The sequence below is a fragment of the Paenibacillus sp. AN1007 genome, from assembly GCF_040702995.1.
Taxonomy (GTDB): domain Bacteria; phylum Bacillota; class Bacilli; order Paenibacillales; family Paenibacillaceae; genus Paenibacillus.
On the sequence record NZ_CP159992.1, the window covers coordinates 476200 to 533870 of the forward strand.

Below are 57671 nucleotides of genomic sequence, written 5' to 3' on the forward strand. Positions count from 1 at the left end.
TAAAGGGGAAAATCAAAGCAAATCCGAGGACAACCAGCGATCGCAAGCACGACCCGCCTCCGAAACGTCCCCCCCGCAGCGTCCTCCCTCAATGTTTTATCTGCCTCCGTGAAATACCGAAGCACGTTTTAGAAGCCCTTGCTTAAGGAGCAGCGCGTAGTGGAGGGGGCGGGAGTGATTCTGAAGAAGCGAAGCGCTCGCGTTTGCCCTCGGATTTCCCCCAATTGAAGGGGAAATCAAAAGAAATCCGAGGACAACCAGCGATCGCAAGAACACCCCGCCCCCGGAACGTCCCCCCGCAGATCCAACCCCCGTAAAGGCTTCTAACCCCCGTGCTTAGTCAATGAACCCTTCCATGGTAGCCGTTGGCATCATATTGGACTGCCAAGCTCCTTTGCCATAGCCGCTGTTATAACCTGGTGTGGCCTGCGGCTCCCAGTAGAACACGCCTTTACCTTTGCCATTTGGCAGATTGCGAATTTGATTTTTCATCGCAGCAACAAAGCTTTTACCTGCCGCTGGCTGATTGTTGTCCATACCAATTTCGGAAATCATGATTTCTTTGCCATAACGGTTGATCATATCTTTTGCATTGTTGACAGTGTTGGTCACCGCTGTATTCCAACCCGAAGCGGAAGGATAGAGGGACATGGCGATCATGTCAAAGTTAGCTCCATTGTTGATTAAGCCGCCGATATTCCAGACGTACAGGGCGTTATCATCGCCGCCAGCCAGATGTACAATCGTTTTGGTACCGCTGCTTATGGATTTTACTGCGTTATGTCCTGTATTTACGAGCCATGCATAATTTTTCATGTTAACTGAAGCTTTGCCATCATCCCACAACATGCCGTTGCTGGTTTCGTTGCCGATCTGTACCCAGTCTGGAGTGACACCTTTGCTCTGCATGGTCGTCATAACGTCACGGGTATAACTCCAGACAACATCCATCAACTGCTGGAAACTATAGTTTTTCCATGCTGCCGGTTTCGTTTGCTTGCCCGGATCTGCCCAGGAATCACTGTAGTGAAGTGTCAGCATGACACTCATGCCCGCATTTTTGGCACGCTGTGCGAGTGCGGCAGCGCGGTCTTTATTCATATAACCGTTACCGTAATCATTCGATGGATTAACGAAAACCCGGATGCGGACAGAGTTGATCTGGTAATCCTTTTTCAGAATATCAATGATGTCGCGCTGTACCCCGTTTTTATCTTTCCACTTGTACCCCTGAGCTTCCATGCCGGGAACCCAGCTGATGTCAGCTCCTTTGGCAAAACTCGGCGCAGCACTGGCGTGCTGGCCCGCTGGCAGCAGAACAGAAGTAAACAGCAAAACAAAAGCCAGCAGAATACTTGTTTTGAAACCCCTTACATTTTTGAACATTACAACATGCCTCCTCGGTTATAAGTTGGGATAGATTCATCCTCATTATAGCCTCCGGAAATCACACGGCTAAAGGGTCGGTTTCCAATATTTTGGTTGTTTTCTTAACCTCTATGCCGAAATCCTGCTTCGTTCATTTCCTGCATAACATTCGAATGAGCTTAAAAGACAAAACAAAAAGCCGTCCGAAGACGGCTTTTCTACCCGTGGCGCTTTTTAAAACATTGATCCGTATCCCGCGCCTCCACACACCCAATTTATTTGGAAGTAGTGGATCGGGTAAGGGACACGTTCAACATGACATTAGAAATGTTGACGCACCTCCTTTCCTTGTGGCAAGAGTATACAACACTCTGTTTAAGAAAGCTAGTCCTTTTTTCATGATTACGCAAATTTATTTTTCAGTTTGAAACATCGTCGTTTCCCGTGCATAATGGCTCTTCGTTCCGTTCTCATTGCAGATCCGCACGCTGTCATCACTAATCTTCTCAACAATGCCGCGGCCGACTTCACAATATACACCTGCGGGATCTTCCTGCCAAGCGGTAACCACACATTGGGACAGGGCAGCGGTGAAAAACTCGATATTTTTTTGCAGTGTTCTAGGTTTATTCGATTTCATAAGATACTCCTTTAACATAACGTAAATTTAGGACAATAACGACAGCCGGTCAAATCACACTGTATCTCACTTTACCTTGTCTATTGGCCTTTGTAAAGGGATGGAAAAACTTGCGGTCATGAGTTATCATTTACATAAATTTAACACTGCGTTAACATTCCGATGACGCTTGGAGCCGATTACGAATAGTACAATTATAGTAGAAGATCAAATAAGAATTGATATGCATTACATTCGGAGGCCATACATGCACAAGGATATTAAAACAGGCAACTATGTTAACCGTGATTTAAGTTGGGTTGAATTTAATCGGCGCGTGCTTCAGGAGGCACAGGACCCTACAACGCCTATGCTGGAGCGAATGAGGTTCCTTGGTATTGTTGCCAGCAATCTGGATGAGTTTGTCAGTGTCAGGCTCGCAGAGACCAAGGAGAAGATCAAGGCTGGATTCACGCAAAAAGATTTCACGGGTTATACGCCCTCGGGGCTGTACCGCAGATTGATTAAACGAACCGGGGCCATGGTCACGGAGCAGTATAAAACATATCGTGAGCTCATTCGCCTTCTCGCCAAGAAAGGCGTACACATCCAGGAGTATGTGGACCTTAATGTAACACAGCAGCGGGCAATGGACCAATATTATCATGACATTATTTTCCCGGTGCTTACTCCCATGGCAATTGACCAAAGCCGGCCGTTTCCGCTGGTTCATAACAAGTCGGTATATCTATCTGTTATGCTGCAAAAAGAAGATGAGCAGGATGGCGAGCCGTTCATGGCCATCGTGCAGGTGCCCTCCAATCTTCCTCGTATTGTGAAGGTTCCACTGCGGGCTAACAGCAAAAAGAAAACGTTCATTTTGATTGAAGACCTGATTAAACATCATATTCATACCTTGTTCAGCGGATATGTGTCACTGGCTGTGCAGGAGTTCAGAGTAACCCGCAACGCCGATCTCTCTATTAATGAAGAGGAAGCGGAAGACCTGCTTGAGGCGATAGAAAAAGAACTGCGGCGCAGACGCCGCGGAGCGCCCGTCAGGCTCGAAGTGTGCAAAGATTTCCGGAGTGACGCCCTGCAGGAGCTTCAGGATGAATTTGAAATTCAGGACCCGGTCTTTGAGATTGACGGACCGCTTGACCTAAGCTTCCTGGCTGGATTTGTGGACAGCCTCGAAGGTTTCTCCCATTTGAAGTATAGTCCAGTACAGCCAGTGTACCCGCCTGAGTTCCTGCCAAGAGAGAGCCATTTTGAGTTGCTGCGCAGACGAGATGTACTGGTTCATCATCCATATGAATCCTTTGAACCCGTGACGGACTTTATTCTGGAAGCTTCAGAAGATCCGCAAGTTCTGGCCATCAAGATGACGCTGTATCGGGTGAATGGTGACTCACGTCTCATTCCTGCGCTTGCTTTGGCTGCAGAGAGTGGTAAGCAGGTTACCGTCGTTGTAGAGTTAAAAGCCAGATTTGACGAAGAACGCAACATTGCATGGGCCCGCAAGCTGGAAAAAGCAGGATGTCATGTTGTCTATGGTCTGGTCGGTCTGAAAACACATGCGAAGATTATTCTGGTTGTACGTCGGGAGCAGCAGGGGCTGCGGCGTTACGTTCACGTGGGCACGGGCAACTACAATGAGAGCACTGCCAAAGTGTATACGGATGTGGGCCTGTTCACCTCTAACCCGATCATCGGTGAGGACGCGTCTGAACTGTTTAACGAGATTACCGGTTATTCGGGTCCGAAGGCACTGCAGGCATTCCGGGTTGCGCCGGATGGCATGAAGGATGAACTGTTTGCGCTGATTCAGCGTGAAACGGAGCATGCGCTTCAAGGCAGACGTTCCCGAATTATTGCCAAAATCAACTCCTTATCTCATCAGGATATGATTGATCAGCTATATGCTGCTTCTCAAGCAGGGGTGCAGATTGATCTGATTGTCCGCGGGGTATGCTGCCTGCGCCCTGGCGTAGAAGGACTCAGCGAGAATATTCGGGTCATCAGCATCGTAGACCGTTTCCTTGAGCATTCACGGTTATTCTATTTTGAAAACGGGGGCAATCCGGACGTCTTCATTTCCAGTGCTGACTGGATGTCTCGGAACTTGAACCGCCGTATTGAACTGATGTGTCCTGTATTTGATCCTTCCTTGAAGAAGATGCTGGTGGATATTCTGAATCTGTCCTTGAACGACAATGTGAAGGCCAGACAGCTTATGCCTAACGGTAATTATATATTTGTAAAAAATGAAAAGCCCCCGCTGAGAAGTCAGACGGAGGCTATGGGAATTATCCCTTGGAAACCTGCTGAATGGAGTGTTTTAACGTAACTCCCCAGGCTTCCTGTAAATCTTTGACGGCATCTTCCAAGCCGTTTAGTTCCAGTAAAGGCTCGTCTGTACAGGTTAATGTGACCTGCAGCGAGTCTTTTTCTTTGTGTGCGTGAATGGCGGCGATGCTCTCCGCACGGTTGATCGCTTCAGCCGCACGAAGCAGCGAACCGATACGGTGGGCATGCTGTACATCCGAATCTTTTAGAATATCCTCATGTTTATGCAGCAGTTGAGGTGTTCTTTTCTTTGGATGATAATCGGCTGCTATGGCACTAAGGATCGTTTCCCTGTGGGATAGACCGTAGATGCTTGCGTTCATAATCCAGTATGCCGAATGCTGTGTATATCGAAAATAGTTAATCTGTTTGCCGGCCATGTGCAGCATGGAAGAGGCGTAGAGGATCCGCACATCAGATGGATCAGGTGCAGCCTCCTGTAAAGCAGTATACAGCGCAACCGCATCCTGGTGAATCCGGTTCAGGCGTTTCTGTGGGATAGGTGGTCCGTAATGAAGGAAGTTGCGAATGCTGTCCTTCAGTGCGTCCGGTGCGGCAGGCTGGCCGGAAGCCAAATAATCCCTTAGCAGCCCATCACGAAGCCCTGCGCCGCTCACGACATAACGATCTCCCCGGATGATGCGGAAGACGGTGCGCAGAATCAGTACGCCGGGCACGATAATGTCAGCCCGATCCTTGGCAAGTCCGGGCACCTTTTTGCGTTGAGTCGAAGTCAGGTAGGGAAGGGAGCGAGCGATGTGTTCCATCGCTTCCTCTCCAATTTCATAATGGTGTGTCACTGGCAGCGAATACTGCGTCCGTTTTTGTTCCACCTTTGCAAGCGTACGCATCGTACCACCCAGTCCGATCAGCGGCAGACCGGGATGCTCTCGCATCCAGTCCTGTCCCTGCAGCGCTTCGATGACTTCACTGCAAAGTGCTTGTTCGCTGGCATCAGTCCATTGATCTTCGCACCCATAGCGGGCATGTGAATTCACAGCGCCGATGGGCAAAGATACACTGTGCAGCCTTTCTCGATTGCGGAATAACGTAATTTCCGTACTGCCGCCCCCGATATCCACCACAAAACCATCCGCCAAATCAATGGATTGAATCACACCCAAAAATCCGTAATAAGCTTCCCGGTCCCCAGAGACACATTCGATCGTAAGTCCGGTCTCGCTCTCCAGCCAAGCAATAATCTGCTCCGCATTGACCGCATTACGTATAGCTGCCGTTGCTGCAGCCCGAATCACTTCGGTTTGATAGGCCTCACAGGCAGCTTTGAACTGCCGCAGGACAGTGATGGCTGTCGTTAAAGACGGCCGCTGAATGGTGCCATCCGCTTCTACAACCCCGCTAAGCCGGGCAGCATATTTGTCTTCATGAATAATGCGGTAGGCACCCTCTTCATCAACCTCATAGATTACCAGGCGAATGGAGTTCGAGCCAATATCAATAATTCCAAGTGTTTTATTCCGTGTCATAAATATCTCCCTTCTACAGAGGTGTTAAGTTATCCGTAATGGTACAGGACAGCCAGAGCTTCCGGTGAGCCTGGAGGCGTGGCAGAGAAGGGGGTTGTCAGCATAACAACGATGATAAAGACGATGAAACAGGCGAATATAATACAGCTCAGCGCAAAGCCGCGATTACGTTTTTTGATAAACAGACGAATACCGATGACGAAAAGAAGTACCGTGACCGCGACCAGTACAACCGACATTGCAAAATAGGCTACGCCATAAAGTGATTTGAAAAATGCTTCCATGTCTTCTGAACGCTCCTTAGATCCTCATTTTTAGCCAATACAAGTCATTCTTTAGTAGCATACGACAGATTGAATCGTTTGAAAAGCAAACCGGCTGCTGTCCCGGACTTCTCTTCACTAAACGGGACAGGTTCCACGGAAAAGGGGCCTCCGCCTTGGACAATCATCCAAGAGAATCGTTCATGGGTTGAGTATGTATAAGGAAGGACTATTTGTTTGTGAAAGGAGATCAACCTATGTCGAGACAGTTAGCAAGTAAATGGCGGAAGACGGCCGCATTAATGAGATATCCGGCAGCCGCTGCGCATATTCCACAGACCAAGGCATTTAATGCTGTTAATCTGAAGCACATGCTGCAGCGTTACGGAATGGTATATATTAAACCAATTGTGGGCGGCGGAGGATATGGCGTAATCAGAGTATCTGCAAGCGGTGGGGCTTATAGGTATACACATATGAAGGTCAGCCGTTCATTCGCAAGTTTTGGGCAGATGTATCGTTCTCTAGTAAGAGTAAAGGCCAGACGAAGATATATGATTCAACAAGGGATTCATCTGGCGACCATTCATGGAAGACCTGTGGATTACAGAGTCAAAGTAGTTAAGACAGAGCAGGGCTGGGTATTTCGTTCTTTAGTTGGAAGACTTGCCCGCCCGGGTCTGTGTGTAACGAATCTGAGCAAGGGAGGAACGATGCTGTCCGGCAAAAAAGCACTTGCCTTATCGCTGCCTCACATCGCGAATCGGTATAAACGTCAGGAGATGCGTTCGCTGACGCTGACCTGTACACATATCATGGAAAGCCAGTTCCCGGGCGTGGGGCAGCTGGGATTTGATTATGGACTCGATCACTCCGGCAGAATATGGATTTTGGAAGTGAATACCAGACCTCAATGAAAATGGATGGAAAGACTAAAGAAACTGCAGGAAAAACCGATAGTATATACAAGAGAAATTGCATGGAAAGCGTTTGAAAATTTTCACTTTTGGGTAATACAATCCGAGAAACGCTGGAAAATATGAAAATAGTTCTAAAATTTTGTTTATTCATAGTTCGATAGGGTGCTTATATGTCCTGTGTATAAATAATGTCCACATTATCCACTGTTATATATTCTATGTTTTTTCCAATTATCAACAAACTATACACAGGATTTCCACACAATGTTGTGGATAACAAGAACGCTTGTTCTCTTTGCGGATCTCTGATATGATGGTTTTGAGGAAAAAAAAGGAAAGGTTGTGGCGGGAAATGGCTATGTTATCCGATGAGATGTTGTTGGATTCCTACCATAAAGCGATCGAACTGGATCTCGAACGAGATTTCATCGCGCTGCTTTTGGCAGAAATCCATAAGCGCAAACTGGGTACCGACGTATCTGCCATTCTTCACTAGAGATCCTCATTGCAGGCAATGTTACAGGTTTCCGGACGGTTCCCATAATGAAATAGGCAGCAGCATGCTTGTCTGACAATGGTGACAATACATCAAGTGATTGCAAACGTTCTCGGTTTCGTCTGCCATGTCAGAGGAAGCCTGAAGCTCGTAGGGGCTGTATGGTCCGGTGTAGTCGTCCAATTTGCCGCATTCTGACAGTCCCTGAAGGCAGTGGGGACAAGCCTGCTCCGGTACAACCAGACCGTTACACAGCGGGCATATATAAGACAAGGGTATCCCTCCTGATTATGTGAATGCTCAGGAGTAAGATACCCTTTTTTGTGCCCAATTATGTGATTATCTATATATCAGCGTTTCATGTTACTGCTGTGTCCAGGAGACAACTTGGCATCTGGATCGAAGTATACTTTCGCATTGTTCACTGCGGTTGGAGCTTCACCGAAACCAACGGCAATCAGTTTCAGCTTGCCTGGATACGTTGTTATATCGCCGGCAGCAAAGATGCCAGGGATGGAGGTTTCCATGCGGGAGTCCACGACAATGGAATTGCTGTCGATCTCGATTCCCCATTCGGCGATTGGACCAAGGGAGGATACGAAACCGAAGTTAACAATGACATCATCCACTTCAATTTCTTGAGTTTCTTTGGTCTTAACATGAGCGAGAGTGACCTTGGTGATGGTATCATCCCCGTGAAGTTCCGTAATTTCAGTCGGTGTTACGACGTTAACTTTGGAATTCATGAGGTTTTCCACACTGTGCTCATGTGCACGGAACTTGTCCCGGCGATGAATCAGAGTCACCTGCTCGGCAATTGGTTCCAGCATAAGTGCCCAGTCTACAGCGGAATCTCCACCGCCGCTAATCAAAACTTTTTTACCGGCAAAAGCGTTTAAATCACTGATGAAGTAATGCAGGTTGGTCTTCTCAAACTTCGCTGCACCTTCGAGTTCAAGGCGGCGAGGTTCAAAGGCACCAACACCAGCCGTAATAATTACGGCTTTGGCATGATATTCATTCTCATCTGTCTTTACGATGAAATGCTGTTCATCTTGTTTCTCCACCGATACTACTTTTTCTTCCAGGCGGATGTTCGGGTTGAAGTGGCTCATCTGTTCGATCAGGTTATTGACCAGCTCCTGAGCTGTAACTTTAGGAAAACCGGCTACATCATAGATGTATTTTTCCGGGTAGAGGGCAGCAAGCTGTCCGCCAAGCTGAGGCATACTTTCAACAAGTGTTACGGATGCCTGACGCATACCTCCGTAAAATGCAGCGAAGAGGCCCGCAGGACCGCCGCCGATAATAAGTAAATCGGTCATTTCATGACCGGTAGTCTGTGAAGTCAACAATCAACAACACCTTTCTTATTTTAATAGGTAGAGACGAGTGACTTATTTTGCAAATTACATCACATCATCTGCTGGGGTTCCAAACTGTCCTTCCTATTATAAACGGTGTAATCTGGGTTGCAAAGTTAGCTGGATCACTAATTCGTTAATAATTGATGAAGTTCTGGTGAGAATAGGATGAAATTGGAAATGAAAGGTTATGAAAAATAACAAAAAAAACCTTGATCTTTGCGACAAATCCAGATATCCTTGACCTGTACTATGTGCTTTTTTTGTCAATATTAGAGTGATGACGTCAGGTCGATACAACCTTCGCGTTTTGTGGAAACTTGTGGTTAATTTCACAACTAAAATCGATGATTTGCGTATAGAAATTCAAAACCATTCATGAAGTTTACATTTCTCGTCATAATGGATAAGACCTCAGCAATACTTGTAAGTAAGAGCATTTTGCATTCCACCTGCTGAAGGAAGGATGCGAGCGAAACCGGAAGGAGTACAGATATGAGCAGCATTCCCAAAATCGTCATTCTCGGAGCGGGATATGGCGGCATTCTGACAGCCCAGCGGCTGCAGAAGGAACTGAACTATAACGAAGCCGACGTCACACTGGTGAACCGGCATGATTATCATTATATTACAACCCATCTACATATGCCGGCAGCAGGCACGGATAAAATAGAACACGCCAGAGTTTCTATATCCAAGCTGATCGACGAGTTCAAGATTGATCTGGTGAAATCGTCTGTGAAAGAGATTCGTCTTCAGGACCGTAAAGTCATTCTGGAGGATGGAACATTGTCCTACGATTACTTGATTATTGGTCTGGGCGGGGAGCCTGAGACCTTTGGTATACCCGGTATGCTTGAACATGCGATGACCATTCGCAGCATCAACTCCGTAAGGCTGATTCGTGAACACATTGAATATCAATTCGCGATGTACAAAAACGATAATAAACGAAACCGTATTCGATTCGTTGTCGGCGGTGCAGGCTTCAGCGGCGTTGAATTTGTCGCTGAACTTGCAGATCGTATCCCGCAGCTGTGCAGAGAATTCGACGTTGATCCGAAGCATGTACATATTTATAATGTCGAAGCGGCACCTTCTGCGCTGCCGGGATTTGATCCGGAACTTGTGGATCATGCGATGAACGTGCTGAAGAAAAAGGGCGTGACATTCAAAATTGGTGTTCCGATCAAACAGTGTCTTCCCGATGGCGTTATTGTCGGGGAAGGCGAGAAGATCGAAGCTGCCACCGTGGTATGGACGGGAGGCATTCGGGGCAATTCGCTGCTGGAACAGGCCGGCCTTGAAGTAATGCGCGGACGTGTGAAGGTGGATGAATATTTGCGTGCGCCGGGGCATGAGCATGTATATGTAATCGGTGACAATTCTCTTGTATTTAACAAGGAAGGAAGACCTTATCCGCCGACAGCACAAATTGCGATGCAGCAGGGTGTGAATTGTGCCAAAAATATTGTCGCCGCCATCCGCAGCAAACAACCTCAGCCTTTTGAGTTTACCAGCAAAGGTACGGTAGCCTCATTGGGGAAAGGGGAAGCCATTGCCGTCGTTGGCGATAAAAAGTACAAGGGCTGGAAGGCAGCACAGCTGAAAAAGCTGGTGGATCTGCGTTACTTGTTCATTATCGGTGGCATTCCGCTGGTCCTGAGGAAAGGACGGTTCTTTGGATGAGACATTGCAGTGTGCAGGTTCGCGGTCTGTTAACCCGTGAGGAATTGGATCGCTACAACGGTTTGATGCAGGTCGGCGGTTATTTGGAGGAACAGAATCAGTATGACCTCGCCTACATCGTTCAAAAAGAAGTGGACATTCTCATTCTGCCAGCGATTGAGCGGTTGAAGGAAAAGAGCCGCGACCGTGATCGCGCAACAGCCGAATTTCTCGAATCACTGAAAGCGGTTGATGAAGAGGAGCAGGATTAAGATCTCATATAAGTTAAACAAGATTGAGTTTACACAGAGCACTCCGATGACAGAATAACCTTTCAATCGCTGTTATCCCCAGATTTTTTGGATTCCTTTTTGTCAAAGGGGAAAATTCGGTGATAAGCGTATGCTTCCGATGCAGCTTTCTTACAGAAAGCTTTTAAGCGACCGCTTCGCTTTTCCGGGTTTTTCTGCCTTCTCCGTTTTTTGTGTAAACAATTAGTTCACCTTATATACACCCAAATCATGCTTGAAGTACGTAATAGATATAGAAAAAGCACCGCGGAATAATCCTTTAAAGGATATCCACGGTGCTTTTGTTATGCTGTACTGAAATAAAAAAATCATCCAGCCTGCTTGATATAGGAGGCAGGCTGGGCGATCCATGCCATGTATAAAAATAAATTACAGTTTCAGCATCTCTTCCAGCGTGCTTTCATTTAGCAAGCTTCCGACATAGAAGGAGCCAAATTCGCCATAGCGTGCACTTACTTCATCAAAACGCATTTCATATACAAGCTTTTTGAATTGAAGTGCATCGTCTGCGAACAGGGTAACGCCCCATTCCCAATCATCAAAACCGACAGAGCCGGTAATGATCTGTTTTACTTTTCCTGCATAACTGCGGCCGATCATCCCGTGACTGCGCATCATTGTACGGCGCTCGTCCATAGACAGCATATACCAGTTATCGTTCAGCTCACGCTTTTTGTTCATCGGGTAGAAACAGATATATTGACGCTGCGGGAGCACTGGTTTCAGGCGGGCAACAATGTCCGGATTTTGCATCGGATCTTCGCCCTCTTTGCCAAGGTAGTTGCTCAGTTCAACGACGCTGACATAAGAATATGCTTTGGTTGTGTATTGGGCAAAAGTCGTTTTATTGAAGGCGTTCTCTACAGCTTTCAGATCTTCAAGCGTTTCACGCAGGTGCATCATGACAAAGTCTGCTTTCTGGCCCACCACCGTATAAACAACCGTGCTGCCTTGAGAAGCTTCCTCTACGTTTTTCCATTCATTCCAAAATTCTTGAAGCTCGTCCAGGGCAACAGCGCGTTCTTCATCATCGGCTGCTTTCCAGGCGGTCCAGTTCATTGAGCGGAAATCATGCAGGGCATACCAGCCCTCCAGGGTTGATGCGGCTTCGTTCATGGATTTTGTTCCTCCTGCAGGTTATATTTACAAATCCCGGTAAAGGGACGGTTTAATGCTTTATCGTATATTGTATCCCATCAAGAAGCCGAAGGGCAAATGATCTTCTGGTGAACATCGGCAGATTTGTCCAGAAAGTTCGTTGCTTCGCCACATTTTTTGCGGTAAACTTACTACTATCAAGAGGGAAAACCGAAAGTGTGAAAGAAGAGGTGAGTGTCAGCCGATGCAGTTCATACCTGTGCTCGTACTAATGGTATTATTTTTTGTTATGATGTTTGGTATCGGTTTCATTTTGAATATGCTTATGAAGACCACCTGGTTTCCTTCCTATTTGTTCATCATCGTAATTCTGCCTGTGGTCGTATACTCCTTATGGGATCAATCTTCTACGCTCATGTCACATCTGGGATCATTCCAACTGGTCGATTACATGACGGGTGCAGCGGGTCTCGCGGGAGCAGTCATCAGCGGCTGGGCGATTCAGAAGCTGCGTCTGGGCGGATATCGGATGTTCTAATGGCTGGAAAGTGAAGGCATATGCCGCACTGAAATTTAAAAAAGTCTTATCTTTGACGCAAACGCTTACGCGTGCAAAGGGAGGGCTTTTTTTGCTGTGATGAACATTTCAGGGGAATGTTTGTACGCCTTTTCTCATATGCATAAATTGATTGAATGGACTATATTTTCGCTTGTAATCTCGCAGCACAGCTTTTATAGTATTCTAGCAGCTCTTTCGAGCTGGTCATTAGAAAATTCGCCCAATTTTGCGAAAACGTGAACGATGTCGACCTAGGACGAAACGGAGTGAGAACGGGTTCGTTTTTTACCTGTTTTTGAGCATTTGAGGATCAGGCATTTATGATAGAATAGAAAAACAACCTTTGGGGAAGAAGGAGATCAGGCTATGCGCATGAAGAATTTGCATCATTATACGGAACATCATCGCTACTGCGTATACAGGGAGTTTGGACTAAGCGCCCTGGATGACCGCATGCTTACAGGGGCTTATCAGCCTATGGTAGGTGCTTTTGCGGTTGGCTTGTATCGGCTGTTATTTCAGCATCTCCCCGGGGAACAGGTCGGTTATTCCCCTCTGGAACAGCAGCGGAGACTGTTTATGACATTGGGGCTGGAGCCCAGTGAGAAGGGCCGTAAATATTTGGTTGAACAGGCATCCAAGCTGGAGGCCGTAGGTCTTCTTCAGACATCACGGGTCTATACTCCGGAAAATGATGATTACATCTACGAGTATGAGCTCGAGCCGCCGCTCTCTCCGGCAGAGTTTTTCCGCACACAGCATTTGACACTGCTTCTTCGAGACAAAATTGGCAAATTCGCAGTGCTGTCCCTGCGAGCCGGTTTTTCGGCTGTGGAGAACGGGGACGCGCCTTATGCCGCAGCAAATAAAGAAAATATTTCAGTTCCCTTTTACGATATATTTGAGCTTAACACCCATGTCATTGATTATGAATTGGAACAGGCTTTATCCGAAGTGTCTACCTCGGCGCAGCGAACGGGTACGAATGATACAGCCGAGGAGAACACACTCAATTATGCCGACATTATTTTACGATTCCCGCGTGAGTCGGTGAACCGTCGTTATGTGGAGCAGCTGCGCTTTGATCATGAGCAGTTCGGGATCGTCAATTATGTGGTGAACAAGTTTAGTCTTAGTGTGCAGGATGTATGCCGGCTGCTGGATGAGGATGGGGTGTTTGGACCACAAGGGCAGCTGCTTTTGGATGAGCTGCAGCACAAGGCAAGCATGCAGTTCCGGCAGACGAAGAAACGACAGGAACAGCAGACGGTACAAGCTGCCAAAGTTGTTGCTCTTCGCCAGCATATGGAGGAGCCGCCAGATACAGATTCCAGTGAGCCGCCGGTGGAACATGTTGTACAGATGGAATATTATGTTGAGGTACCGCCGCAGTTTGCAACCAAATGTGATATTCATCAATACAATATGATGCTTCGTAATGAACCGTATACACGGCTGCTGCAGACGTTTTTCCCAGGCGCCGTACCGGACAACCTGGTTGATATTTTTGAAAAAATCGATCTGAGCTACAAACTGCCTGGTGAAGTGATCAATGTACTGATCCATTATCTGATGGCGCTGCTTGTATCGGGCGGCGAGCAGCGAATTAATCGTAACTTTGTGGAAGCGATCGCTTCCAATATGCTGTTGAAGCAGGTGAATACGTACGAGAAGGCCGTGCAGTATATTCGTGATCAGGCGAAGGTAAAAGGCAAGCAGGCTGCTGGTGCAGCCGGAACCCGTACCCGTACATACGGCAAAGGAACCAAGGCCAAACCCGAAATTCCGATTGTACAAGACATAAGCCATGACGGGGATGCTGTATCCGAAGAAGAGTTTGAAGAAATGATGCGGTTTGCCCAGCAGATGCAGGCCAGCAAGCAAAAATAAACGTTATAGTGCATAATCAAGCGGGTCCCTGGCGAGAGGTGACTCGCTTTTTTTCCAAAGGGAAGGAATCAAATAGTGCACACCTTATGCAGGGAAGGAGGACCCCGTTGAGTACCAGTACGAATCGAAAAGCAATTGAATGTCTTGAACATAACGAGTATGATGCAGCCTTGGCTCTGTTCCAGGAAGCGCTGAACGAATCCAGGGACGTGCAGTCTTTAAACAATCTGGCCTGGGTGTACTATCATGAAGAGGGAGATATAGAAGCGGCTCTGAATTTGGCTAAGGAAGCCGTGGAACTTCATCCAACCTCTCATTTTCCTTACAGCCTGTTAGGTGAAATGTTGGTTCAGAAGGAGAGGTGGGAAGAGGCTTCGGCTGTTTTGGCAGACTCCATCGCCATTGAGCCTTCTAGGGAAGCATACAACAACCTGGCTGCTGCCAAATACCATCTGGGAGAATGGAGCGAAGCCGCGGATTTGTTCCTGAAAAGTGCATCGCCTTCCGATTATGCAATGTACAGCCATATCTACTGTTTGATCAGGCTGGGAAAAAGCAATGAAGCCAAACATAAACTGGATGCTTTTTCAGAACAGGATGAAGATTTTGTTGGAGAAGTGCATGCTGCAGAACTGTACTTGGAGCTGCAGTGTTTTGCTGAAGCAGTTCGCTGGTATGAGAAATCATGGAACACCTATTATAAGACACCGGACTGGGTGTGCCGATATATTTACGCATTAGTGCAGACGAATGCAGTGGAAGATGCGCTCAAAATCGCAGAAGCATGTATTAATTTCAAACAAGAGGATATTCAAGAAGAACAAGCAGAGGTATGCAGTGAGGACTGGACAGAAAGTGACAAGGCATCATATTTGATTCAGTTGGAAAAGGAGAAGCAGCAGTATGCACAAATCATGAATAGGATTTCTACCGGTTTTGTTCCACCGATGAAATTTACGACATCTTTAAGCTCCAGATGTTACTTATTCGGCTGCTCCAGACATAACTATCCCGAATATGCAGGTTAAGACGGTACCTGTGTGATCCTCGGAATGTTTTTTCCAAATGTATCAGTTGAGTTATTGCCCGCTTTTCTATAGAATGAACTGTACGAATGATTGAGCATGAGGCTGTAGATATGTCCTGTTATTCATAGATATTGATACTTTAAAAAGGGGGCTTGAAGCCATGGAATCCTTGGGAGGACTGCTTCAGCAGCTGAACCCTTCCTTTCGTGAGCAGTCGCGGCGAATTATGGCGGATTTATTGGAGGACCCTTATGTGCGCGAGTTCCGTGCAGGTCATCCCGAACTGAAAGATGCACAGCTTATGCCCGATCTGAGCAAGCTGTTTCAGTACGCCAAAGATTCGAAGAACTGCGCGAATTGTCCGGGACTCGACAACTGTCCCAACGATTTTCAGGGTCATTTTTGCAAACTGGAAGTAGAGAACTTCAACGGTAAACCCGAAATTATAGATATTAAAGCACCCTGCTCCAAGCAGATCGCCAGGCAGAACGAGCATATTATCAAGCAGCGGATCCGCAGTTTCTATGTGGACGAGCGCGCCCTCAGTGCCGGATATAATGATGTGGAAATTATGGGTAAAGATCGCATGCGTGCGCCAGCGGTGAACCGGGTGCTGCGTTATATCAGCGAGACCAAAGCTAATGGGCTCTCCACGCAGGGCTTGTATCTGGAAGGTTCATTCGGAACAGGCAAAACATTTCTGATGTGTTATCTGCTGCATGAACTCGCCGTTGCGGGGCATACAGGTGTCATTATTTATATGCCTGATTTTGTGGAAGATTTGAAGTCCATGATTAGTGAAGGACAGAAGCTGAAGGAAACCACGGACATTCTCAAAAGCTGTGATCTGCTCATCTTTGACGATATCGGTGCAGAGAACCTGAACCCTTGGGTCCGGGATCATGTGATGGGTTCCATTCTTAACTACAGGATGAATCGGAAACCAACGTTTTATACTTCGAACTACAACCTGGAAGGGCTTGAGAAACATCTGAGCTTTACCAACCGGGATGGTGAGGAAACGAACAAAGGGCAGCGTCTGATGGATCGAATTCGCCCGTTTGTGGACGTTATTCAGGTGCGGGGCGAGAATCAGCGCGGCAAGCGTTAGAGCGTATTTTTCCATTTGAAATTCACCAAAAGAAGCCTGGCTTTCGCAATATGCGAAAACCGGGCTTCTCTGGTCTCGGCAGCCTGAATGCTGAACTGCACATTCTACTCGGTCAGGAATTTGAAAATAACCATTCCAAAGAAGATGACAGTCATCAGGCCGCCCATGCCGACAACGCCCATAATCAGATCGAAGAAGTCGTTGCGCGGCTCCTCGTTCACATGTTCACGCGGGTCGGTCATCCGAATATTAGCGTCCATCGTTTTGCCTCCTTTGAGGATTGACAGCTTGGCCTGCAAGCAGGTCTGCAATCCGGAGTAATTTTAGTATACTTGGAAAAGAAAGCGTTTGTAAAGATTTAGCAGATGGCCTGCTTCACCTGTAATTGTGAAGATTTCATGTTGGGAAGATGAACATTGGTCTGTTCATTTCACAAGTTTAACGCACATGTGTTATACTGGAAGTGTCGTTCACGACGTTACAGGTTAAAATAAAACCGTAAGTATATATAAGGAGGACAATTTCATGGCTATTGTTAACGTATCCGATCAATCCTTTAACACGGAAGTCGAAGGAGAAGGAACGGTTCTGGTTGATTTCTGGGCGCCTTGGTGTGGTCCTTGCAAAATGCTCGCTCCAATCCTGGAAGAGCTGTCCACTGAAGTTGGCGATTCCGTAAAAATTGCTAAAGTGAATGTGGATGAGAATCCTGAATCTGCTTCCCGTTTCGGCGTAATGAGCATTCCAACATTGATCTTCTTCAAAGACGGTCAACCGGTGGATAAAGTGGTTGGTTTGAACTCCAAAGAAGCTCTCAAAGGAATCATCGAAAAACATCAATAAACAGCAAAACATCATTAGGTGCAGGCTGACACATCGCCTCCGGTTTACATGCCGGGGGCGTTTTGCGTCGAAAAGCGAGATGTAGGACAATATAAAAGTAATGTAGATTATTTATAAATTATACGAATGATTATAAAATGAAACTGGAAATTTACATGATTAACAGAGAGGACAGAAATGAACAGGAGAAGCGAAGCTAAAAGCTTTCTGAAAGAAAGCTGCATCGGAAGCATCTGCTGTAGCCTTTATCACCGGATTTTTCCCTTTGTAAAAGGATAAGGATCGAAAAAATCTGGGGATAACAGCGATCGAAGGTTCATTCTGTCATCGGAATGGAACATGTAAGGTGAAGGCTTCAATTTTTTCGGAAGGGAGGACCCACCGAGCGATGGACCCATATATGCAGCAGTTAGAAGCGCAGGAGAAGGCACTGGAGCAGATTCGCCACAAACTCGCACTGCTTCCCGACATGCCGGGCTGTTATCTGATGAAAAACAGTGAAGGCACCATTATTTACGTTGGTAAAGCCAAAGTGCTGAAGAACCGCGTGCGCTCTTATTTTATTGGAAGTCATAACGGAAAGACGCAGCGTTTGGTGGCGGATATCCGAGATTTTGAATACATCGTGACAGGCAGCAACATGGAAGCACTCATCCTGGAATGCAACCTGATCAAAAAACATATGCCGCGTTACAACGTACTGCTCAAAGATGATAAGACATTTCCGTATCTCAAAATAACGAATGAAAAGCATCCGCGGCTCGAAGTAACCCGTCGTGTGCTGAAAGATAAAGCGAAATACTTCGGACCTTATCCGAACTCGTATGCAGCACATCAAACGAAAAAACTGCTGGATCGCATGTATCCGCTCCGCAAATGCGGTGTGATGCCGAAGGAGGTCTGCCTGTATTATCACATGGGCCAGTGTCTTGCTCCTTGTGTGAAAGATGTAGGCAAAGAGCAGTATGACGAGATTTCGCAGGAGATCGGATCATTTCTAAGCGGCGGACATGAAGAGATTAAGAAGGACCTGCAGCGTAAAATGCAGGAAGCGGCCGAGGATCTGTATTTTGAACGGGCCAAAGAGCTTCGTGATCAGGTGATTGCAATTGATGCAATTATGGAAAAACAGAAAATTACGATGGCTGACGCCAGAGACCGCGACGTCTTCGGATTTGCAATCGATAAAGGCTGGATGTGTGTCCAGATTCTATATATGCGTCAGGGAAAAATGATTGAACGCCATGTGTCGACCTTCCCGTTTTACGGTGAGGCCTACAGTGACTTCATGTCCTTTGTTACACAGTATTACAGTGATAACCCGGCACTGCCGCAGGAAATTTTATTACCAGAAATGCCGAAAGAGCTGATGGATGACGGGGATGCGGTCGATCTGGCAGGTACTGATAACGCGAACACGACAGACCATGTTCAGGCTGCGGTAACGGCAGAGTCTGCGCAGGAGGAACAGCAGTCGAAAGCGAATCCAGCTGCCGAATCAGCATCACAGGTTGCCGAGATGCGTACAGCTTATGAAACGAATCCAGCTGCTGACGGTAACAATGGTTCAGCCGATGCGGGGGTAACGTCAAACGCCAAACTGCCATCCGAGATGGAGGACCCGTCCCAGATGGCCGCATCCCTGCAGGAGTGGCTGGAGATCAAAGTGCACATTCCGCAGCGCGGGTTGAAACGCCAGATGATTACGATGGCACTGGACAATGCGCGGGTGGCATTGGAGGAGAAGTTCCGTCTCATTGAACGTAATGAAGAACGGACATCCAAAGCATCCGAAGGATTGGGACGCTGGATCGGGCTGGAGCAGCTGCGCCGGATCGAAGCGTTTGATAACTCGAACATTCAGGGGACCAATCCGGTATCGGCCATGATTGTGTTTACCGACGGTAAACCAGACAAGAAGGAATACCGCAAATACAAAGTACGTTCTGTCGAAGGACCGGATGACTATGAAACGATGCGGGAAGTCATCCGCCGCCGTTATGAGCGCGTGCTTAAAGAAAACCTGACCCAGCCTGACCTGATCGTGGTCGATGGAGGGAAGGGACAGATTTCCGCTGCGGTAGATGTGCTTGAAAATGAGCTGGGGCTGTATATTCCGGTTTGTGGATTGGTGAAGGATGCCAAACACAAAACGTCACAGCTGATGATTGGCAGCCCGCCAGAAGTGATTGCGCTGCCGCGGGACAGTCAGGAGTTTTATCTGCTGCAGCGAATCCAGGAAGAAGTTCACCGGTTTGCCATCTCGTTTCACCGCGAGCAGCGCGGCAAATCAATGGTTACATCCCGGCTGGATGCCATCCCGGGCATTGGGGAGAAGCGGCGCAAGCTGCTGCTGAAGCATTTTGGCTCTTTACGCAAAATAAAAGAGGCCAGCGTCGAAGACTTCCGGCCTCTATCTATTGGGGATAAACTGGCAAATCAGATTATTGCAGCACTTCGTGATGAGGAGTCGTGACATACGGCTCTTCTTTTTGTTTTGGATTGAAACGATACACTGCATATCCTACGATGGCCGGCAGCACAATCCAGAAGATTCCGGCTCCAATGTTCAGTGCATCACCCATGAACACCAGACTGAGGCCCATCAGCAGGCTGTCGAAGATCACATGTGCAAAAACAACGGCAATGAAGCCGTGACGAAGCATGATCAGGCTGAACAGCAGTCCGATGACGGTCAGCTCAATCGGGCGTGTAATGACCGGATAGATCGGATACAGCGTGTGTCCGAGCGCCCAGATGATTGTAGGAACTAGGCACGCGATAAACGTGTTCCGTACGACCTTTTGCATCATACGAATACCAAACAGTCGATACACCGCTTCCTCGCCAATACCGGCCATCCAGGCCATGATCGGGAAGATCCAGGCATAGGTCATGTTATACGTTGATTGATCTGCTGACGTTGTCGACCATGTGCCGATGCTGCGCTCCAGAATAAAGAACAGAATCGACTGCACACCCAGTAGAATGAATGCCCACAGGTAACCGGTATACATACTGTGCAGCACATATTTGCCATAACCCGGCTCTTTGGCACGGGGCCATGGATTCCATCCGATTTTGCGCCACAACCCGTCACCTGCTACAAGTGACAGATAGATCATGGCACTCATCACGAGGGTAATGCCTGTCTGAATGAGCATTAGAAACACCAGCATGAAACTGGAGAGTCCCTGTGCCTCAAAGAGAGGTAACATGTTCAGTGTACCGATCATGGAAGCTGCGAAGTACACCAGCGCCAGCACCAGGCCGCGTTTAAACGATGTGTTCGCACGAGCCAGGATGCTGTAGATGAGCGCCAGCACGCCGAGAACAAACGTCAGAAACGCGTAGCCACCGTAGGTTAACCAGTTGGCCAATTTGGTCTGGTCTTTAACATAATTAGTGTGTGATTTCGGTACAGAGAAGCCCGGATCGAATGAACGGACAGCCCCATTTTCAAATGTAAAATTCAATTCAAGTTTGGAGCTGCCTATCGATTTGCTCGTATCCATATACTTCAGACCCGGCTCACCATCTCGTGTTTCCAATTGAAGCGCTGCGGCATCATAGCCGAATTGTTTTAAAACGCCAGATGCCAGCTCTTCTTTCTCGTTCAAAGGCATGTGGCCTTCTGCAAGTGACTCTGACGTTCGTTCAATCCCTTGTTCTTGTCGAGATTCAAGGGCTGTGTACAAGGAGGTTGGCAGTACACGTTTGAAAGCGACGACTTTTCCTGTTTTCATATGTACGTCAATGTTTAAATAACCGCCCTTATCCTGATCCAATAAACGCACGCGGTATACATCGTAAGGAAAGGCTGCTTCCCATGTTTTATTATACGTATCCAGCTGTTTGGTCTTCGCCATATACCCGTAAATATCGGAATGGGTCTGATAAGTTACAAGGGGTTTACTGGTATTGCTGGGGAGCGTATAGTCATCAACAGAAGCTGCGAATGAACGTGCAGATTGGATCGCATCATCCTTGCTAATGAAGGATGATGACGAAATTTCTGTTGTTTGGGATGAAGTCGCAGGAAAGATCTGAAAGACAAAAAATAAGATCAGGCCGATCACCGCAAGCAACCCCAAACGTTTGAAGTTAGCCTTAAGCTGTAAAGGCTGCTCTGAGGGATTCATGAAATGGTGTTCCTCCTTTATTCAATTACATATTAAAGTAAAGATAGCACAGGGGATGGACCCAATGCCAATGACTTCACGAAAACAGGTGCAAATCTTTGAAAATGAATGAAAATGATCAAAAAAATCTGATCCTGCTGTTAGGGCATGAACTTTCTTACCGTTTTGAGCGAATTCGATGGTATTTACACAAAAACCGTTTTGTGTGCAGCCGCCGCAGCGCTTATAATTTTTGAAGCAAATATGCAGCATCCCGCATGTCTCAAGTTCAACAAGGGAACGAATAGAACCCAGAACGATCCCAACTAGGGGGAGAATGAACAGGTTGTATATCAACTCTAATTATATGTTGCTATTTTATGAATCATACATGGGCTCCACAGGGTGGGGTTATTTTATTTTGGGCAGAGGTGGATGATACAGAAGTGAAAGCAAATGTTCAATGGATGCGATTATCGCCGCCGCGTATTCTGGTATTGGGGTTTGCCGGCATTATTATGTTGGGAACACTGCTGTTAATGCTTCCAGCATCCAGCCGAAACGGCGATAGTCTGGCCTTTATCGATGCGTTCTTCACGGCAACGTCGGCTGTCTGCGTGACAGGGCTGGTTGTTGTGGATACAGGAACCTATTTTTCTATATTGGGTCAGGTGATCATTGCTATTTTGATACAGATCGGCGGTCTCGGCTTTATGACGATGTCTACGCTGGTTGCGATTGCATTCAAACGAAAAATATCGCTCAAGGAGCGGTTGATCTTACAGGAAGCCATGAATCAAAGTACGATGGAAGGCATCGTGCGTTTGATCCGCAAGGTTGTCATCTATTCGCTTATTCTGGAGGGGATCTGCGGTACGTTGTTTGCACTGCGCTGGTCATTAGATATGCCGATTGGGCAGGCGATGTACTATGGCTACTGGCATGCAATCTCCATGTTTAACAATGCCGGTTTTGATATGTTTGGTGATTTTCGCAGTCTGACCGGGTATGTCTATGATCCACTTGTCAATTTTACCGCGATGTTTCTGATCGTTTCCGGAGGGATCGGTTTTGTCGTGCTGTCTGATCTGGTGGAATACCGTCAAACGAAGAAGCTGTCGCTGCATTCCAAAGTGGTACTGCTGATGACAGCCTTGTTGATTATATTTGGAGCACTTGTCATCTTTGTATTTGAGTTCAGCAACCCGCGAACGCTGGGCGGTTTGAACTGGGGCGGTAAACTGCTCGGCTCGTTCTTCCAGTCTGTAACCCCGCGCACAGCCGGGGCAAACACGGTCGATATTGCCGGACTGCGGCAGGCCACGCAATTTTTCATGATTATTTTGATGTTTATCGGTGCATCTCCAGGTTCAACGGGAGGCGGCATCAAAACAACAACATTTTTAATTATGGCCGGAGCGGTCATCGCTATGATGCGTGGACGGGAGGATATCGTTTTTTTCCGGTATCGGCTTGTGCAGGAACGTATTTTCAAAGCGCTGACGATTACACTGCTGGCATTGCTATTCATAATAACAGTAACAATGATATTAAGCACAACTGAGGATAGTAACTTTTTAATGATTTTATTCGAAACGACTTCAGCCTTCGGTACGGTTGGTCTTTCATTAGGTCTGACGCTCAAGCTGACGACGTTTGGCAAGTTAATGATCTGTTTTACGATGTTTGCGGGTCGCCTCGGGCCGATCACATTGGCATATGCACTGGGGCAGAAAAAGGGTAAAGATTTGTACAGGTATCCGGAAGGCAAAATGATAATAGGTTAGTGATTATTTGGATAGAGGGGTTCGTGAAGAACAATGAAAAAACAGCAGTTTGCGGTAATCGGACTTGGGCGGTTCGGCTCCAGTCTGGCGCAGGAGTTAATGGAGTTAGGTTATGAGGTGCTTGGCATCGATAAAAATGAAGAGCTCGTCGAAGACATGAGTGACTTGGTCACTCATGCGGTCGTGGCGGACGCTACGGATGAGGAAGTGCTGCGCTCTCTGGGCATTCGTAATTTTGACTGCGGCATCGTTGCCATTGGTGACGATATTCAGACGAGTATCCTCACCGCCATCCTGCTCAAAGAGCTGGGGGTCAAGACGGTTGTGGCAAAAGCCATTTCGGTTCTTCACGGACGTGCACTCGATAAATTGGGCATTGACCGTGTCGTTTACCCTGAACGTGATATGGGGATTCGGGTTGCTCACCAATTGGTTACGCCAAACCTGCTGGATTACATCGAATTATCCAATGATTACAGCATTGTAGAGATGAAGGTGCCTGCATGTCTGCACAATAAAACGCTCTCGACTCTCAATGCACGGGTGCGCTTTAACTGCAGCATTGTCGCACTGCAAAAAGAAGCCGGGGTCATCATTGCCCCGACCGCGATGGATTCCCTGCAAATGGGGGATATTATGGTCATTATTGGTAATAATAATGACATTGACCGGTTTGAGGAAGAGGTCATCAGTCAGGAAAGCTGAGCAATCCAGCTGCTTCATCGGATTGAAATCAAGGCGTTGTTGTCCTACGTGAGGGCAATGGCGCCTTTGCTGTAAAAAATGCAGCAGTCTCCCTGATCCATTGTCTGGAGGTTTCGCTGAGGTCTTCCTTTTCCCCATAGATCATGCAGGTTGTTCTTCGGGTTTGTTTTAGCTGGGGTAAGTGCACAGCAGCGAGATCATTATCGGCCAGCAGCTGCGGACGAAGATAGGATTTGGGAAGCAGGGCAGCAGCTTTACAGGTCGGCAGCAGACGGATAATCGCTTCAAATGAATCAATCTCCATACGAATATCGGGCATTACGGTACAGCGCTGGAAGAGGTCATCGGTCAGTTTGCGGTACCATGTTCCTTTGGAGAAGGTGATCATCGGCAGATCCTGAAGATGCTCCATGCCGGCTTCTTTGCCAGCCAGCGGATGTGTAAGCGGCACGACCAGCTCCAGGTGATCGTCAAACAGCGGTACACAGTTGAGTCCGGTTTCACTGATCGACGAGGCAACAATACCCACATCGGCTTTTTTGTCACGTACAAAAGAGACTATCTCATGTGTTTTGCCTGTTAACAGCTTTAATTCAGCATGCGGATGCTTTTCCATAAAAGCATTAACCAGCGGGGGCAGGGTGGTCTGAAGTGTCGTCAGGCTGGCTCCCAGGGTAATAATACTCTGTTCCTCATCCTTGTATTGGGACAGCATGGTGAGAAATTTTTGCTGCTGCTGCTTTTGTTCAACGGCGAAAGTATAAGCAAGCTGACCTACACTCGTTAATTCCAGCCGTTTACCGCGGCGGTGAAAGAGGGCTACCCCAAGCTCATCCTCCAGTTTGGAGATTTTGCGGGAGAGTGCCGGTTGGGATAAATTCAGTAATTTGGACGCACGGTTCAGACTGGATTGCTCTACGACCGCTGCAAATGCATTTAATTCTTCGAACATGAACACAAACCTCTCTTCTTATGAGTGTGATTCTTGCCCTTGATTAATCGTCTGCCATGATGTATGGCTTACCAACCTCATTTTTTTAGTCTCGCAGCGCCTGCAAACTCCTTGTTTCAATGCTTATACCTATAGGTTATAACATTTAATAATTATATTGCAATTCCCTTATAAGAAAAAAAGGAGTAACATGAATTGTGACACAAGTTGTTCACACCTGATCAAATCGGAACAATTTGTCGAACCTTTTCATGGAAAAGTGTTCGAGTCATGATAAGGTATGAGTATTAGCATTTATGAAAACGTTGTATTTAACGAAAGGGGATCGACATTTTATGAAAGGGTTTTACTCCAGAAAGCTGCACTCCTTGCTTGGCGTCATTCCGCTCAGTCTGTTTTTTCTAGAGCATCTGGTGACGAACTTCTCAGCAGTTGAAGGCGGCAAAGAAGCTTTTAACGGTGCGGTTGCCTTCTTGAACAGCCTGCCGCTCGTCATTGTTTTGGAAACGTTTCTGATCTGGCTGCCGCTGTTCTATCACGGTGTATATGGTCTGTACATTGCTTATCAGGCCAAGCCTAACGTGGGCCGTTACGGCAATGAGCGCAACTGGCGTTATACGCTGCAGCGGATCAGTGGTGTCATCACGTTTGTATTTGTGATCTGGCACGTGTGGGAGACGCGTGTACAAGTGGCTCTCGGCAATGTGACTCACGAAGAGTTAGGCGGTGTTATCCATAACATCGTGATGAATCCGGTAACATTTATTTTATATCTGATCAGTGTTGTGGCGGCATCCTATCACTTTGCCAATGGACTCTGGTCGTTCCTCGTTAGCTGGGGAATCACAGTCGGACCTCGAGCACAGCGCGTATCCTCGTATGTGTGCATGAGCTTGTTCGGTATTATTTCCATCATGTTCATCGCTTCGTTGTTTGCTTTCCGGAACGTTGATTTCCAGACAGCGACTTCAATGATGGATGCGGTAAAATCAGTGCTGATCTAAATCAAGTGATTCTAGGAATTCATGTTTAACGATGTGATTTTTGCGATTAATGCTTACTAATTTAATTATTGTGATAAAGGCTTACTTAATAAGGGAGTGAACTAGCAATGGCATCATCGAATGTAATTATTGTGGGCGGCGGTCTCGCGGGATTGATGGCGGCGATCAAATCGGCTGAAGCCGGAGTCCATGTTCATTTATTTTCACTGGTTCCTGTTAAAAGATCCCACTCCGTATGTGCCCAGGGCGGTATCAACGGTGCGGTAAATACGAAAGGGGAAGGTGACTCCCCATGGGTACACTTTGACGATACGGTATACGGCGGAGACTTCCTCGCCAATCAACCGCCAGTTAAAGCGATGTGTGAAGCGGCACCTGGTATCATTCACCTGATGGACCGGATGGGCGTTATGTTCAACCGTACACCGGAAGGTTTGCTCGATTTCCGTCGTTTCGGGGGAACGAAGCATCACCGTACAGCATTTGCCGGTGCAACAACAGGTCAACAGCTGCTGTATGCATTGGATGAGCAGGTACGTCGCTGGGAAGCAGCCGGTCTCGTGACGAAGTATGAGAACTGGGAATTCCTGCAGGCTGTTGTAGATGACGAAGGGGTATGCCGCGGGATCGTGGCACAGGATCTGAAAACGATGAAGGTGCAGACTTTCCCGGCTGAAGCTGTTATTTTGGCGAGTGGTGGTCCTGGAATCATTTTCGGTAAAACAACAAACTCCGTCATCAACACAGGAACTGCCGCGAGTGCGGTATATCAGCAGGGTGTGAATTATGCGAACGGCGAATTCATTCAGATTCACCCGACAGCAATTCCAGGAGACGACAAGCTGCGTCTGATGTCCGAATCTGCCCGTGGTGAAGGTGGCCGGATCTGGACGTACAAAGACGGTAAGCCTTGGTACTTCCTTGAAGAAAAATATCCTTCCTACGGTAACCTTGTGCCGCGTGATATCGCAACACGTGAAATTTTCAGCGTTTGCGTAGACATGGGACTTGGTGTGAACGGTGAGAACATGGTGTATCTCGACCTCTCTCACAAAGATCCGAAGGAACTGGATGTTAAACTGGGTGGAATCATCGAAATCTATGAGAAATTCATGGGTGACGATCCGCGCAAAATTCCGATGAAAATTTTCCCGGCCGTTCACTATTCCATGGGCGGCATGTGGGTAGATTATAATCAAATGACGAACATTCCAGGGCTGTTTGCAGCTGGCGAATGTGAATATCAATATCATGGTGCCAACCGTTTGGGTGCAAACTCACTCGTATCCGCAATTTATGGTGGTATGGTGGCAGGACCAAAAGCGGCTGAATATATCAAAGGACTCAAGAAGTCCTCTGCTGATATCTCTTCTTCTGTATTTGATGGCTATACGAAGCGTCAAACTGACAAATACGAAGGTATCATGAAAATGCAGGGTACCGAAAATGCTTACGTGATTCACAAAGAGCTGGGCGAGTGGATGACAGCCAACATGACCGTAGTTCGTTACAACGACAAGCTTGAAGCGACGATTGGCAAAATCAAGGAACTGAAAGAGCGTTATGGCAAAATCAACATGTATGACAACTCTGGCTGGAACAATCCGGGTGCGGCATTTACCCGCCAATTGTGGAACATGCTTGAGCTTGCTGAAGCAATGACACTCGGCGCACTGCTGCGTAACGAGAGCCGCGGAGCGCATTACAAACCTGAGTTCACAGAGCGTAACGATGAAGAATTCCTGAAGACGACCATTGCAAGCTGGACGAAGGAAGGTCCGCAAATCTCGTACGAGCCAGTGGACGTATCCCTGATTCCACCGCGGATCCGTGACTATTCCAAAGATTAATCTGCTTTATTTATCGCGTTAATCGTTCATTCGCTGATCGATTAAGCTTCTGATGTATACTCATGGCAATCCAGCATGAATGGATCGCAGTTTCCAGCAAAGCAGCAGGAGGTGCAGGGCGCAGCGTAGGGAGCGGAAATGCCCGAAAGAAGCGAAGCGTTCGCCTTTACCACCGAATTTCAACCCCGGAAGGGTTTGATCCAAGAAATTCGGGGGTAACAGCGATCCAAAGGGCATTCCGCGACCGCAGCGCCTACCCGAGCACCAACGCCGCTTTGCGCACCAGTATTCGATTCTAGGAAGCCAGCGTTTGCAGGCTGCCATCAAAAATTACAGCAATCCAGCATGAATGGATTGCAGTTTCCAGCAAAGCAGCAGGAGGTGCAGGGCGCAGCGTAGGGAGCGGAAATGCCCGAAAGAAGCGAAGCGTTCGCCTTTACCACCGAATTTCAACCCCGGAAGGGTTTGATCCAAGAAATTCGGGGGTAACAGCGATCCAAAGGGCATTCCGCGACCGGAGCGGCCCACCCGAGCACCAACGCCGCTTTGCGCACCAGTATTCGATTCTAGGAAGCCAGCGTCTGCAGGCTGCCATCAAAAATTACAGCAATCCAGCATGAATGGATTGCAGTTTCCAGCAAAGCAGCAGGAGGTGCAGGGCGCAGCGTAGGGAGCGGAAATGCCCGAAAGAAGCGAAGCGTTCGCCTTTACCACCGAATTTCAACCCCGGAAGGGTTTGATCCAAGAAATTCGGGGGTAACAGCGATCCAAAGGGCATTCCGCGACCGGAGCGGCCCACCCGAGCACCAACGCCGCTTTGCGCACCAGCAATACAATCATCGTCACCAGAGGAGGGGACAACGATATGGCGGAACAAGCAACAGTGAGCAAAACCGTCAAGTTTATTATCACTCGTCAAGACAGCCCGGAGTCATCTTCGTATACCGAAGAGTTTGAGCTGCCGTACCGTCCAAATATGAACGTGATCAGCGCTCTGATGGAGATTCAGCGGAACCCGGTAAACAAAGATGGAAAGTCCATCGCTCCGGTATGTTGGGAATCCAACTGTCTTGAAGAAGTATGCGGCGCCTGCTCCATGATTATTAACGGTAAACCGCGTCAAGCATGCGCAGCCCTGATTGACAAGCTTGAACAGCCGGTTCGTATCGAACCGATGAAAACATTCCCGGTTGTACGTGACCTTGTTATTGATCGCACACGTATGTTTAACGCGCTGAAACGCGTCAAAGCTTGGATTCCGATCGATGGCACATATGATCTTGGTCCAGGACCGCGGATGCCAGAGAAGAAACGTCAGTGGGCGTATGAGCTGTCCAAATGTATGACTTGCGGTGTATGTCTTGAGGCATGTCCGAACGTTAACGAAAAAACAGACTTCATTGGTCCAGCAGCGCTGTCTCAGGTACGACTGTTCAATGCTCACCCTACAGGTGAGATGAATGCCGAAGAACGTTTGGAAGCGTTGATGGAAGATGGCGGTATCGAAGGGTGCGGAAACTCACAGAACTGTGTGCGTTCATGTCCTAAAGGTATTCCGCTTACTACGTCCATCGCGGAGATGAATAAGCAAACCACCAAGCATATGTTTAAACGCTGGCTGGGTGTATAATTTTAACGTATAAGCAGTGGTCAGCACTGCTTCTCCAAAAAAAGTCGTGATCCCGTGCAGTTACTTGGCCGGGTCACGGCTTCTTTTGTCATCAACGAAGGAACCGGGCATCCTGTGCAGAATATGGTATACTACAGGGATGGATAGGGGGCTATAACCGCCCTCAAGAAATAGGGTCCGAGGAGGGGAGACATGGGACAGACACCGCGTTTGAACAACAACAGCTCACCGTCTCGGCGTTTGAGCAGGACGCATGGTTCAAAGGAACCTGTTTTTCCTGGAGAAGAAAAGGATCACGATCCTTCTCGTCGAATGGTTCGACTACGAAAAATATTGATGACCGTGGGAGCAAGTGTACTGACGCTCGGGTACGCACTGTGGGAACCGCGACGTTTGCAGATCAATCACATTCATCTCAAGCTCCCGTCGTTTCCTGGATCGTTTGACGGGCTGCGTGTTATTCATTTCAGCGATGCTCATCTTGGCTTTCATACAGGGGCAAAAGAGATGCGTAGGCTGGCGGCGCAGATTAAGGATCAGCAGCCTGATCTCATCTGTTTTACCGGAGATATCGTGGAGAGACAAGCTGAACCTATGCGTGAGTGTGTGCCCATTCTGGCTTCCATGACAGCGAGATACGGAAAATTTGCCGTTTTGGGGAATCATGATTATCGAGGACAGCAGCAGCAGGAAGTGCAGGACATGTTTCGCGAAGCGGGCTTTACGCTCCTGTGCAACCAACACGTGCTCATAGAGCGGGGAGAAGAGAAGCTTGCTGTAACAGGTTTGGATGATGCTTTAACGGGAAACCCCGACCTGGAAGAAGCGATTTCAGGGCTGGAAGAACAGGTCTGGAAATTACTTCTTATGCATGAACCGGATTATGCCGACTACGCAGCTCCGCATGGGTTCGGACTGCAGCTTTCGGGTCACAGTCATGGTGGACAGGTGCGTTTTCCCTGGTTTGGTGCTGTGACTACTCCGCGTGGTTCTCGTAAATATATTCAAGGACTGCACTACACCTCTCACCAAAAAATGCCGGTGTACGTGAATCGGGGATTTGGCATGACGCAGCTTCCCATTCGTTTTTTATGCAGACCGGAACTGACGGTACTTCACATAAGCCGACAAAGTGTGAATGAACGTTAAAACCTAATAACGGGATTTAACAACGGTCATTAATAACAGATCGAATAGTAAGTATACTTAAAAAGCTGATTAGTCTACAAAAGAAATCCTAAGTCGATTGATCTTAAATACTGGTAATCTGTGATTTACGATATGGACATGAGTGGAGGTTAAACTGATGGAACGAATAGCAATTGTATCCGACATTCATGGCAACATGACTGCCTGGGAAGCCGTGCGGCAAGATATGCAGCATCGCGGCTTGAACAGAATCTTTTGTCTCGGAGATCTTGTAGGCAAAGGACCACAGCCTGCTGAAGTGGTTGATCAGGTAAGGGCGGCATGTGAAGTGGTGATTCGCGGCAACTGGGATGAACTTGTGGCAGTGAATCAGGATGTCCGGGATTTTACATGGCAGGCTGAGCGACTGGGAACAGAGCGATTAGCCTATCTTTCGAACCTCCCATTCAGTCATGAGTTTAAATTAAGCGGACGCACCGTTCGATTAGTTCATGCTTCGCCGCAAAGTGTGTATCATCGCGTACAGCCATGGGATGAGATGCATAAGCGGCTTGCGATGTTTGAACCTCCAGCCGATCATTCCGAGGCAGGGGCAGCTGATGTGGTAGGATATGGCGATGTGCATAATGCATTCCTGCAGTATTTGGATGGCAAAATGCTGTTTAACACAGGAAGCGCTGGCAATCCGCTTGATCTTCCTCAAGCCTCATACTGCATTCTTGAAGGGGAGTACGGCGATGATAGTCAGAAACCATTCAACCTTCAGTTTGTCCGGGTACCCTATGATATTGAGCAGGAAGTAAGGATCGCACAGAAAGCGGAAGTTCCGGCACTTGATGCTTACATTCGCGAGATACGTTCAGGAGTCTATCGGGGACTGCAGGAGTAGATTACATTCACAGGATAAAGCTGATTATAGAGAGGACATACTACAGTTTATAACATTATGGTCAGATCAGTGGTATGATTGCCGGATCATCTTCAGAGCATGCTTGTCTTACCGGACTAAAACCCGTTAGGCAGAGGAGTGATTGTCATGCTTACCCGAAACATGCTGATTCAAGGGCTGCCTGCCTTATGGACGGAGCGCCTTGTGCTTAGATCATTACGTCAGAGTGATTACATCACCTTGTCTGAACTGTTATCCGATCCACAAGTGATTCGATACGTGAATCGAGGTAATCAGGCACCCCCCATTCGGGCGAGAAAGCTGCTGAATCAGATTCGAAGCAGCAGTGCCAAACTGGATTCGCTGCACTACGGCATCTGTTGGAAAGACAGTGAGCAGGTGATCGGGATAACGTCTTTCCAACATTGGAATGATCAAAAAGGGACTGCTCAGATTGGTTACATTTTGAACAAGTCCTGTTGGGGGAAAGGAGTGGCAACGGAAGCCGTACGTCGTCTGCTGGCATTCGGCTTTGATGAACTTCATCTGTGGAGGGTCGAGGCACGCTGTTACGATGCCAACATTTCTTCGGAGCGGGTGCTCCTGAAAATGGGGATGACTTATGAACGTAATCTTCCATCATTCGGACTGAACGATGGAGAGAATGAGACAGCTGAATATGCTTTGGACGTTAAGGTATATGGCATACATCGGGAACAGTTTCAGCATTGAAACGAACTTCAATCTTTTGTTACACAAATGAAATATAGCTGCAATTGAACTCTAACAGACAAGGGGTAAACTTATCTCATGACCCCCTTTTTGATAATAGATAATGCTGTTGGGACCCGCGATGAGCGGGTTCATTTTTTTTGCAACAAAACGAATAAAGATCCTCACGCATGTTTTGCATGCATGGGGATCTTTGCGTTCGTATTTTTTATAAAGGAACAATCTGCATCTGTTTCTGTTTGAAATACACCCATTCGGTGAAACCAATCTCTCGCAGACGTGTGCGTACATTGTCCAATTCATCGGCCACTCGCCTAGGGATATGAGCATCGGAGCCGAAGGTGACTTTCACACCGTAATGATTTGCACGTTCCAAGATGGCATCGGACGGATACCATCCGCCGCTAAGCTTGGTTTTACCTGATGTGTTGATTTCAATCGCAACGTTGGCATCGGCAATGATCTGAAGCGTTTCGTCGATGGCATGGTCTGCAATGATCTCGGAGAATGGCGGGTAATTGCCTTTCATCGCATCAATATGGCCGAGAATCTGAAACATGCCGCTGCGGGCGGATTGGGCAATTAACTTGTAGTAGCTTTCTTTCACTTCGATTTTACGGGTTTCGGTTAGTCCGTTCCAACGGGTTTTGTTGAAAATGCTGACATCCTCTGTGTGATGAACAGAACCAATAATATAGTCGAACGGATACTGCCCCAGCGTTGTCCGGTATAATTCAGCATGAAGCGGAAAGTAGTCCGATTCAATCCCGAGCAGAACATCAATTTTCCCGGCATATTCTTCTTTTAACGCGAGCACTTCAGATACATAATGCTGTAACTCCGATTTGCCCATGGCAATTCGTGGATGTGCCTGTTCCAAATCACTTCCAAAATAAGGGGTATGGTCAGAGATTCCGATGGCCTGAAGTCCTGCCTCAATGCCTGCTTCAATATAATCCCTAATGCTGCCGTCCGCATGACCACACCGGAAATGATGCGTATGAAGATCGAATTTCATATGGAATCCCTGTCCTTTCTAATGATCCATTTTATTCTGAGCTGATAAATTGTGTTTCGGGCATGCCCTTGAGATCACTCAGGAATTGATGCATTGCCGAATTGAGGTAGCGGCTGGATTTGTAGATAACCCCTACCGGATGACTGACTTCCAATTCACTCAAAGGTATCATTCGCAATGTACCCTGGCGAAGCTCATGTGCTACGGATTGTTTGGAGATGATGGCTGCACCGAGATCAATCTCAACCATTCGTTTCACTTCTTCACTGCTCGACAGCTCCATGACGACGTTGGGTTCGATATTGTATTTCTTGAAAACAGCCTCTGTAAACCGGCGTCCGACCGTGTCCGGAGACAGTAGTATCAGGGGGGTGCTTCGCAAAACGTCGACAGCCGCATGTTTTTTCTTCGCCAGCGGGTGGGAAGGAGATACAACAAGCTCGAACGTATCGTAGTACAGTACCGACGTGCTTAGGTTAGGATTCCGCTCTGTCAGGTATCCAATCCCAATGTCCACCAGACCGTTCTCGACCTGTGTATAGATCTGTGAGGAAGGAAGAGATTGAATGCTGGTTTTGATAAGTGGAAACTGATCCTGAAAGTAGGAGAGTACTCTTGGCAGAATCTGAATCGCAATAGAAGTCGTTGTTCCAAGCACGATGCGTCCTTGCGGCGTTTCATCCAGATCAGACAACTTCTGCTTCAACTCGTCCACAATGTCGAGCATCCGTTCAGCGTGCTCCAGAAAAACCTGCCCTCGATCGGTGAGGGTTACCGGCTGGTTCCGGTCAACCAGAACCGTGTTGAATTCGTCCTCCAGACTTTTGATCTGAGCCGAGACAGCCGGCTGGGTCAGATTGAGGAGTTCTCCCGCTTTGCGGAAACTCATTGTTTTGGAAATCGTAATCAGCGTTTCCAGTTGGCTTATGTTCATATACGGCCTCCTTCGGCAAAATATCCTCTGTATGTCATCTGTCATGCAGTGAATTCCGTGACGGGTTAGGTTTCCTTTATCTTAAATTATAGGGGATTAAGGACATCAGGGCAATGAAGGGTACATCCCTATTAAAGTAGTTCGACAGACATCCAAAAGAAGCAGGCTGTAACTTTAAATTTTAAATACTTATAAAAACGGTATAAAAGTCCTATGACTCTTTAAGAGCCTGTGTAGATAATTGAGATTTTTTCCAAAGAAGTGAAAAGCGCACAAAACAGCTATAAACATTTGGTATTCGAATGACGATAAATTATAGTGCACAGGAATTACTGAATTCTTAATGAATTCTCGTACGTGATAAAGTATAATAAATTTAATGAATATGGGACTTTTGGTATGTGACCAATAACCCAGTGTGAGGAGGACATAGACAGTGAAAGCGGAAGTAATTAACCCATTCCTGGAATCTGCACGCAACGTATTTGAACAGCTCATCCAGGTTTCGCCTTCCACCGGGAGTCTTGGCGTGAAGAACGTAGAATTCATTGCTGATCATGTCTGGATTGTCATCGGAATGACGGGCCAGCTGAGTGGAAATATTGTTTTTGGTATACAAGAAACGGTCGCTTTGAAAATTGTTTCAGCCATGATGGGTGGTTTTGTGATCACCGAGATGGACGATATGAGCAAAAGTGCGATTTCCGAGCTGGGCAACATGATTAGCGGTAATGCGAGTACAATTCTGTCCAATCAGGGTGTCGTTGTAGATATTACCCCTCCACAAGTGATGCAGTCTGAACATTTAACCGCATTCAGTGCAACGAAAGCGCTTAGTATTCCGTTATTAATGGATGGAATTGGCGAGATGGATATTCAGGTGATGATCTCGTAAAATGAAGCATAGGCCTTATAAGGCAAATGTGTTCATTACGGGAGGACATCAACCATGCTGAAAGATCAGGTTGTTTTTATAACAGGAGCTTCGAGCGGAATCGGCGCGCTCTGCGCACAAATGCTGATCGAAGAAGGAGCCATCCCGATTCTGGCTGCCCGTTCACGGGACAAGCTGGAACAGATTGGTGCTTCACTACAGGGACGGCATGAGCTGCTAACGCTGGATGTTACGGACAGCGAGCAGGTTCAGGCGGCTGTAGATGCGATGTTACATAAATACGGACGAATCGATATTCTGCTGAATAACGCCGGTTACGGAAAATTTGCCGCGATGACAGACATGTCTGTACAGGAATTTGACGAAATGATGGACGTGAATTACATGGGTATTGTCCGCTGTACCAAAGCGGTGCTGCCGCATATGCTGGAACGGGGAAAAGGCCAGATTGTAAATGTTGCTTCGATGGCTGGCAAAATTGGCACCGCCAAATCAGCCTCGTACACGGCCACCAAACATGCTGTACTCGGATTCAGCAACGCACTTCGTCAGGAACTGCGTAAGACGGGGGTTACCGTGACTACGATTAACCCGGGTCCGATCGATACACCATTTTTTGATCGTGCAGATCCTTCTGGAAATTACGTGAACAATGTGCGCTGGCTGATGCTGACTCCTCAGAACGTAGCAGGCCACATGATTCGGGCCATGAAGAAACGCAAGGAAGAAGTGAATCTGCCGAGGCTGGCGTCGGCTGGCATGTGGTTTTATCAGTTGTTCCCGCGGCTTGCCGATCGACTGTCACACGGTGTAATGAATCAGAAGTAGAGTGTAACATAAGCACCATATACCGGATGAAGAAGGGCTCCGCCGAGGGGCTTTTCTTTTTTTTGCGCAGACTTGAACATTTCCGGCCGGAATAAGATTTGGTACGCAGGCTTTTTTCGCATATAATGAAAGGTAATGTGAAGACAGGCTTTGTTTCTTACGAATAAACTTAAAGGATGGAATACATGACGAATCAAACTTTTGCATCAATAGGCGTGGCACAGGATTTGGAGGCGCTGCTGGCGCAGCATGATATTAATGAACCTTCTCCGGTACAGGCGCAGACCATTCCGGTTATTTTGGAAGGCAGGGATGTAGTATCCAAGTCGCAGACGGGAACGGGGAAAACGCTGGCGTATCTGCTGCCGCTGCTGCAGTCCATCAAGAGTGATATTAAAGGAACACAGAAACTGATTATCGCGCCAACGCAGGAACTGGCAATGCAAATTGTACGTGAGGCACAGCGTTATGGTGCGGATCGCGGCATTGGTGTGCAGGGGCTGATTGGTGGTGCGGCGGTGAAACGTCAGATTGAGAAATTGCGTGAGCATCCTGAGCTGGTTGTCGGTACACCTGGACGGTTGAAGGAACTGATTACACTCAAAAAGCTGAAAATGCACAACGTATCTACCATTGTTATTGACGAAGCCGATCAGGTGTTTCAACTTGGTGGTGTAAGTGACGTGGAATTTGTGCTGAAAAGCGCACTGCGTGACCGTCAGTTAATCTTCCTGTCCGCAACAATTGATGAGCATACGGCTGCGCTGGCAAAGCGCGAGATGAAAGAGCCGGTTCATATTGGTATCGAACCAGAGCGCGCCACGGCTGCCGGACTCGAACATTATTATTTCGTAGAAGAGAGCCGCAACAAGATCGATATGCTGCGCCGTCTCGTTAGACAATACAATCCGGATCGTGCCATTGTCTTTGTGAATGCAACGGAGGACATCGGTGAGGTTGAGGCAAAAATGAACCATTTGGGTCTGTCCGCAGCAGCGCTGTACGGGGACGCCGACAAGGTAACGCGCAGCAACGTACTGGCTGCCTTCCGTAACGGCAAAATTCAACTGCTGATTGCCTCCGAGGTCGCAGCAAGAGGACTGGACATCGAAGGCCTGCCAATGGTCATCAACTATGATCCTGCCTTTGACTCGGAGCATTATGTTCACCGTGCAGGCCGGACAGGCCGGATGGGACGTTCAGGGATCGTGCTGTCCATTGTGGATGAAACGCAAATTTTCATCATGCGCAAATTTGCACGCGAACTCGGCATTGAACTGCAGGAGCGTACACTCTTCGGCGGCAAAGTTTTGGCGGCTGATCCACGCCCGGATACTCGTCCTGAAGGGCATTCATTCTCCCGGAAGCCGGGACAGTCCCGGGATCGCAAACCAGGTCAGGGAAGCCGGAAACCAGGCACAAGAGCGACCGTTTCAAATCAAGGGGCAACTGGCAGCAAACCAGCAGGTAGTGCAGGCCGAACGGACCGCGATCAGAATCGTAAAAACAAGGGAGCACCCAAGTGGAGCAAAGACAGAGCACCGCGCTCTGAGGAATAATCGGATGAAAGGGGTGCAGGGATAGATGGAAAACGTTCAATCGCCTGTGCTGCAAATCAGCGGGCTTAGCGGAGGGTACAGCGCCAAAAGACCGGTGCTGCACGGCATTAATCTGGAAGTTGGACGCGGAGAAATGGTTGGGCTGATCGGATTAAACGGCGCTGGCAAGAGTACGACGATGAAGCATATTCTTGGCCTGATGACTCCGCAGCAGGGAGAAGTTCGGGTGATGGGAAAAAAACGGGATGAGGATGCACAGATTTACCAGTCTGCTATGGCATTTGTTCCGGAATCTCCCGAATTATATGATGAGATGACCGTCATGGAACATCTGGAGTTTACAGCGAGGGCATATAATGTGTCTGAGGCGGATTTTAAAAAGCGGACCGAGAAGCTCCTGGACTTGTTCCGCATGAACGAGAAAAGTACAAGTCTGTCAACACATCTGTCGAAGGGTATGCGGCAAAAGGTCATGATTATGTGTGCTTTTGTGGCAGGGCCGCCGCTCTATATTATTGATGAGCCTTTTCTGGGGCTTGACCCGTTGGGTATTCGTTCCCTGCTGGATTTCATGCTGGAGATGAAAGCTTCAGGGTCTTCCATTCTGCTCAGTTCACACATTTTATCTACCATTGAAAATTATTGTGACCGCTTCGTTGTACTGCATCGCGGGGAGGTCATTGCACAAGGTACACTGAACGAACTGCGCACACAGTTCGGAGGGCCCGACACACCGCTGGAGCACATGTTCTATTCCCTCGTGCAAGGCAGGGATTAATATGGATCTGAAGCTTTTATGGAAGCAGCGTCGGACAGGTTTCTGGAATGGAATTCTTCCTTATCTGGGCTATGTCATCCAGAGCGGTGTAGCAATGGTCTTTTTATTTCTGGTGATTGCTTTCTCTGCCTGGTATACATCGTTTGTACAGAATATTCCTGCGGGATTTCCAATACGCTGGATTGTTTTGCTGCTGCTGGCTCCGCTTGTACTGCTCAGCAGTTACCGTACATATCTGCTTCCGGCAGATATTGTCTTCCTGCGGCCGCAGGAGTACCGGATGCAGGAATATTTGAAGAACAGTTTTGTTCGTGGCGTTATTTATAAGATGCTGGGGCTGCAGCTTGTGTTTCTTACGTTATGGCCGCTCTATGTAAGAGCAGATGCAGACGCCAAACCGCTGGGCTTGTCCATTCTGTTTCTGCTGTTATGGAAAATCCTGTCCAGTTATGGAGCATGGCAGGAACTGAGAATGGTTCAAGCTGGAGCATCCAAAGGATACCGGGTGCTTCGCTGGGCGCTGGCTGTGCTTGCTGTGGCAGCCTGGCTGTGGCAGCCTCCGCTCCGTAGTCTCGTATTCCTTTTGCTTCTTGCCGCTGTTTATATTGCTGCGCTGCGTGTACCCGTTAAACATCGGGTTGCCTGGGAGCGTCTGATTCAGGTGGAGCAGACGCAGGCGGGCAGAGTGATGCGAACTTTAGGCTGGTTTGTAGACGTGCCATCGTCTGGACAGAAGGTGAGCTCCCGCCGCTGGCTCAGCAAATGGGGGAATGCTCTTCCATGGAATGCGGGGCAGGCATACCGATATCTTATGACCAAAACATTCATTCGTACGGAAGTATTCACTATTGTCATGCGCCTGATCATTCTTGGTATGCTGTTATCCTGGTGGACCGCAGGCAGTTACTTTGGAATCGGAGTATATCTGTTCTTCCTGCTGCTTACAGGCGTTCAGCTCGGGGTGCTGCGGCGAAGTCATAGTGATTCCTTCTGGATCATGATCTACCCCATTTCAGCTGAGAGCCGACGGACACAGGTGCTCGGTTTCATTTTCCAGCTGCACGCCATAACCGCACTGCTCATGTGGCTGCCGATGCTTGCTGCAGGGATGGAGGGACTTGGCATATCAGGCATTGCGCTTGGACTCGGTATACTTGTCATCGCGCTGATGCGTCGTTCACAGGGAAGTAAATGGATTAAAGAAGAGGAAGAAGATGAATAAAACAAGTTATTCCATTCCTCCACAAATGAGCTAAATGATATCGGTGAAGAATATAACATCTATATGTTCAAGGTGGAACAAAGCAGAAGTACATGCTGCTTTGTTCCTTTTTGTTTTTTTCCGTCCTCTCTTCCTCCTTCTATATCCGCTACCTAATGATGACTATTTTACTTTTATGCTGGTTTTTCTTCCAGAAGTCTGATTATGTTAATATGTGGTAATGAAAAGGAGGTATAAAATGAAAAGAATTGCTCTAATGTTTTTTTTAATATTTGTTCTAATGGGGTGTTCAAATCATGAGGAAATACCAAATGAAAATAAACGTTTGAAAGAAGAATCGGAGAGCAGTCTTAAGAAAATGAACGAAGAAAATCGAGAACAGGCGTTAAGGGAGTCATTAAACCTGACGTTTAAACTTCTCTCAGCCATGGGTGATAAAGATTACGATTTTATAGAATCAAATTCCTCTACTAGTGTAAAAGTATCTCGTGAACAGAACATGATTATTGTGAATAACGGAGAGAATTTTTACGAAGTGGCTCTTCAAAGCAAAATGGAACTGGGAGATTTGGAATTCAGGGGATATGAATTAAAGGATGCGAAACACCTTAAGTTAATGATGGCTGTAATGTTTAATCAAGATATTAAAGGTTCGGAAGGTCACGCTGCATTATATTTTGATTATATCCGTTCAGATGATGACCGTTGGCTTTTAGACGGATTCCTCACAAATTAAAAAGGAGTGTTAAATGAGGGGGCTGTAGATTATTGTCTTATCCAATGGGTTTGATTAAATTAAAAACAAGGCTCTCCCCAGCCATGATTATGACTTGTGGGACAGCCTCTTCGTTGTGCGTTGATGTAAACTCATGTTGTTATTTTTGCAGCGAACGAGGTTGTATTAGTACAGGAATGATTTTGTGATGATGACCAGCAGGATGAACAGTACCAGAATGGCACCTGTGTTAGTGAATCCTCCAAAGCCGCCGCATCCGTATCCGTATCCGCCTCTTGTATCTTCAACTTGGGACATGGGTCATACCCCTTTCGAGTGATGGTTTGGCACGCCCTTGCGTACATCGTATATTATGTACCATGGGGGTAGGTTGATTGGGCCGCAGCCCGTTCGTCATGGTTTTGGGCACCTGTCCGGGGAGATGGTACTGATTCTGCCAAAGAAACGAAGCGATATATACGGCATGACGACTGGAGAACAATAAAAAGTTGAAAGAACCCTCTGGTACGACATAAGCTTCGCTATGTCCTCCAAAGGGTTCTGTTGTTAAAAACCTTATATCATATAAGGTTTTTTTATTTAAGTCGCTTGCAGATCCTGCACGCCGCGATAGATCGTATCGAACAGATCTTCCAGACCGTTTTCTTCAATACAGGAGAAGGCAATCCGCAGATCGGATTCACCCAGCGCAATCGTACCTACGCCGTATTGGTGGAGCAGGTGACTGCGAAGTTCTTCCGCACTAACTTCCTTCAGCTTCAAGCACATGAAATAGCCGGAGTTGAACGGATAGTAATCCCATACATCTCCATACTTGCCGCTGTCGAGAATGGCTTTGACTTTGTTGGCGCGGCCTTTCATAATTTCGAATTTCTCCAGCTTCTGTGCTTCGAACTCCGGTGCCTTCAGCGCATCCAGAACAAATGTCTGTGAAGGATGTGGGCCGCTGGAGATCGTTGCACGAATGATGCCGAGTGTTTTTTGCTCCAAGGCATGCAGTACGGCAGCATCTTCATGTGCATACGTAATGAATCCAACACGGAAGCCCCATACGAATTCCTCTTTGGTCGCTCCGTCAATCTTCACCGTTAATACACGCGGATGAATATTGGCCAGTTTACCGAACAGAGACTCGTGAATGGAATCTTCGAAGAACAGACCAAAGTATGCATCGTCCGTAACGGCAACGACATTCACACCAGCTTCTGCGGCTTGGCGAATAGCATCTACAATGGCATCTGCTTCTGCAGCACCCGGTGTGTAACCCGTCGGGTTGTTCGGGAAGTTAAGCAGGACGATGGCTTTGCCTTTATCCTTCTGCGCAAGCAGTGCTTGAAGCAGGCCGCTGCTGTTAAAGTTCATTTGGTCATCAAACAATGGATAATGAACCAACTGGCCGTGTCGACGAATTCCGAAAGTCAGCTCGTAATTCTCCCAGTTTTTATCCGGATATATAACAGCGTCCCCTTGTTCAGCGAACAGATCGGCGACGATACTGAGTCCATGAGTCAATGCATTCGTTACAATCGGATTGCCGAACGATTTGCCTTCCAGAGAAGGGGTTTCCTTCAGCATTTTATCTCTCCAAACGGTCCGCAGTTCAGGTTTGCCCGCAGGAGGCGCGTAAGGATACAGATCCTTCGGCTGGAATGCAGACAACTTCTCCTGAATCACAGGCAGATGCATCGGTACCCCGCCTTCCAGAGCAATACCAATCGTTGCATTGAAGGTCTTGGCTAGGCTTGCAGCTTCCGCAGATTGACTCAAAATACCTTCTTTAGGGAAATAAATTTCTTTGCCGAGTTGTGACAGCATGGAGTAGACGTGACTGCTGCCGGCCTGAATACTTTCGTTCAACTGTTCAGCCAGTGGATTCATTCTTTTCATCCTTCCAAGTCATTGTGATTCAACTGCCTAATATTATAACACCTTGACATGGCCCCGTCACGGAAATTACGCATTATGACAGTTATATCACTTTACCGCGTTGCTTCACAGGGCAAAAACGCAGTATTTGCACGAATTCCAAGCCTGATCCGGCAGGTTTACTGCTGGTGGAACGGGCAGTATTTTTGCATCATTTCAACGGTTTCCTGATCCCGGCCTTCATTTCGTTTGTGAAGCTGACCACTGATATGGTCGAATCGTTCAGGGGTTAAATTTTGTCCAAACTTAAACTTGGCGCTGACTCGCTTCGGGACGATTCGCACGACAGCAACGGCTTTGAGCCGCCCGGTGTAGCGGGAGTCCTGTGCATCAATGGATACATAACCGCCTTGCGGCTGGAGTTTTTCCATAAATCGCTGCAGCACCCTGCCTTTCAGTTCGAGATCTTCTACAGGCTCTGCCAGACCGGAAGCCATGACGCTTTTGAAAAAAGAGGTTGCAGGACAGGCCAGTTCAGGGTCGCTGAAAAAAGAAGGAATCAGCGAGTATTCCTCCGCTACGGTAAAGCTGACAGCCGAGTGCTGCTTGATTTGTTTCATTTTTTCTCCTGCCAAACTGCCGTGAAAGTAAAAACAGCCTTCCATATACACAAAATTCAGCGGTGTTACTCTCGGTTCCCCATCCGGGCTGACTGTTCCGAGAAATCCGAAGGAGCACTGATCTAGAAATGCAATCATTTCCTTCTCTTCTTCTATTGAAAATTCTTTGCGTCTCATGTGATTTCCCCCATTGTTTAGAAAGTGTTAGAACATATAAGAGTAAGTAAGGATTAGAACACGTCAGAAACTTCAGATGAAGTACTGTTTGTCATGGAGATAACCATAAAACATATATTGACAGCAAAATAGATCCAATTTAAATTCATTTTTATAGGCCAATTGTGGAGAGCGGTCAGTGAAAAGACAAAATAAAGGACAAAGAGAGAGGAGACCCCATGGAATTGTGGCTGCCCCTTGAGTCATATGAGCTTCAATATCGCTACAAATATCAGGCCTTATATCACGCACTGCGTGATGCAATTCACGCGGGGACACTGGAGGCAGGAACAAGGCTGCCATCTACCCGTGCCTTGGCCAAACAGTATGATATGTCGCGTGGTTCAGCTGCCCAGGTCTACGATATGCTGCTTGCGGATGGGTATGTACATGCCTACCTCGGAAAAGGAACTTATGTTACAGAATCCATGTCCGCACATCATAACGATCAAATCGAAGCCGAGCTGCACTTATCTGCCTGGGGCGAACGACTGTGTACATTAACGGCAGAACATAAACGTTCTTGTGAAGAGGTTCAATTGACGCATGAATCGGTTATCAATTTTCGGATGCAGCGCCTTCTGACAGAACATTTTCCTGCCGCCGAATGGAAAAGTGCGCTTGCCGCAGTCCACCGCAGCGGATGGCAGGAACAGGGCGGGGCCGCTGGTGATCCAGAGCTGCGGGAAGCAATCGCCTCGCATCTTCGCCGGACACGCGGTATTCAGGCAGATGCTGCCCAAATTGTGCTCTTCAGCGGATCGATACAAGGCATCACCCTGCTGTCCCAACTGCTCATTACCGAGGGAAGCCCGGTTGTTCTGGAGAATCCGGGTTATCAGGGAATCGTGCATGCCGTCAGAGCCTGCGGCGGTGAGGTGATACCAGCGGAAGTGGATGCCGGGGGCATTATTCCGCAGAATTGGCAGGCACAGGCGTTATTTGTCACCCCCACTCGTCAGTTTCCGACGGGAGCGGTGCTTGGGCTGGAACGAAGACGAGCGCTGCTGGCCTGGGCTTCAAAACAAAATGCCGTTATTGTTGAAGATGATTACGATAGTGAGTTTCGCTGGGGCGGTCGGCCAATTGAGCCATTGAAAGTGCTTGACCGGGAGCAGCGTGTCATCTACATCGGTTCTTTCTCCCAGACGATGCCGGCCTCGTTCCGGCTGGGTTATGCGGTACTGCCGCGCAGTCTGGTAGAACCGCTGCTTGCTGCCAAGGCTTTGTATGAACCGGTGTCACCTGCGCTGCTGGAACAGCGTGCACTGGCCAGGTTTATGACGAGAGGGGGGTATATGCGTCATCTGCGCAGGTTAACCCGGCTGTATGGGGAACGGCATGATTTCTTTGTGAAGGAGATGGAGCGATGGCTGCCGCAGGCGTTCACCATGCATCCAGGGGATGCCGGGCTGACCATCTACGCAGTCTGGAACGGGGATCGGGAGAGTTATGTACGATTTACTGAACGGGTTCACGAACAGCGGGTATTGATCCGGGATGCAGCAAAGTACCGATTGACACCAGGGGATTCTGCCGTCTGTTTCGGGTTTGCTCACCTGGATAAAGAGGAGATCCGAGAAGGTATCCAGCGGATGCGAACGGCATGGGAGAAGTGTATATTTTCGTTTCGGTGAATTCCGCTGTATAATGGGATAAGTGTGTTAAAGAGATTAACTGTCAAGGGGGAGTGGCGACATGCTGCAGGCATCGCCATCATCATTTGTAATTTTGCCCGCTGTCGCCAAAATAGTCTGTGAACCGGGCTGGAAATGGCAGAAGCGGGAAAAACCGATGCAAAATTATGATTTATTTTACGTGTGGAGCGGTGAAGGCACGGTTATTTTGAATGATCAGCCTTACGAGGTTGGCAAAGGAAGCTGTTTTCTGTTTCGTCCGGGAGATCACACCAGTGCAGCGCATAATAGGCAAAAACCACTTGTGCTTACCTATATTCACTTTGATGTGGACGGGCCTGTGGTTGATGTTCCCCAGTCTTATCGCGAAGTGCAGGAGACGGTGGAATTCGAGCATTTGCTGGCACGGTATGTTCGGCTGTTTTTATCCGATGTGTATGGACGTGACGAAGAGAGCAAGCTGATTCTAAAGCAGCTGATGATTCATCTGCTCCGAGCGGATACGGAAGAGCCAGTTGAGAAAAAAGTAAGCAACCAGCTGTCCGACGTGATTCAGGAGATTGCGAATTATGTTCGGCAGCATCCCGGAATTACGCATCGCGTCGAAGATCTGGCGGCACGGGCCGGTCTGTCCCCGCGTTACTTTTCTATCAAGTTCAAAGAATTGATCGGATCATCCGTGCAGTCCTACATTATTCGTATGAGGATTGAACGGGCAGAACATCTGCTGGTACATACCGGCATGAACGTGACCGAAGTCGCGGATGCACTGGGGTATCGGGATATCTTTTTCTTCAGTCGTCAGTTCAAGCAGTACACGGGTAAAAGTCCGTCAGAGATTCGTTAAAGATGTATTAGGGAGTCTGATCCAACATCTCACAGGGTTTCAATGCCGGATGGCTGGGGTAAGTAACTAGCATTCCAGATGACCTGACAAGGAGGAGCGTGTGATGATGAACGGAAAAAGACGGGTCCGCAGCCGCAGGAATTCCATCAAAGGATGCAGCATTTTTCGGAAACGTCTGCGCCGGTTGAAACCGGTGGAAGAACTGCAGGACGTATGGTTTTAACGTTTGGAGATATCGTTCTCTAACGGCTGATGAACAAACGATTCAGGCGAAGTGAGGCTTCGCCATGCATGTATACATGAAATGATGTTTAGCGTAATGGTTCAGAATGGTAACCTTTCATATCATGAATATTAGGGCATGAATAAAGAGGATGGCGTAACACCCGATTGAAGGTGTATGCCATCCTCTTTATTTGCTTATGAATTATGAATGTTTGGGTTTGAGACGACCAAGCAGGGCACCCATTTTAACGGAATCTCCGGGCTTCAAATCAGGAAGCGGTTCAAAGGTATCTGTTTGCATGAGCAGTACGACGGTAGAGCCGAATTCAAAATAGGCCAGATCATCTCCCTGAGCCCAGGCTTTGGTATCGACATCTGCATATTGAATGCTGCTGACGTTCATCGCACCTACTTTGACAACAGCCACTTCACCATAATCGTGCTCAATATACGTAATGAGGCGCTCGTTCCGGCTGAGCACGGATTTCATATGTGTGAGTCCAAAATCATTCACGGGATAAACTTTACCCTTGATATGTTCGCTTTCTATTCTGCGGCCGCTGACAGGCGCATGGATACGGTGATAGTCACGCGGGCTGAGGTAGAGTACGAATACATAACCATGCTTGTACTTCTCCAGATGCGGAGAGTGGTTTAATAATTCAGCGAGTGTATAATTTTGTCCCTTTACATTCAGAATCGTTCCTGCGGAGATCGGACCGGCTGCCGTGATTTTGGCGTCAACAGGGCTGATCAATGCATGTTCCGAAAGGTCCAGCGGGCGCATCCCGGGTTTTAATTTGCGAGTGAAGAAATCATTCAGGGAACGATATTCTTTCCAGTCTTTCTCGGCTTCCTGTACAGGGATGTTGTAGGTCCGGACAAAATAAGGGATAAATGCTTTGCTTCCCCGGCTTTTGGAGAAAGCTCCCACGGTCCGGGAGATCCATTTGCGCGAAGAAAGCTCAGTCATTAATCGCAACAGCGTTTTTGCCATGAATATCCCCCTTAGGGTTAGTACAAACTTCAAGGCCGCAAAAGCGGCCATTCTGCATAATATTGACACAAATCACGAATGAAATCAATACAATCCGCGATCATAGGTTTGAGGCTGTCTTGGAATGATGGAGTTCTGATCCAGCAGCAGACGTCCATAAGCCATCGGTTTGCTGTAACTCATCTGCCAATGTTCCTTCATGCCAGCCTTGCGAAAGCCGTAACGCTGATCTCTTCCATTACATTCAATAAAAAAAATCTCTCCGTTTCGGGTAATACCCAGGTCGAGACCCAGATCGGCAAGGTGAGGCAGACTGGAAGCCAAAGTTTGGGCAATACGCAGGCCAGTCATGGCAATGCGGGATTCCAGGCGGAAAAGTTCGGCATTCGGCTCCTTCATCCCGAGTGCTTCGGCTAATGTCATCACTTTACCGCCCTGAGCGATATTAGTCACAAACGTGTGGGATGGTGCTGCTTTGGCAAACATGCCGGTGACACTCCATAATCCATCCCTTCCGCGCTGTACCGACACTCTCAGATCAACAGGTCTTCCCTCGTACCGGATCAGCGGAATACGCTCCTCAATCAGATATGCATGGCGGAATATCCGGCGAAGCGCAGCGGAAGGAAGCTGTCCCCGGTTTAATCGGAAGGTGGCCCAGCCTTTGCGTGCCGCTTTGGTTTCACAGGTCAGTTTCCAATGTCCGTCCTGCTGGAATAGACGCATAATGCCATGTCCGATGCTGCCGCTGCACGGTTTAATGACGAGATCCTTATAATGTTCCATCATGTAAGCGAGAGATTCAGGTGCTGCTTTGACTGCACGAGGCAGATGATTTCTTAGAATAGGGTCCTGCCGCAGCATATCATGCACATGATCCTTGCGATAGCGGTTGCGCACGTTATATACCTGAATGCCCTGCAGCAGCAAACGGGTGATCTGCCGCTGTGCCGTACCCCGCAGCTGGAGCGAACGGTTATGGATGACGGAAGGAAGCGGTATACGCTCACGCACGTACCGATCTTCTTTTTTCACATAAGCCAGACAGGTTTTGCATTCCAGATCAATATCCTCCAGCCGTAAAAAGCAGGGCGTTAATCCGTAACAGGCTGCAGCCTGTTCATAATTTGCGAGTGATTCCTGACCGGTCCTTCCGGCCGGTATCCCCCGGTACATGCGTGAATCGAACATAATGCCGATCGTTTCTTGGAGCATGACCGTTCCTCCTTCGTTGTTAACCGCGGGCCATGAATCTGTATTCCAGTACGCCGGCCTGTCAATGCAAGGCTCTGACATCGCGATAACGCAGACCGGTGTGGAGATGTATTTCTTATACATCCGTTTATGCTCAGACACCATATCCTATGAAAGGAGCGGATAGGGGGCGTGGACAGCTGCCTTGTCTCCCCGTTTCGTACAGCCTAATTACGTCAGGACAGGTGCAGCTGTTCTTTGAATATGCATAATCACGGCATGGATTTGCAAAAGCAGGGCCAGATAAGTGGCAGATGCCCAGGTCAAAGCATATGATGCCGGAGATGAACGTTAGGGGAAGGAGCTGGCCTTATGAGTAAAAAAGGCAGAAAAAAGAGTGTGGTGCCTAAACTGCGTCATATCAGTCCTAAATTCAGGGAACTGGAGCTGACCGATCGGCGAATGGAATTCGCAAAGCCAGAGAAATCCGTGAAAAAGGAAGAGGTTTTGAGTCCGTATACGCCTGTTCCGAAGGCGGTTCCTGCTGAGTCAGCAGCAAAGCCCGAACCGATCACGTCCGATTTATCTACCAATAGACCAGATTCAGCGGCAGAAGCAGATTTGTTGGAGAAATCAGATTCGGAAGAGAGACAGCTGAAAACACAAAATACAGAAGAAAAGCAGGATAGGGTCCCGGATAACGTGGAAAAAGAAGGTGTGGAAAGAGAACTTCAGATCAGCAGTCTTGCTTCTCCGTTGAAAGAGCAGGACAGCGACAGCCGTGTAACAGGCAGACAGCGCCTTGAACGCCTGAACCAGAACCAGATGCCGGGCCACACGGGTCAGTATATTTATACGGACGATCTCAGCGAATTTGCTGTAACGGAAAGTAAACTGGCTCCTTTCTCAGTGGATGCATCCAAGCTGAAATCGGGCGCGGTAGGAAGTGAAGCACTTCAGGATTATGCTGTAACGAGCATTCATATTGCGGACGGCGCCATTGTATCAGCGAAGCTGGCCGAGGCTTCCATCGCAGAGGAACATCTGATAGACGGTTCGGTATCCGGCCACAAAATCAGAAATGCCTCAATCGCCGGAGACAAAATCCGGGATGGAAGTATTACTTCTCAAAAGCTGGGGAATCAGGTTATTGATGCAGCCAAAATTGCGGACGGTTCGATCGGTACGAGACATCTCAGCCGGCTGCTGGTCACCGAGGAATTAATTCAGAATCAAGCCGTCACGGGAGAAAAAATAGCGATCAGCGGTATAGAAACACGTCATCTATCAGGTGGTGCGGTTCATACCTCGAAACTGGCAGATGATGCAGTTACCAGTGCCAAGATTCGCGAAGGGGCCGTGACGGGCAGCAAGATTGAAGAACAGGCCATTGATTCACGCCATATTCAGGCAGGTTCGGTGAAGCAGTCTCATCTGGCAGAAGGGTCGGTAGGGCGCAATCAGCTGCTGGCCAGCAGCATTGGCAGCGAACAGATTGAGGATGGAGCGATCCATACCCGGCATATTGCCGAGCACAGCTTAAACGGAAGACATCTGGTGGATGGTTCGATCGGATCGGTGCAGATTCGGTCAGCGGCTGTAGGCAGTGAACAGATCGGCAGTTCCGAAATTGGCAGCGAGCATCTGGTCGATGGAGCAATCATCAGCAGTAAGCTGGCAGACCAATCGGTGGGGACAGCGAAATTGCTGGAGCAGGCCGTTACAGCTTCCAAGCTGGCAGACCAGAGTGTGGTTTCTTCTAAAATAGCGGATGAAGCCGTGCAGGGGAAACATCTGGCCAAAGGTTCGATTCGGGGCGAACATATTGTGAATCGCGGTATTACCCCGGTTCATGTCGATAATGGTGCGATTCATTCCATACATCTGGCCAGCGGAAGCATTGAGACAGCACATCTGTCCGAGGGAAGTGTCTCTGCAGATGCATTGGCAGCAGGCATCGTATTGGAGAAACACCTGGCAGAGTCTTCGGTGGGATCATTCCAATTGCAGGATGAAGCTGTCACAACTACTAAGCTTGCAGCGGAGAGTATTACATCCGATAAGTTGGCACCAGGTTCGGTTACAAGCCGAGCAGTTGCTTCGGGTACGGTGAATTCGTCCCATCTGGGAAGCGGAGCCGTTACGGCTGCCCATCTGACTCCGGGCAGTGTTGGTTCCGAGGCACTGCGGCCATATGCCGTGAAATCAGAACATCTGACAGAGCATTCGGTGGGTGCACCTCATCTGCAGCCAGGCAGTGTACAAACGGACACCGTGTCGCGTGCCGCCATCACCACAGACAAAATAGCTCCAGGCAGCATCACCTCGGCACTGCTCGCGGGAGGTTCGATTTTTCCGCCGCATCTGACCGATCATGCCGTAACCTCACCTAAGCTTTCACCGGAAAGTGTCTCGACCGATAAGCTCGCTGATCTGTCGGTCACTTCAGCTAAACTGGCAGACGGCAGCATTACTTCCGCTAAAATTATGGCTGAAAGCATCACTGCCAAACATATCCCTGCCGAAACGATTCGTGGGTATCACTTGAAGCAGCACGCCGTCTCACTGGAGCACCTGTCTGATGAGGTCCGCACGCCGGAATTGTTCGCAAACGGCAGTATTCCTGGCAGCAAGCTGCGTCCAAAAACAGTGACTGCAGAGCATCTGGTCGCTGATTCGGTGTCAGGTGAAGAACTGCAGTACGGGGCAGTGGGAAGCGAGCATCTGCAGCGAGCTGCTGTCGATTCCATGCATCTTGCGGAGAGCAGTGTAAAGTCCGATCATTTGGCTGCACAGACTGTGAATAGTCATCATCTGAGAGAAGAAGTGATTCATAGTGAGCATATCAGCGAACAGGTGATAACTTCGCGCCACCTCACTGCCGGCGCCGTGCAGACAGAACATCTCGCACCTCTTGCAGTAACGGAAGCGCATCTGAAGCCAGGACTGATCAGCGGGCTGCATCTGCAATACGAAGCACTGGGTGCGGCACACCTGCAGCAGGGTGCAGTTCAATCCCGCCATATCCATGATGAGGCAGTCCTCTCCCATCATATCCAGGAACGAAGCATCGGAACTGCTCATCTGGAGGAAGAGTCGGTCAGCAGTATGATTTTACAAGATGGTGCAGTTACAGCATCTAAACTGGCGAATGACAGTGTGGATGGCCATAAACTAGCGGATGGTGCGGTATCCAGTACCCACCTAACCGACGAGAGCGTGCAGTCTGCTCATATCGCAGAAAGTGCGATTCAGCCAGAACACATTGCGGATGGCAGCATCACGGCATGCCATTTGAGCGAAGACACAGTAAATACAGCTCATCTGCAGGATGGTGCAGTTACGGCATCTAAACTGGCGAATGGCAGTGTGGATGGTTATAAACTAGCGGATGGTGCGGTATCCAGTACCCACCTAACCGACGAGAGCGTGCAGTCTGCTCATATCGCAGAAAGTGCGATTCAGCCAGAACACATTGCGGATGGCAGCATCACGGCATGCCATCTGAGCGAAGACACAGTAAATACAGCTCATCTGCAGGATGGTGCAGTTACGGCATCCAAACTGGCGAATGGCAGTGTGGATGGCAGTAAATTGACTGAAGGAACGATCTCGTCGGTGCATCTGGCTGATCGAGCCATTGACGGAAGCAAGCTGAGCGAGCAAAGTATTACTTCCAGTCATTTAAATGAAGGGATTGTCGGAACGGCGCATCTAAGCGAAGAGATCTGGAATGCGATCCGGCAGGTCAGTGCAGACACGCTCGAACAGCTTGCGGAGTTTAAAAGACAGGAAGCGATGCAGGAAGTACAGCAGTTTATGCAGTCTGTAGGTCTTCAAAATGAAGGTTTGTTTGCATGGGGAGAGGATGGAGAGGACTCGGAGGATGCCTCGAATGAGCTGCCAGCAGGGAATCTGGAGCTGCAGGAGCTGCTTGGTCTGTCCAACGAGTACGAAGCAATGGCAGCCTTAACGGAAGGCGATGCCGACGTTGAAATACTTGAACCGGAAACAACGCTCAGAGAAGAGCCAGCTGCAGTGTCGGAAGAGTCGAATGCTGATCTCTCGGAATCAGCTGTACCGGTAACTCCTATTCTGGAGCCTCAATCGGTGACGCAGGAGCATTTATGTGATGGCTCTGTAGGCAGCGGTCAGCTGCAGTCGGGTGCTGTCCGTGCTGAACATCTGGCATTTCAGCCTGTACGCAGTGTAAGCAAACAGCCTGCTGTGCAGCAGTTCGGGATGGAAGCTTTTGTTTTGCCGGAGAATGAGACGTGTACGGAAGTGACGGTTGTATTCGAGGAGTCGTTTGATTCAGAGCATTATGTCATTGTAGCAATGAGCAATGATCGCGGATTCCAGGTCTCCTTGTTATCCCAGAGCGAAGATGAAGCGGTGCTGGAAGTAACACGGACAGCGGATTGTAAGCATACGTACGGTTTATTGTCCTGGATTGCGGCAGGACCATCGGCATAAGAAATACACAAAAGCGGTGTCCAGAGGTTGTCCCGGACACCGCTTTTGCTTGGCAAGCCTGACCGTTTGGACATGAGGAGTGTCGAAACGATGCTTTTTTTACCATAGGAGAAAGAAAAAAGTTCAGCTTTTATTGTGTTAAATAGATGATGCTATTGAACTTAATAATGGATGAAATCCGAGATTGTTACATATTACAGTCCTACAGCTTGATAGGCTTTGGTAATGGCCACAGCTTCAGCAGAATTTGCGCCGTACAGGTCTTTGGCTGCCTGAATGGTTGCCGTCTTGGCTGCTGCAAATTTGGATGTAGGTGTCAGGTAATTCACCAGCGTGCTGTAAAAAATACGTACGGCTTTATCACGACCCATGCCGCTAACCGTTACACCGTTATGTGTACCGCCTTGAGCTGCGAGATAATAGGCTTTATTAATGATACCGCTGTTGATATGAACACCGCCGTTATCCTGAGAACCTGTGTAGCGGTCACTGTACCTGTCAGGCTGATTATACAGCGTAGGATCGGACAGAGAGCGCAGGGCATCCCCCGGAATGTTAGGTGTATAGATGCCATCTCCAAGCAGCCAGTTTTTGCTCTCAATGGTATTACCCATAATGTCGGCAAAAGCTTCGTTTAAAGCACCTGGTTCATTGCGGTATTCCAGATTCGCGGTATATTCGATCACCCCGTGTGTCAATTCATGACCAACAACATCGAGATCACCGGAGAAGATACCGAACTGTGAGCCATCCCCGTCACCGAATACAATCTGTGCACCGTTCCAGAAGGCGTTGTTATAGTTGGAGCCATAATGGACTGTGGATCGGATCAAAAGGCCGTTCCCATCGAGGCCGTTGCGGTTGAATTTATTTTTGTAGAAATCATAAGTGGCTGCAGCATAAGCGTGGGCATCAACAGCTGCACGATCCGTCCATACGTTATCGGAATCGGTAAGCAGTGTGCCTGGAAGAGAGGAACGATTATTCGCTGTGTACGTTTGGATACCTTTACCACGAGTAGTGTCTTTCAATTGGTACGTGCTGCCGGATTGCGTTGTGGTCAGCGTTTTGGTGTCACCGAACACCCCCGTACCTGTGCCTGTTGCAAAGTTGATAATATCAAATTGGGATACGATGCTTCCATCCACGGCATTGATGAAATATTTGGTTCGAAGAGGGGCTGGTTCAAGCACGTTGACTTCCGTAATGTAGACCAGATAGGTTTGACCGTCTTCCTCATGATGATAAATATTCAGTTCGGCCTTTGGCTCAAGCTCCGGTGCGCCTAACTCGCCGATCCGGGAGGTTGCTTCATCCGAAGCGATTTTAATCGCGTCTTCTGCACTGATGCCAGGGACTCCGTCATTCGGAATCGCTTGTTCTTCAACAGGAGGAAGATCGCCAAGAGCGGAAGTCACAGCTCCAGTCTTGTCCAGATGCAGGGTTTGCTCAGCACCGTAAACCGGAATGCCTTTGATGTACTGTTTCAGACGGAAGTGTCTTACACCAGAGGTGTCTGTGCTGCGTTTAACAATTTTGAGCTGTCCTCTGACATCCGCGTTCAAAAACTGTTCCTGCTGTCCAAGATAATCATAAATGGTTTCGTCCGGGGTATTGTTCAACAGAATACTCTCCTCAGAGGCGTAAGGGGCCTCAAATGGAATGGATGGATCATCCGATGGCGCTGCAGCAGCAGAGGATACAGAAGCGAGCAAAAGAGCTCCTCCAAGAATCGTTGGCATAACTTTGGAAAATTTCATCGTTAAACTCTCCCATTCTCATATTATTTTTTGAAAAAAGTATTATGCCTATCTCGGCTGGGTTTCCGTCTGCATTGGGCAGGGCGGAGTGCGGGGCTGAAGCAGAGGTGTGTAATCGGAAGCAGGGGTTGTCCCCCCTCGGGAAGAAGAAGCTGGATTGGAACGGCATCACTCCTTTCAAGATCATCCTCTGCGGCCAGCCGCATGTGAGGAGAATAAACATCTTAACTAACCGAAGGTCAATAAATAGACAGAAAAATAGATTAGGAACACAAGTTCTGTCTAAGACTAAAAATGTAAATCTATCGGCTTGAATCGTATAGTATCACAGTGTAAAAGTTTGGAAAAGATGCAATTTTAGATTTTTTAGAAAATTGTGTCTAAGGACAGGGAACAGGCGTCATTTTTGAATTTTTTGACGAATGATGTCACAGGCGAAAGGCCTGTATGTCTGTATCACGACACAGAACCTGCCTGCTGCAAGGACATACGCCGTTTCCACTGCTCCACGAATACATAGAATAACGTGTACTCCCTTGGCATGATCAGGATGGATTGCGGGAGGTGAAATTGGTTGCGGAAACACCGGAAAATAGTCCATTTTTCAGAAAAAACAGGTAAAAAACGTACCAGAAGTACGTCAGGCAAGAGACGAAATCATTCTCCAAGAAAAAAGGGTACAATGGCCTATGCCCTCACCATACCATCTAATGATTCATTGCTGCTGAGCGATCGGAGAGAAGCACATGACTTGGTTCAGGGAGCCGTTCAACCAGATGTGAAAGCTGTACTGCAGCCGCTGTTATCGGTGATTATTCCGGCCATGAACGAAGAACGCACGATTGGAGCTGTAGTCCGCGAGGCAGCACGTATATGCCGCGATGCAGAAGTGCTGGTCATTGTGAACGGATCAACCGATAGAACGGCGAGCGAAGCGGAACGGGCAGGGGCGCGTGTGCTCCAGTACCCGGAAGCGCTTGGGCATGACGGAGGCCGTAGAGCAGGAGCGGCCGCAGCAAAAGGGCAGATACTGCTGTTTACCGATGCAGATATACCGATTCCGGCTGAACATTTGGCGCCTTACGTGCAGGCGGTTTTAAAAGGGGTGGACGCCGCGTTGAACGATTACAACGGCCCGGTGACACGAAGTCCCGTACATCCCGTCGTTGAAGCGAAACATGTGCTGAACAGTCTGCTGTCCAGATCCGATCTTGGCGGGGCTTCCATGACAGCCATTCCTCACGCGCTTAACCGAAAGGCGCTGGAGGTCATCGGTTTAGCAGCATTGGAAGTTCCACCGCTTGCTCATGCAAAGGCCATCCTTGGGGGACTGCGGGTGGAGGCTGTTCATCATGTTCCCGTGGGGAAATGGAATGCGGTTCGTATGAAGAAACGAAGCGGCGCTGATCCGCTAAGTCAAGTGGTACTGCAGGATCACCTGGAGGCGATCCGCTGGATTACGGATACACGCGGTCCCCGAGGGGGTTATCCTGATCTGAATCGTGTTCGCAGCCTGTGCAGGTAGAAGGGGAGCGTCAGGTAGGTAAATCCTGAGATCGGGTTATATGACAGTGGCGCAGCATGATGGAGGTGACAGCAATGAAAACACGATCAGGAGCAGGGGCTCGAAGACAGATGCGATCAAGGCTTATGGCTGCCGGAAGGCTGCGAAAAAGACAGCAGACACGTGGAAAAAGCAAACCGCGCCGGAAGCCTGCGGGAAAGACCCGGCAGATGATGCTGGATCTGCATCCGTTTCGACGTGCAGGCCGGCTTGCAGGCAAACAGTTTCAGGCAGATGTCGATCTGCCGGATAAACATGCTTCTCAGGCATGGCAAGCATATGCGGCAGAACTGCCGGAGCTGGACAGCGTCGGCGCAGCGTTACAGGCAGGCAGCGCATTTATGCAGGGTTATGCACAAACCTCGGGCCGTGCATCTGATATCGTACCGCTGCCCCTCCGCCATGCTGCTGCAGCCGTAGTCTGTGCCTGCAATGAGGAGCGTACGCTTGGGCAGGTGCTGAGGCAGCTGCGTCGCCTGCCGCTCCGGGATATTGTAGTCGTATTAAACGGAACAACGGATAACAGCCTCGGGCACGTGCTGCAGCATCCGGGCATTACACTTGTGTATGAACCGGATCGGGCAGGACATGATGTGGGGCGTGCACTTGGAGTCAAAATGACAGATGCGGAGACCGTTCTGTTTGTGGATGGGGACATGGTCGTCCCTGCTGAGCAGCTGGCACCGTTTCTATTTACGATTGATCGGGGGCAGGATGTCGCGTTAAATGATCTGACGTCCCTGCTTCCGCCATTTGCCAAACAGGATGAGGTCAGCCGTATCAAAGCGTATTTGAATCACACGTTAGGTCGGCGGGATCTTGGTTCCAATTCAATGACCGCTGTGCCCCATGCCGTATCCAGACGTATGATTCAGGCGGTAAAACCTGCGTCACTCGCTGTACCGCCTATGGCCCAGATGCTGGCAGTACAGCAGGGGCTGCAGGTGTCCGCTCCCTATCAAGTGGACGTCATTCGCTCGAACCGGCTGCGTCCCGGGAATACGGGCCGTGGAAATGATGTAGCCAGGCTGATTCTGGGGGATCACCTGGAAGCACTGGCTGCCTGGCTGGAACGGAATACAAATGCAGTTCAGGCCAACACGCCTTCCCGTACAGAGGTAGCTTACAGGAGGAACGCGAGATGACGCTGACCAGTATAGTCATACCGACGTATAATGGACTTTCCCTGCTGAAGCCTTGTGTGGATGCGATCAGAACGCATACAGGGGAATGCACACCGTACGAAATTATCGTTGTGGATAATGGTTCGACAGATGGCACTGCCGAATATTGTGCGATGGAGCGAATCCGGTTTGTTCGTTTACCCGAGAATCGCGGTTTCCCAGCCGCCTGTAATGCTGGACTGAGGGCTGCCTGTGGAGATGAGCTGCTGCTGCTGAACAACGATGTAACGGTTACGGCACGCTGGCTGGAGAATATGCGTACTGCACTGTACAGTGATGAGCGCATTGGCATCATCGGTCCGGTTACCAACTATGCCAGCGGCACGCAGCAGGTGGACGTGGTGTTCCGGAATGTGGAACATTTTCAGGAACTGGCCGCAGCCCATAATGTTTCGGATGCATCAAGGTGGAAGGAAGTACGCCGAATTGTTGGACTCTGTATGCTGATCAAACGAAGTGTGCTGGATGCGGTGGGATGGCTTGACGAAGCTTACTCTCCGGGACACTATGAAGATGATGACTACTGTTACCGGGCAAGGCTGCAGGGCTTCCGGCTGCTGGTATGCGGCGATGTTCTTGTACATCATCAGGGCAGCGCGAGTTTTCAGAAGACGGACCCGCACGAATGGAAACTATTACTGGAGCGTAATCGCTCCATTTTCATAAATAAATGGCATGTCGATCCGCGTGAATTTATGGACATATCCGATGAAGGAGGGAACAAGGAATGAAAGGTGTAATTCTTGCTGGTGGCACAGGGACCAGGCTGTACCCTCTGACCCGGCTTATTAACAAACATCTGCTTCCCGTCGGTAAACATCCGATGATAATGTATGGCATCGACAGGCTTCGTCAGGCAGGGATTGAGGAGATCCTGATTGTCATTAACAAACATTCCGCAGGCTTGTATACAGAGTATCTT

51 protein-coding genes (1 of these 51 running past the window's edge) are annotated in these 57671 nt (G+C 48.4%); 33 read left to right on the top strand and 18 right to left on the bottom strand.

Annotation, left to right across the window (positions count from 1 at the left end; translation table 11 throughout):
- Nucleotides 1-336: 336 nt before the first annotated feature.
- Together ABXS70_RS02125 and ABXS70_RS02130 are read right to left on the bottom strand one after the other, a co-directional pair.
- Nucleotides 337-1386: a glycosyl hydrolase 53 family protein gene (locus ABXS70_RS02125; protein WP_342552688.1), complete on the bottom strand. Its 1050-nt coding sequence runs from the start codon at nt 1384-1386 to the stop codon at nt 337-339.
- A gap of 394 nt (nt 1387-1780) precedes the next feature.
- Nucleotides 1781-2008 carry a hypothetical protein gene (locus ABXS70_RS02130; protein ID WP_342552687.1) on the bottom strand — a complete coding sequence of 76 codons (228 nt, stop codon included), beginning with the start codon at nt 2006-2008 and terminating at the stop codon, nt 1781-1783.
- A gap of 247 nt (nt 2009-2255) precedes the next feature.
- On the opposite strand from ABXS70_RS02130, the gene ppk1 reads away from it, so the two are divergent.
- Nucleotides 2256-4337 (top strand): polyphosphate kinase 1, encoded by a 2082-nt coding sequence (ppk1, locus tag ABXS70_RS02135; RefSeq protein ID WP_342552686.1) that lies wholly within the window; start codon nt 2256-2258, stop codon nt 4335-4337.
- Here ppk1 and ABXS70_RS02140 read toward each other — a convergent pair.
- Nucleotides 4297-5823 carry a Ppx/GppA phosphatase family protein gene (locus tag ABXS70_RS02140; protein ID WP_366293556.1) on the bottom strand — a complete coding sequence of 509 codons (1527 nt, stop codon included), beginning with the start codon at nt 5821-5823 and terminating at the stop codon, nt 4297-4299. The two genes, ppk1 and ABXS70_RS02140, sit on opposite strands and share 41 nt — an antisense overlap.
- Before the next feature lie 29 nt (nt 5824-5852).
- Nucleotides 5853-6107: a hypothetical protein gene (locus tag ABXS70_RS02145; RefSeq protein ID WP_342552684.1), complete on the bottom strand. Its 255-nt coding sequence runs from the start codon at nt 6105-6107 to the stop codon at nt 5853-5855.
- 236 nt (nt 6108-6343) lie between these two features.
- Between ABXS70_RS02145 and ABXS70_RS02150 the strand changes: the two genes are divergently transcribed.
- Together ABXS70_RS02150 and ABXS70_RS02155 are read left to right on the top strand one after the other, a co-directional pair.
- Nucleotides 6344-7003, top strand: a complete 660-nt coding sequence (locus ABXS70_RS02150) for a YheC/YheD family protein (protein WP_342552683.1) — start codon at nt 6344-6346, stop codon at nt 7001-7003.
- A 355-nt stretch (nt 7004-7358) separates the two neighbouring features.
- Nucleotides 7359-7502, top strand: coding sequence for a sporulation histidine kinase inhibitor Sda (locus tag ABXS70_RS02155; protein ID WP_024632651.1), 144 nt, complete (start codon nt 7359-7361; stop codon nt 7500-7502).
- 21 nt (nt 7503-7523) lie between these two features.
- Here the strand turns inward: ABXS70_RS02155 and ABXS70_RS02160 are convergent, their stop codons facing one another.
- Both ABXS70_RS02160 and ABXS70_RS02165 read right to left on the bottom strand, forming a co-directional pair.
- Nucleotides 7524-7775, bottom strand: a complete 252-nt coding sequence (locus ABXS70_RS02160; protein WP_342552682.1) for a hypothetical protein — start codon at nt 7773-7775, stop codon at nt 7524-7526.
- 77 nt (nt 7776-7852) lie between these two features.
- Nucleotides 7853-8854, bottom strand: a complete 1002-nt coding sequence (locus tag ABXS70_RS02165; protein ID WP_342552681.1) for an NAD(P)/FAD-dependent oxidoreductase — start codon at nt 8852-8854, stop codon at nt 7853-7855.
- 507 nt (nt 8855-9361) lie between these two features.
- On the opposite strand from ABXS70_RS02165, the gene ABXS70_RS02170 reads away from it, so the two are divergent.
- Entirely contained in the window at nt 9362-10555 is a 1194-nt protein-coding gene (locus ABXS70_RS02170; RefSeq protein WP_342552680.1) for an NAD(P)/FAD-dependent oxidoreductase, read from the top strand.
- On the top strand, nt 10552-10806 hold the full coding sequence (locus tag ABXS70_RS02175; RefSeq protein WP_123064683.1) for a hypothetical protein: 255 nt from the start codon (nt 10552-10554) through the stop codon (nt 10804-10806). The genes ABXS70_RS02170 and ABXS70_RS02175 overlap by 4 nt, the downstream gene beginning before the upstream one ends.
- A gap of 408 nt (nt 10807-11214) precedes the next feature.
- Here the strand turns inward: ABXS70_RS02175 and hemQ are convergent, their stop codons facing one another.
- Entirely contained in the window at nt 11215-11961 is a 747-nt protein-coding gene (gene hemQ / locus ABXS70_RS02180; protein ID WP_342552679.1) for a hydrogen peroxide-dependent heme synthase, read from the bottom strand.
- Nucleotides 11962-12187: 226 nt separating this feature from the next.
- On the opposite strand from hemQ, the gene ABXS70_RS02185 reads away from it, so the two are divergent.
- The 4 genes from ABXS70_RS02185 to dnaI all read left to right on the top strand — a co-directional run bounded on the left by ABXS70_RS02185 (nt 12188) and on the right by dnaI (nt 16531).
- A complete protein-coding gene (locus ABXS70_RS02185) occupies nt 12188-12481 on the top strand; it encodes a YuiB family protein (protein WP_342552678.1) in 294 nt (97 codons plus the stop codon).
- A 387-nt stretch (nt 12482-12868) separates the two neighbouring features.
- On the top strand, nt 12869-14392 hold the full coding sequence (locus ABXS70_RS02190) for a helicase DnaB (RefSeq protein WP_366293563.1): 1524 nt from the start codon (nt 12869-12871) through the stop codon (nt 14390-14392).
- Between the two features lie 107 nt (nt 14393-14499).
- Complete coding sequence (locus ABXS70_RS02195) at nt 14500-15420, top strand: tetratricopeptide repeat protein (RefSeq protein ID WP_366293566.1); 921 nt, start codon at nt 14500-14502, stop codon at nt 15418-15420.
- A 160-nt stretch (nt 15421-15580) separates the two neighbouring features.
- Nucleotides 15581-16531, top strand: a complete 951-nt coding sequence (gene dnaI, locus ABXS70_RS02200) for a primosomal protein DnaI (protein ID WP_342552675.1) — start codon at nt 15581-15583, stop codon at nt 16529-16531.
- A 104-nt stretch (nt 16532-16635) separates the two neighbouring features.
- Here dnaI and ABXS70_RS02205 read toward each other — a convergent pair whose 3' ends face one another.
- Nucleotides 16636-16791: a YqzM family protein gene (locus ABXS70_RS02205; protein WP_342552674.1), complete on the bottom strand. Its 156-nt coding sequence runs from the start codon at nt 16789-16791 to the stop codon at nt 16636-16638.
- 265 nt (nt 16792-17056) lie between these two features.
- On the opposite strand from ABXS70_RS02205, the gene trxA reads away from it, so the two are divergent.
- Nucleotides 17057-17374 (top strand): thioredoxin, encoded by a 318-nt coding sequence (trxA, locus tag ABXS70_RS02210; protein ID WP_090919457.1) that lies wholly within the window; start codon nt 17057-17059, stop codon nt 17372-17374.
- 388 nt (nt 17375-17762) lie between these two features.
- The gene (uvrC, locus tag ABXS70_RS02215) at nt 17763-19850 is read left to right on the top strand and encodes an excinuclease ABC subunit UvrC (RefSeq protein WP_342552673.1); all 2088 of its coding nucleotides are present in this window, start codon (nt 17763-17765) and stop codon (nt 19848-19850) included.
- On the opposite strand, the gene ABXS70_RS02220 is transcribed toward uvrC, so the two are convergent.
- The gene (locus ABXS70_RS02220) at nt 19819-21516 is read right to left on the bottom strand and encodes a type II CAAX endopeptidase family protein (RefSeq protein WP_342552672.1); all 1698 of its coding nucleotides are present in this window, start codon (nt 21514-21516) and stop codon (nt 19819-19821) included. The genes uvrC and ABXS70_RS02220 overlap by 32 nt on opposite strands.
- 425 nt (nt 21517-21941) lie before the next feature.
- Here ABXS70_RS02220 and ABXS70_RS02225 point away from each other — a divergent pair, with 425 nt between their 5' ends.
- Nucleotides 21942-23282 (top strand): TrkH family potassium uptake protein, encoded by a 1341-nt coding sequence (locus ABXS70_RS02225; RefSeq protein ID WP_342556437.1) that lies wholly within the window; start codon nt 21942-21944, stop codon nt 23280-23282.
- A 33-nt stretch (nt 23283-23315) separates the two neighbouring features.
- Nucleotides 23316-23987, top strand: a complete 672-nt coding sequence (locus ABXS70_RS02230; RefSeq protein WP_342552671.1) for a TrkA family potassium uptake protein — start codon at nt 23316-23318, stop codon at nt 23985-23987.
- Between the two features lie 28 nt (nt 23988-24015).
- Here ABXS70_RS02230 and ABXS70_RS02235 read toward each other — a convergent pair whose 3' ends face one another.
- The gene (locus ABXS70_RS02235; protein ID WP_342552670.1) at nt 24016-24939 is read right to left on the bottom strand and encodes a LysR family transcriptional regulator; all 924 of its coding nucleotides are present in this window, start codon (nt 24937-24939) and stop codon (nt 24016-24018) included.
- A gap of 335 nt (nt 24940-25274) precedes the next feature.
- Between ABXS70_RS02235 and ABXS70_RS02240 the strand changes: the two genes are divergently transcribed.
- From ABXS70_RS02240 to ABXS70_RS02270, 7 genes are all read left to right on the top strand, one after another.
- The gene (locus ABXS70_RS02240; RefSeq protein WP_342552669.1) at nt 25275-25943 is read left to right on the top strand and encodes a succinate dehydrogenase cytochrome b558 subunit; all 669 of its coding nucleotides are present in this window, start codon (nt 25275-25277) and stop codon (nt 25941-25943) included.
- Between the two features lie 107 nt (nt 25944-26050).
- Complete coding sequence (sdhA, locus tag ABXS70_RS02245) at nt 26051-27793, top strand: succinate dehydrogenase flavoprotein subunit (RefSeq protein WP_342552668.1); 1743 nt, start codon at nt 26051-26053, stop codon at nt 27791-27793.
- A 62-nt stretch (nt 27794-27855) separates the two neighbouring features.
- Nucleotides 27856-28092: a hypothetical protein gene (locus tag ABXS70_RS02250; RefSeq protein WP_342552667.1), complete on the top strand. Its 237-nt coding sequence runs from the start codon at nt 27856-27858 to the stop codon at nt 28090-28092.
- Nucleotides 28093-28658: 566 nt separating this feature from the next.
- On the top strand, nt 28659-29423 hold the full coding sequence (gene sdhB, locus ABXS70_RS02255; RefSeq protein WP_342552666.1) for a succinate dehydrogenase iron-sulfur subunit: 765 nt from the start codon (nt 28659-28661) through the stop codon (nt 29421-29423).
- A gap of 192 nt (nt 29424-29615) precedes the next feature.
- Nucleotides 29616-30572, top strand: coding sequence for a metallophosphoesterase (locus tag ABXS70_RS02260; RefSeq protein WP_342552665.1), 957 nt, complete (start codon nt 29616-29618; stop codon nt 30570-30572).
- A gap of 157 nt (nt 30573-30729) precedes the next feature.
- Nucleotides 30730-31461, top strand: coding sequence for a metallophosphoesterase family protein (locus tag ABXS70_RS02265; protein WP_342552664.1), 732 nt, complete (start codon nt 30730-30732; stop codon nt 31459-31461).
- Between the two features lie 147 nt (nt 31462-31608).
- Nucleotides 31609-32193 carry a GNAT family N-acetyltransferase gene (locus tag ABXS70_RS02270; RefSeq protein WP_342552663.1) on the top strand — a complete coding sequence of 195 codons (585 nt, stop codon included), beginning with the start codon at nt 31609-31611 and terminating at the stop codon, nt 32191-32193.
- Nucleotides 32194-32401: 208 nt separating this feature from the next.
- Here the strand turns inward: ABXS70_RS02270 and ABXS70_RS02275 are convergent, their stop codons facing one another.
- Both ABXS70_RS02275 and ABXS70_RS02280 read right to left on the bottom strand, forming a co-directional pair.
- Nucleotides 32402-33211, bottom strand: coding sequence for a histidinol-phosphatase (locus ABXS70_RS02275; RefSeq protein ID WP_342552662.1), 810 nt, complete (start codon nt 33209-33211; stop codon nt 32402-32404).
- A 31-nt stretch (nt 33212-33242) separates the two neighbouring features.
- Complete coding sequence (locus ABXS70_RS02280) at nt 33243-34145, bottom strand: LysR family transcriptional regulator (RefSeq protein ID WP_342552661.1); 903 nt, start codon at nt 34143-34145, stop codon at nt 33243-33245.
- 436 nt (nt 34146-34581) lie between these two features.
- Here ABXS70_RS02280 and ABXS70_RS02285 point away from each other — a divergent pair, with 436 nt between their 5' ends.
- The 6 genes from ABXS70_RS02285 to ABXS70_RS02310 all read left to right on the top strand — a co-directional run bounded on the left by ABXS70_RS02285 (nt 34582) and on the right by ABXS70_RS02310 (nt 40163).
- Nucleotides 34582-35040 carry a chemotaxis protein CheX gene (locus tag ABXS70_RS02285; protein ID WP_342552660.1) on the top strand — a complete coding sequence of 153 codons (459 nt, stop codon included), beginning with the start codon at nt 34582-34584 and terminating at the stop codon, nt 35038-35040.
- 54 nt (nt 35041-35094) lie between these two features.
- Nucleotides 35095-35868: an SDR family oxidoreductase gene (locus ABXS70_RS02290; RefSeq protein WP_342552659.1), complete on the top strand. Its 774-nt coding sequence runs from the start codon at nt 35095-35097 to the stop codon at nt 35866-35868.
- Nucleotides 35869-36053: 185 nt separating this feature from the next.
- Nucleotides 36054-37427: a DEAD/DEAH box helicase gene (locus ABXS70_RS02295; RefSeq protein WP_342552658.1), complete on the top strand. Its 1374-nt coding sequence runs from the start codon at nt 36054-36056 to the stop codon at nt 37425-37427.
- Nucleotides 37428-37452: 25 nt separating this feature from the next.
- On the top strand, nt 37453-38205 hold the full coding sequence (locus ABXS70_RS02300) for an ABC transporter ATP-binding protein (RefSeq protein WP_342552657.1): 753 nt from the start codon (nt 37453-37455) through the stop codon (nt 38203-38205).
- Between the two features lies 1 nt (nt 38206).
- Nucleotides 38207-39427 carry an ABC transporter permease gene (locus ABXS70_RS02305; protein ID WP_342552656.1) on the top strand — a complete coding sequence of 407 codons (1221 nt, stop codon included), beginning with the start codon at nt 38207-38209 and terminating at the stop codon, nt 39425-39427.
- A 238-nt stretch (nt 39428-39665) separates the two neighbouring features.
- Nucleotides 39666-40163 carry a hypothetical protein gene (locus ABXS70_RS02310; protein ID WP_342552655.1) on the top strand — a complete coding sequence of 166 codons (498 nt, stop codon included), beginning with the start codon at nt 39666-39668 and terminating at the stop codon, nt 40161-40163.
- A 165-nt stretch (nt 40164-40328) separates the two neighbouring features.
- Here the strand turns inward: ABXS70_RS02310 and ABXS70_RS02315 are convergent, their stop codons facing one another.
- The 3 genes from ABXS70_RS02315 to ABXS70_RS02325 all read right to left on the bottom strand — a co-directional run bounded on the left by ABXS70_RS02315 (nt 40329) and on the right by ABXS70_RS02325 (nt 42826).
- Nucleotides 40329-40460 (bottom strand): YjcZ family sporulation protein, encoded by a 132-nt coding sequence (locus ABXS70_RS02315; RefSeq protein ID WP_342552654.1) that lies wholly within the window; start codon nt 40458-40460, stop codon nt 40329-40331.
- Between the two features lie 282 nt (nt 40461-40742).
- A complete protein-coding gene (locus ABXS70_RS02320) occupies nt 40743-42041 on the bottom strand; it encodes an aminotransferase class I/II-fold pyridoxal phosphate-dependent enzyme (protein ID WP_342552653.1) in 1299 nt (432 codons plus the stop codon).
- Nucleotides 42042-42208: 167 nt separating this feature from the next.
- On the bottom strand, nt 42209-42826 hold the full coding sequence (locus ABXS70_RS02325) for a pyridoxamine 5'-phosphate oxidase family protein (protein ID WP_366293581.1): 618 nt from the start codon (nt 42824-42826) through the stop codon (nt 42209-42211).
- 218 nt (nt 42827-43044) lie between these two features.
- Between ABXS70_RS02325 and ABXS70_RS02330 the strand changes: the two genes are divergently transcribed.
- A complete protein-coding gene (locus ABXS70_RS02330) occupies nt 43045-44502 on the top strand; it encodes a PLP-dependent aminotransferase family protein (protein WP_366293584.1) in 1458 nt (485 codons plus the stop codon).
- 61 nt (nt 44503-44563) lie between these two features.
- Nucleotides 44564-45349, top strand: a complete 786-nt coding sequence (locus ABXS70_RS02335) for an AraC family transcriptional regulator (RefSeq protein ID WP_342552650.1) — start codon at nt 44564-44566, stop codon at nt 45347-45349.
- A 427-nt stretch (nt 45350-45776) separates the two neighbouring features.
- Here the strand turns inward: ABXS70_RS02335 and asd are convergent, their stop codons facing one another.
- Together asd and ABXS70_RS02345 are read right to left on the bottom strand one after the other, a co-directional pair.
- Complete coding sequence (asd, locus tag ABXS70_RS02340) at nt 45777-46571, bottom strand: archaetidylserine decarboxylase (protein ID WP_342552649.1); 795 nt, start codon at nt 46569-46571, stop codon at nt 45777-45779.
- 84 nt (nt 46572-46655) lie between these two features.
- Nucleotides 46656-47786, bottom strand: coding sequence for a YheC/YheD family protein (locus ABXS70_RS02345; protein WP_342552648.1), 1131 nt, complete (start codon nt 47784-47786; stop codon nt 46656-46658).
- A 351-nt stretch (nt 47787-48137) separates the two neighbouring features.
- Between ABXS70_RS02345 and ABXS70_RS02350 the strand changes: the two genes are divergently transcribed.
- Nucleotides 48138-52241, top strand: a complete 4104-nt coding sequence (locus ABXS70_RS02350) for a WIAG-tail domain (RefSeq protein WP_366293589.1) — start codon at nt 48138-48140, stop codon at nt 52239-52241.
- Nucleotides 52242-52435: 194 nt separating this feature from the next.
- Here the strand turns inward: ABXS70_RS02350 and ABXS70_RS02355 are convergent, their stop codons facing one another.
- Nucleotides 52436-54001 carry a M4 family metallopeptidase gene (locus ABXS70_RS02355; RefSeq protein WP_342552646.1) on the bottom strand — a complete coding sequence of 522 codons (1566 nt, stop codon included), beginning with the start codon at nt 53999-54001 and terminating at the stop codon, nt 52436-52438.
- 574 nt (nt 54002-54575) lie between these two features.
- Here ABXS70_RS02355 and ABXS70_RS02360 point away from each other — a divergent pair.
- The 4 genes from ABXS70_RS02360 to ABXS70_RS02375 form a co-directional block, all read left to right on the top strand.
- The gene (locus tag ABXS70_RS02360) at nt 54576-55526 is read left to right on the top strand and encodes a glycosyltransferase (RefSeq protein WP_342552645.1); all 951 of its coding nucleotides are present in this window, start codon (nt 54576-54578) and stop codon (nt 55524-55526) included.
- Nucleotides 55527-55600: 74 nt separating this feature from the next.
- Nucleotides 55601-56710, top strand: a complete 1110-nt coding sequence (locus ABXS70_RS02365; protein ID WP_342552644.1) for a glycosyltransferase family A protein — start codon at nt 55601-55603, stop codon at nt 56708-56710.
- Nucleotides 56707-57480: a glycosyltransferase family 2 protein gene (locus ABXS70_RS02370; RefSeq protein ID WP_342552643.1), complete on the top strand. Its 774-nt coding sequence runs from the start codon at nt 56707-56709 to the stop codon at nt 57478-57480. The genes ABXS70_RS02365 and ABXS70_RS02370 overlap by 4 nt, the downstream gene beginning before the upstream one ends.
- A protein-coding gene (locus tag ABXS70_RS02375) for a sugar phosphate nucleotidyltransferase (protein ID WP_342552642.1) crosses the window boundary here: on the top strand, nt 57477-57671 show its start. The gene runs 537 nt beyond the window's last position; 195 of the gene's 732 nt are visible here — the first part of the coding sequence; the start codon lies at nt 57477-57479; the stop codon falls past the right edge of the window. Before ABXS70_RS02370 ends, ABXS70_RS02375 begins: the two co-directional genes overlap by 4 nt.

Bases quoted from the DNA above. Each gene is read 5' to 3' on its own strand.
- ABXS70_RS02145 (WP_342552684.1), bottom strand. From the start codon at position 6,107: ATGGAAGCATTTTTCAAATCACTTTATGGCGTAGCCTATTTTGCAATG.
- ABXS70_RS02280 (WP_342552661.1), bottom strand. From the start codon at position 34,145: ATGAACATAAGCCAACTGGAAACGCTGATTACGATTTCCAAAACAATG.
- ABXS70_RS02325 (WP_366293581.1), bottom strand. From the start codon at position 42,826: ATGAGACGCAAAGAATTTTCAATAGAAGAAGAGAAGGAAATGATTGCA.
- ABXS70_RS02345 (WP_342552648.1), bottom strand. From the start codon at position 47,786: ATGCTCCAAGAAACGATCGGCATTATGTTCGATTCACGCATGTACCGG.
- ABXS70_RS02150 (WP_342552683.1), top strand. From the start codon at position 6,344: ATGTCGAGACAGTTAGCAAGTAAATGGCGGAAGACGGCCGCATTAATG.
- ABXS70_RS02240 (WP_342552669.1), top strand. From the start codon at position 25,275: ATGAAAGGGTTTTACTCCAGAAAGCTGCACTCCTTGCTTGGCGTCATT.
- ABXS70_RS02175 (WP_123064683.1), top strand. From the start codon at position 10,552: ATGAGACATTGCAGTGTGCAGGTTCGCGGTCTGTTAACCCGTGAGGAA.
- ABXS70_RS02320 (WP_342552653.1), bottom strand. From the start codon at position 42,041: ATGAATCCACTGGCTGAACAGTTGAACGAAAGTATTCAGGCCGGCAGC.
- hemQ (WP_342552679.1), bottom strand. From the start codon at position 11,961: ATGAACGAAGCCGCATCAACCCTGGAGGGCTGGTATGCCCTGCATGAT.
- dnaI (WP_342552675.1), top strand. From the start codon at position 15,581: ATGGAATCCTTGGGAGGACTGCTTCAGCAGCTGAACCCTTCCTTTCGT.
- sdhA (WP_342552668.1), top strand. From the start codon at position 26,051: ATGGCATCATCGAATGTAATTATTGTGGGCGGCGGTCTCGCGGGATTG.
- ABXS70_RS02140 (WP_366293556.1), bottom strand. From the start codon at position 5,823: ATGACACGGAATAAAACACTTGGAATTATTGATATTGGCTCGAACTCC.
- ABXS70_RS02230 (WP_342552671.1), top strand. From the start codon at position 23,316: ATGAAAAAACAGCAGTTTGCGGTAATCGGACTTGGGCGGTTCGGCTCC.
- ABXS70_RS02205 (WP_342552674.1), bottom strand. From the start codon at position 16,791: ATGGACGCTAATATTCGGATGACCGACCCGCGTGAACATGTGAACGAG.
- ABXS70_RS02155 (WP_024632651.1), top strand. From the start codon at position 7,359: ATGGCTATGTTATCCGATGAGATGTTGTTGGATTCCTACCATAAAGCG.
- uvrC (WP_342552673.1), top strand. From the start codon at position 17,763: ATGGACCCATATATGCAGCAGTTAGAAGCGCAGGAGAAGGCACTGGAG.
- trxA (WP_090919457.1), top strand. From the start codon at position 17,057: ATGGCTATTGTTAACGTATCCGATCAATCCTTTAACACGGAAGTCGAA.
- ABXS70_RS02370 (WP_342552643.1), top strand. From the start codon at position 56,707: ATGACGCTGACCAGTATAGTCATACCGACGTATAATGGACTTTCCCTG.
- ABXS70_RS02295 (WP_342552658.1), top strand. From the start codon at position 36,054: ATGACGAATCAAACTTTTGCATCAATAGGCGTGGCACAGGATTTGGAG.
- ABXS70_RS02125 (WP_342552688.1), bottom strand. From the start codon at position 1,386: ATGTTCAAAAATGTAAGGGGTTTCAAAACAAGTATTCTGCTGGCTTTT.
- ABXS70_RS02330 (WP_366293584.1), top strand. From the start codon at position 43,045: ATGGAATTGTGGCTGCCCCTTGAGTCATATGAGCTTCAATATCGCTAC.
- ABXS70_RS02315 (WP_342552654.1), bottom strand. From the start codon at position 40,460: ATGTCCCAAGTTGAAGATACAAGAGGCGGATACGGATACGGATGCGGC.
- ABXS70_RS02335 (WP_342552650.1), top strand. From the start codon at position 44,564: ATGCTGCAGGCATCGCCATCATCATTTGTAATTTTGCCCGCTGTCGCC.
- ppk1 (WP_342552686.1), top strand. From the start codon at position 2,256: ATGCACAAGGATATTAAAACAGGCAACTATGTTAACCGTGATTTAAGT.
- ABXS70_RS02310 (WP_342552655.1), top strand. From the start codon at position 39,666: ATGAAAAGAATTGCTCTAATGTTTTTTTTAATATTTGTTCTAATGGGG.
- sdhB (WP_342552666.1), top strand. From the start codon at position 28,659: ATGGCGGAACAAGCAACAGTGAGCAAAACCGTCAAGTTTATTATCACT.
- ABXS70_RS02185 (WP_342552678.1), top strand. From the start codon at position 12,188: ATGCAGTTCATACCTGTGCTCGTACTAATGGTATTATTTTTTGTTATG.
- ABXS70_RS02290 (WP_342552659.1), top strand. From the start codon at position 35,095: ATGCTGAAAGATCAGGTTGTTTTTATAACAGGAGCTTCGAGCGGAATC.
- ABXS70_RS02130 (WP_342552687.1), bottom strand. From the start codon at position 2,008: ATGAAATCGAATAAACCTAGAACACTGCAAAAAAATATCGAGTTTTTC.
- ABXS70_RS02190 (WP_366293563.1), top strand. From the start codon at position 12,869: ATGCGCATGAAGAATTTGCATCATTATACGGAACATCATCGCTACTGC.
- ABXS70_RS02275 (WP_342552662.1), bottom strand. From the start codon at position 33,211: ATGAAATTCGATCTTCATACGCATCATTTCCGGTGTGGTCATGCGGAC.
- asd (WP_342552649.1), bottom strand. From the start codon at position 46,571: ATGGCAAAAACGCTGTTGCGATTAATGACTGAGCTTTCTTCGCGCAAA.
- ABXS70_RS02365 (WP_342552644.1), top strand. From the start codon at position 55,601: ATGAAAACACGATCAGGAGCAGGGGCTCGAAGACAGATGCGATCAAGG.
- ABXS70_RS02170 (WP_342552680.1), top strand. From the start codon at position 9,362: ATGAGCAGCATTCCCAAAATCGTCATTCTCGGAGCGGGATATGGCGGC.
- ABXS70_RS02220 (WP_342552672.1), bottom strand. From the start codon at position 21,516: ATGAATCCCTCAGAGCAGCCTTTACAGCTTAAGGCTAACTTCAAACGT.
- ABXS70_RS02260 (WP_342552665.1), top strand. From the start codon at position 29,616: ATGGGACAGACACCGCGTTTGAACAACAACAGCTCACCGTCTCGGCGT.
- ABXS70_RS02355 (WP_342552646.1), bottom strand. From the start codon at position 54,001: ATGAAATTTTCCAAAGTTATGCCAACGATTCTTGGAGGAGCTCTTTTG.
- ABXS70_RS02305 (WP_342552656.1), top strand. From the start codon at position 38,207: ATGGATCTGAAGCTTTTATGGAAGCAGCGTCGGACAGGTTTCTGGAAT.
- ABXS70_RS02300 (WP_342552657.1), top strand. From the start codon at position 37,453: ATGGAAAACGTTCAATCGCCTGTGCTGCAAATCAGCGGGCTTAGCGGA.
- ABXS70_RS02270 (WP_342552663.1), top strand. From the start codon at position 31,609: ATGCTTACCCGAAACATGCTGATTCAAGGGCTGCCTGCCTTATGGACG.
- ABXS70_RS02235 (WP_342552670.1), bottom strand. From the start codon at position 24,939: ATGTTCGAAGAATTAAATGCATTTGCAGCGGTCGTAGAGCAATCCAGT.
- ABXS70_RS02350 (WP_366293589.1), top strand. From the start codon at position 48,138: ATGAGTAAAAAAGGCAGAAAAAAGAGTGTGGTGCCTAAACTGCGTCAT.
- ABXS70_RS02250 (WP_342552667.1), top strand. From the start codon at position 27,856: ATGGCAATCCAGCATGAATGGATCGCAGTTTCCAGCAAAGCAGCAGGA.
- ABXS70_RS02265 (WP_342552664.1), top strand. From the start codon at position 30,730: ATGGAACGAATAGCAATTGTATCCGACATTCATGGCAACATGACTGCC.